The sequence below is a fragment of the Rhodococcus sp. MSC1_016 genome, assembly GCF_023667485.2.
GTDB classification, from domain to species: Bacteria; Actinomycetota; Actinomycetes; order Mycobacteriales; family Mycobacteriaceae; genus Rhodococcus_F; species Rhodococcus_F oxybenzonivorans.
This window is the reverse complement of sequence record NZ_JAMOZI020000001.1, coordinates 971,155-1,027,938: the sequence shown is the minus strand read 5'-3', so window position 1 is coordinate 1,027,938 and position 56,784 is coordinate 971,155. Positions and strand designations below refer to the sequence as shown.

The 56,784-nt window shown below is 66.4% G+C and carries 57 protein-coding genes and 1 pseudogene (2 of these 58 cut by a window edge); 29 read left to right on the top strand and 29 right to left on the bottom strand.

All coding sequences use genetic code 11. The features are described 5' to 3' along the window. Nucleotides 1-3,417, top strand: the 3' portion of a protein-coding gene (locus tag L1080_RS04805; RefSeq protein WP_374433234.1) for an ABC transporter ATP-binding protein. 564 nt of this gene lie to the left of the window's left edge; the window shows 3,417 of its 3,981 coding nt (coding positions 565-3,981); its start codon lies beyond the left edge, outside the window; the stop codon is at nucleotides 3,415-3,417. Between the two features lie 111 nt (nucleotides 3,418-3,528). Then, nucleotides 3,529-7,308 carry a multifunctional oxoglutarate decarboxylase/oxoglutarate dehydrogenase thiamine pyrophosphate-binding subunit/dihydrolipoyllysine-residue succinyltransferase subunit gene (locus L1080_RS04800; RefSeq protein ID WP_250768700.1) on the top strand — a complete coding sequence of 1,260 codons (3,780 nt, stop codon included), beginning with the start codon at nucleotides 3,529-3,531 and terminating at the stop codon, nucleotides 7,306-7,308. A gap of 85 nt (nucleotides 7,309-7,393) precedes the next feature. Here L1080_RS04800 and L1080_RS04795 read toward each other — a convergent pair whose 3' ends face one another. Further along, nucleotides 7,394-8,038 (bottom strand): TetR/AcrR family transcriptional regulator, encoded by a 645-nt coding sequence (locus L1080_RS04795; protein ID WP_250768697.1) that lies wholly within the window; start codon nucleotides 8,036-8,038, stop codon nucleotides 7,394-7,396. 69 nt (nucleotides 8,039-8,107) lie between these two features. On the opposite strand from L1080_RS04795, the gene L1080_RS04790 reads away from it, so the two are divergent. Genes L1080_RS04790 through L1080_RS04780 form a run of 3 tightly spaced genes read left to right on the top strand, consistent with a single transcriptional unit; the run spans nucleotide 8,108 to nucleotide 11,464 of the window. Then, entirely contained in the window at nucleotides 8,108-9,709 is a 1,602-nt protein-coding gene (locus L1080_RS04790; protein ID WP_250768696.1) for a flavin-containing monooxygenase, read from the top strand. After that, complete coding sequence (locus L1080_RS04785; RefSeq protein ID WP_250768694.1) at nucleotides 9,706-10,536, top strand: SDR family NAD(P)-dependent oxidoreductase; 831 nt, start codon at nucleotides 9,706-9,708, stop codon at nucleotides 10,534-10,536. The genes L1080_RS04790 and L1080_RS04785 overlap by 4 nt, the downstream gene beginning before the upstream one ends. 7 nt (nucleotides 10,537-10,543) lie before the next feature. Continuing rightward, on the top strand, nucleotides 10,544-11,464 hold the full coding sequence (locus L1080_RS04780) for an alpha/beta hydrolase (protein WP_250768692.1): 921 nt from the start codon (nucleotides 10,544-10,546) through the stop codon (nucleotides 11,462-11,464). Here the strand turns inward: L1080_RS04780 and L1080_RS04775 are convergent. Continuing rightward, complete coding sequence (locus L1080_RS04775; RefSeq protein ID WP_250768690.1) at nucleotides 11,423-12,370, bottom strand: ABC transporter substrate-binding protein; 948 nt, start codon at nucleotides 12,368-12,370, stop codon at nucleotides 11,423-11,425. The two genes, L1080_RS04780 and L1080_RS04775, sit on opposite strands and share 42 nt — an antisense overlap. A gap of 177 nt (nucleotides 12,371-12,547) precedes the next feature. Here L1080_RS04775 and L1080_RS04770 point away from each other — a divergent pair, with 177 nt between their 5' ends. From L1080_RS04770 to L1080_RS04755, 4 genes are read left to right on the top strand one after another with little or no spacing between them, the layout of a single operon-like run. Continuing rightward, a complete protein-coding gene (locus L1080_RS04770; RefSeq protein ID WP_159925455.1) occupies nucleotides 12,548-13,525 on the top strand; it encodes an ABC transporter substrate-binding protein in 978 nt (325 codons plus the stop codon). 10 nt (nucleotides 13,526-13,535) lie between these two features. Beyond that, nucleotides 13,536-14,693 (top strand): ABC transporter ATP-binding protein, encoded by a 1,158-nt coding sequence (locus L1080_RS04765; RefSeq protein ID WP_250768688.1) that lies wholly within the window; start codon nucleotides 13,536-13,538, stop codon nucleotides 14,691-14,693. A 4-nt stretch (nucleotides 14,694-14,697) separates the two neighbouring features. After that, nucleotides 14,698-15,348, top strand: a complete 651-nt coding sequence (locus L1080_RS04760; RefSeq protein ID WP_250768686.1) for an ABC transporter permease — start codon at nucleotides 14,698-14,700, stop codon at nucleotides 15,346-15,348. Next, the gene (locus L1080_RS04755; protein ID WP_250768684.1) at nucleotides 15,345-16,064 is read left to right on the top strand and encodes an ABC transporter permease; all 720 of its coding nucleotides are present in this window, start codon (nucleotides 15,345-15,347) and stop codon (nucleotides 16,062-16,064) included. Before L1080_RS04760 ends, L1080_RS04755 begins: the two co-directional genes overlap by 4 nt. A gap of 66 nt (nucleotides 16,065-16,130) precedes the next feature. Here L1080_RS04755 and L1080_RS04750 read toward each other — a convergent pair whose 3' ends face one another. The 3 genes from L1080_RS04750 to L1080_RS04740 form a co-directional block, all read right to left on the bottom strand. After that, nucleotides 16,131-17,324, bottom strand: a complete 1,194-nt coding sequence (locus L1080_RS04750) for an NAD(P)-dependent malic enzyme (protein WP_250768683.1) — start codon at nucleotides 17,322-17,324, stop codon at nucleotides 16,131-16,133. 376 nt (nucleotides 17,325-17,700) lie between these two features. After that, on the bottom strand, nucleotides 17,701-18,108 hold the full coding sequence (locus L1080_RS04745) for a hypothetical protein (RefSeq protein ID WP_250768680.1): 408 nt from the start codon (nucleotides 18,106-18,108) through the stop codon (nucleotides 17,701-17,703). Further along, on the bottom strand, nucleotides 18,105-18,959 hold the full coding sequence (locus tag L1080_RS04740; protein WP_159925443.1) for a PHP domain-containing protein: 855 nt from the start codon (nucleotides 18,957-18,959) through the stop codon (nucleotides 18,105-18,107). Before L1080_RS04740 ends, L1080_RS04745 begins: the two co-directional genes overlap by 4 nt. A gap of 158 nt (nucleotides 18,960-19,117) precedes the next feature. Here L1080_RS04740 and corA point away from each other — a divergent pair, with 158 nt between their 5' ends. After that, nucleotides 19,118-20,179, top strand: a complete 1,062-nt coding sequence (gene corA, locus L1080_RS04735) for a magnesium/cobalt transporter CorA (protein WP_109335247.1) — start codon at nucleotides 19,118-19,120, stop codon at nucleotides 20,177-20,179. Here corA and L1080_RS04730 read toward each other — a convergent pair. After that, nucleotides 20,176-20,763 (bottom strand): suppressor of fused domain protein, encoded by a 588-nt coding sequence (locus L1080_RS04730; protein ID WP_201453445.1) that lies wholly within the window; start codon nucleotides 20,761-20,763, stop codon nucleotides 20,176-20,178. The two genes, corA and L1080_RS04730, sit on opposite strands and share 4 nt — an antisense overlap. A gap of 65 nt (nucleotides 20,764-20,828) precedes the next feature. On the opposite strand from L1080_RS04730, the gene L1080_RS04725 reads away from it, so the two are divergent. Both L1080_RS04725 and L1080_RS04720 read left to right on the top strand, forming a co-directional pair. Beyond that, nucleotides 20,829-21,524 (top strand): metallophosphoesterase family protein, encoded by a 696-nt coding sequence (locus L1080_RS04725; protein WP_109331819.1) that lies wholly within the window; start codon nucleotides 20,829-20,831, stop codon nucleotides 21,522-21,524. Further along, nucleotides 21,514-22,380: a chromosome partitioning protein ParB gene (locus L1080_RS04720; RefSeq protein ID WP_159925441.1), complete on the top strand. Its 867-nt coding sequence runs from the start codon at nucleotides 21,514-21,516 to the stop codon at nucleotides 22,378-22,380. Before L1080_RS04725 ends, L1080_RS04720 begins: the two co-directional genes overlap by 11 nt. Here L1080_RS04720 and L1080_RS04715 read toward each other — a convergent pair. Then, complete coding sequence (locus L1080_RS04715; protein WP_374433221.1) at nucleotides 22,367-23,476, bottom strand: winged helix DNA-binding domain-containing protein; 1,110 nt, start codon at nucleotides 23,474-23,476, stop codon at nucleotides 22,367-22,369. The genes L1080_RS04720 and L1080_RS04715 overlap by 14 nt on opposite strands. 79 nt (nucleotides 23,477-23,555) lie before the next feature. On the opposite strand from L1080_RS04715, the gene L1080_RS04710 reads away from it, so the two are divergent. After that, nucleotides 23,556-25,067, top strand: coding sequence for an MFS transporter (locus tag L1080_RS04710; RefSeq protein ID WP_250768677.1), 1,512 nt, complete (start codon nucleotides 23,556-23,558; stop codon nucleotides 25,065-25,067). 19 nt (nucleotides 25,068-25,086) lie between these two features. Here L1080_RS04710 and L1080_RS04705 read toward each other — a convergent pair whose 3' ends face one another. The 6 genes from L1080_RS04705 to L1080_RS04680 all read right to left on the bottom strand — a co-directional run bounded on the left by L1080_RS04705 (nucleotide 25,087) and on the right by L1080_RS04680 (nucleotide 31,177). Further along, nucleotides 25,087-26,256 carry an ABC transporter ATP-binding protein gene (locus L1080_RS04705; RefSeq protein ID WP_159925435.1) on the bottom strand — a complete coding sequence of 390 codons (1,170 nt, stop codon included), beginning with the start codon at nucleotides 26,254-26,256 and terminating at the stop codon, nucleotides 25,087-25,089. 4 nt (nucleotides 26,257-26,260) lie between these two features. Continuing rightward, a complete protein-coding gene (locus L1080_RS04700; RefSeq protein WP_159925433.1) occupies nucleotides 26,261-27,091 on the bottom strand; it encodes a carbohydrate ABC transporter permease in 831 nt (276 codons plus the stop codon). Between the two features lie 2 nt (nucleotides 27,092-27,093). Then, nucleotides 27,094-28,041, bottom strand: a complete 948-nt coding sequence (locus L1080_RS04695) for a carbohydrate ABC transporter permease (RefSeq protein WP_308202117.1) — start codon at nucleotides 28,039-28,041, stop codon at nucleotides 27,094-27,096. Next, on the bottom strand, nucleotides 28,038-29,357 hold the full coding sequence (locus tag L1080_RS04690) for an ABC transporter substrate-binding protein (RefSeq protein WP_374433379.1): 1,320 nt from the start codon (nucleotides 29,355-29,357) through the stop codon (nucleotides 28,038-28,040). The genes L1080_RS04695 and L1080_RS04690 overlap by 4 nt, the downstream gene beginning before the upstream one ends. A gap of 298 nt (nucleotides 29,358-29,655) precedes the next feature. Then, entirely contained in the window at nucleotides 29,656-30,147 is a 492-nt protein-coding gene (locus L1080_RS04685; protein ID WP_109331840.1) for a general stress protein, read from the bottom strand. A gap of 67 nt (nucleotides 30,148-30,214) precedes the next feature. Beyond that, nucleotides 30,215-31,177 (bottom strand): HpcH/HpaI aldolase/citrate lyase family protein, encoded by a 963-nt coding sequence (locus L1080_RS04680; RefSeq protein WP_159925427.1) that lies wholly within the window; start codon nucleotides 31,175-31,177, stop codon nucleotides 30,215-30,217. Between the two features lie 72 nt (nucleotides 31,178-31,249). On the opposite strand from L1080_RS04680, the gene L1080_RS04675 reads away from it, so the two are divergent. From L1080_RS04675 to L1080_RS04655, 5 genes are all read left to right on the top strand, one after another. Continuing rightward, a complete protein-coding gene (locus L1080_RS04675) occupies nucleotides 31,250-32,521 on the top strand; it encodes a magnesium transporter MgtE N-terminal domain-containing protein (protein ID WP_159925425.1) in 1,272 nt (423 codons plus the stop codon). After that, nucleotides 32,518-33,039: a DUF1003 domain-containing protein gene (locus L1080_RS04670; RefSeq protein WP_109331843.1), complete on the top strand. Its 522-nt coding sequence runs from the start codon at nucleotides 32,518-32,520 to the stop codon at nucleotides 33,037-33,039. Before L1080_RS04675 ends, L1080_RS04670 begins: the two co-directional genes overlap by 4 nt. 133 nt (nucleotides 33,040-33,172) lie before the next feature. Further along, nucleotides 33,173-34,312 carry a lytic transglycosylase domain-containing protein gene (locus tag L1080_RS04665; protein ID WP_459030371.1) on the top strand — a complete coding sequence of 380 codons (1,140 nt, stop codon included), beginning with the start codon at nucleotides 33,173-33,175 and terminating at the stop codon, nucleotides 34,310-34,312. Nucleotides 34,313-34,597: 285 nt separating this feature from the next. Continuing rightward, a complete protein-coding gene (locus tag L1080_RS04660; RefSeq protein ID WP_159925422.1) occupies nucleotides 34,598-35,470 on the top strand; it encodes a lytic murein transglycosylase in 873 nt (290 codons plus the stop codon). 23 nt (nucleotides 35,471-35,493) lie between these two features. Further along, entirely contained in the window at nucleotides 35,494-36,630 is a 1,137-nt protein-coding gene (locus tag L1080_RS04655) for an Mrp/NBP35 family ATP-binding protein (RefSeq protein WP_208961115.1), read from the top strand. Nucleotides 36,631-36,697: 67 nt separating this feature from the next. Here L1080_RS04655 and tatB read toward each other — a convergent pair whose 3' ends face one another. The 4 genes from tatB to sigE form a co-directional block, all read right to left on the bottom strand. Beyond that, complete coding sequence (tatB, locus tag L1080_RS04650; protein WP_159925420.1) at nucleotides 36,698-37,123, bottom strand: Sec-independent protein translocase protein TatB; 426 nt, start codon at nucleotides 37,121-37,123, stop codon at nucleotides 36,698-36,700. Between the two features lie 67 nt (nucleotides 37,124-37,190). Beyond that, a complete protein-coding gene (locus L1080_RS04645) occupies nucleotides 37,191-38,732 on the bottom strand; it encodes a S1C family serine protease (RefSeq protein ID WP_374433210.1) in 1,542 nt (513 codons plus the stop codon). A 112-nt stretch (nucleotides 38,733-38,844) separates the two neighbouring features. Next, nucleotides 38,845-39,189: an RNA polymerase subunit sigma-70 gene (locus L1080_RS04640; protein WP_109331858.1), complete on the bottom strand. Its 345-nt coding sequence runs from the start codon at nucleotides 39,187-39,189 to the stop codon at nucleotides 38,845-38,847. A gap of 16 nt (nucleotides 39,190-39,205) precedes the next feature. Then, nucleotides 39,206-39,871 (bottom strand): RNA polymerase sigma factor SigE, encoded by a 666-nt coding sequence (sigE, locus tag L1080_RS04635; protein ID WP_374433207.1) that lies wholly within the window; start codon nucleotides 39,869-39,871, stop codon nucleotides 39,206-39,208. A gap of 300 nt (nucleotides 39,872-40,171) precedes the next feature. Here sigE and L1080_RS04630 point away from each other — a divergent pair, with 300 nt between their 5' ends. Beyond that, complete coding sequence (locus L1080_RS04630) at nucleotides 40,172-40,810, top strand: O-methyltransferase (RefSeq protein WP_159925418.1); 639 nt, start codon at nucleotides 40,172-40,174, stop codon at nucleotides 40,808-40,810. Between the two features lies 1 nt (nucleotide 40,811). On the opposite strand, the gene glgC is transcribed toward L1080_RS04630, so the two are convergent. Then, nucleotides 40,812-42,026: a glucose-1-phosphate adenylyltransferase gene (gene glgC / locus L1080_RS04625; protein ID WP_109331864.1), complete on the bottom strand. Its 1,215-nt coding sequence runs from the start codon at nucleotides 42,024-42,026 to the stop codon at nucleotides 40,812-40,814. Between the two features lie 122 nt (nucleotides 42,027-42,148). Between glgC and glgA the strand changes: the two genes are divergently transcribed. Then, nucleotides 42,149-43,318 carry a glycogen synthase gene (gene glgA / locus L1080_RS04620; protein ID WP_250768668.1) on the top strand — a complete coding sequence of 390 codons (1,170 nt, stop codon included), beginning with the start codon at nucleotides 42,149-42,151 and terminating at the stop codon, nucleotides 43,316-43,318. A 23-nt stretch (nucleotides 43,319-43,341) separates the two neighbouring features. Here the strand turns inward: glgA and L1080_RS04615 are convergent, their stop codons facing one another. The 10 genes from L1080_RS04615 to dapE form a co-directional block, all read right to left on the bottom strand. Next, the gene (locus tag L1080_RS04615; RefSeq protein ID WP_250769173.1) at nucleotides 43,342-44,220 is read right to left on the bottom strand and encodes a putative RNA methyltransferase; all 879 of its coding nucleotides are present in this window, start codon (nucleotides 44,218-44,220) and stop codon (nucleotides 43,342-43,344) included. A 92-nt stretch (nucleotides 44,221-44,312) separates the two neighbouring features. Then, entirely contained in the window at nucleotides 44,313-44,480 is a 168-nt protein-coding gene (locus L1080_RS04610) for a DUF3117 domain-containing protein (protein ID WP_003936084.1), read from the bottom strand. 152 nt (nucleotides 44,481-44,632) lie between these two features. Next, entirely contained in the window at nucleotides 44,633-45,208 is a 576-nt protein-coding gene (locus L1080_RS04605) for a DNA-3-methyladenine glycosylase I (protein ID WP_250768665.1), read from the bottom strand. After that, nucleotides 45,205-45,516: a DivIVA domain-containing protein gene (locus tag L1080_RS04600; RefSeq protein WP_109331868.1), complete on the bottom strand. Its 312-nt coding sequence runs from the start codon at nucleotides 45,514-45,516 to the stop codon at nucleotides 45,205-45,207. Before L1080_RS04600 ends, L1080_RS04605 begins: the two co-directional genes overlap by 4 nt. A gap of 50 nt (nucleotides 45,517-45,566) precedes the next feature. Further along, entirely contained in the window at nucleotides 45,567-46,523 is a 957-nt protein-coding gene (locus L1080_RS04595; RefSeq protein ID WP_250768660.1) for a glucosyl-3-phosphoglycerate synthase, read from the bottom strand. Then, nucleotides 46,520-47,419 carry a dihydropteroate synthase gene (gene folP, locus L1080_RS04590; protein WP_109335250.1) on the bottom strand — a complete coding sequence of 300 codons (900 nt, stop codon included), beginning with the start codon at nucleotides 47,417-47,419 and terminating at the stop codon, nucleotides 46,520-46,522. Before folP ends, L1080_RS04595 begins: the two co-directional genes overlap by 4 nt. Nucleotides 47,420-47,515: 96 nt before the next feature. Further along, on the bottom strand, nucleotides 47,516-49,291 hold the full coding sequence (locus L1080_RS04585) for a long-chain-acyl-CoA synthetase (RefSeq protein ID WP_250768657.1): 1,776 nt from the start codon (nucleotides 49,289-49,291) through the stop codon (nucleotides 47,516-47,518). An 85-nt stretch (nucleotides 49,292-49,376) separates the two neighbouring features. Further along, nucleotides 49,377-49,934 carry an LOG family protein gene (locus L1080_RS04580; protein ID WP_250768654.1) on the bottom strand — a complete coding sequence of 186 codons (558 nt, stop codon included), beginning with the start codon at nucleotides 49,932-49,934 and terminating at the stop codon, nucleotides 49,377-49,379. Further along, nucleotides 49,934-50,734 carry an LOG family protein gene (locus L1080_RS04575; protein ID WP_159925414.1) on the bottom strand — a complete coding sequence of 267 codons (801 nt, stop codon included), beginning with the start codon at nucleotides 50,732-50,734 and terminating at the stop codon, nucleotides 49,934-49,936. The genes L1080_RS04580 and L1080_RS04575 overlap by 1 nt, the downstream gene beginning before the upstream one ends. Before the next feature lie 42 nt (nucleotides 50,735-50,776). Next, nucleotides 50,777-51,850, bottom strand: a complete 1,074-nt coding sequence (dapE, locus tag L1080_RS04570; RefSeq protein ID WP_250768651.1) for a succinyl-diaminopimelate desuccinylase — start codon at nucleotides 51,848-51,850, stop codon at nucleotides 50,777-50,779. A 167-nt stretch (nucleotides 51,851-52,017) separates the two neighbouring features. Between dapE and dapD the strand changes: the two are divergent. From dapD to L1080_RS04555, 3 genes and pseudogenes are all read left to right on the top strand, one after another. Then, nucleotides 52,018-52,842, top strand: a pseudogene (gene dapD / locus L1080_RS04565) (2,3,4,5-tetrahydropyridine-2,6-dicarboxylate N-succinyltransferase); the annotation flags it as partial. A 42-nt stretch (nucleotides 52,843-52,884) separates the two neighbouring features. Further along, nucleotides 52,885-54,243: a recombinase family protein gene (locus L1080_RS04560; RefSeq protein ID WP_250777328.1), complete on the top strand. Its 1,359-nt coding sequence runs from the start codon at nucleotides 52,885-52,887 to the stop codon at nucleotides 54,241-54,243. Between the two features lie 153 nt (nucleotides 54,244-54,396). After that, nucleotides 54,397-54,669, top strand: a complete 273-nt coding sequence (locus tag L1080_RS04555; RefSeq protein ID WP_250777331.1) for a helix-turn-helix domain-containing protein — start codon at nucleotides 54,397-54,399, stop codon at nucleotides 54,667-54,669. On the opposite strand, the gene L1080_RS04550 is transcribed toward L1080_RS04555, so the two are convergent. Continuing rightward, entirely contained in the window at nucleotides 54,666-54,920 is a 255-nt protein-coding gene (locus L1080_RS04550; RefSeq protein ID WP_250777336.1) for a helix-turn-helix domain-containing protein, read from the bottom strand. The two genes, L1080_RS04555 and L1080_RS04550, sit on opposite strands and share 4 nt — an antisense overlap. A gap of 154 nt (nucleotides 54,921-55,074) precedes the next feature. Between L1080_RS04550 and L1080_RS04545 the strand changes: the two genes are divergently transcribed. The 6 genes from L1080_RS04545 to L1080_RS04520 form a co-directional block, all read left to right on the top strand. Next, nucleotides 55,075-55,278, top strand: coding sequence for a helix-turn-helix domain-containing protein (locus tag L1080_RS04545; protein ID WP_250777339.1), 204 nt, complete (start codon nucleotides 55,075-55,077; stop codon nucleotides 55,276-55,278). Continuing rightward, nucleotides 55,275-55,448: a hypothetical protein gene (locus tag L1080_RS04540; RefSeq protein ID WP_250777342.1), complete on the top strand. Its 174-nt coding sequence runs from the start codon at nucleotides 55,275-55,277 to the stop codon at nucleotides 55,446-55,448. The genes L1080_RS04545 and L1080_RS04540 overlap by 4 nt, the downstream gene beginning before the upstream one ends. A 40-nt stretch (nucleotides 55,449-55,488) precedes the next feature. Beyond that, a complete protein-coding gene (locus tag L1080_RS04535; protein WP_250777346.1) occupies nucleotides 55,489-55,710 on the top strand; it encodes a hypothetical protein in 222 nt (73 codons plus the stop codon). A gap of 125 nt (nucleotides 55,711-55,835) precedes the next feature. Next, nucleotides 55,836-56,198, top strand: coding sequence for a hypothetical protein (locus L1080_RS04530; RefSeq protein WP_250777349.1), 363 nt, complete (start codon nucleotides 55,836-55,838; stop codon nucleotides 56,196-56,198). Continuing rightward, nucleotides 56,198-56,431 carry a hypothetical protein gene (locus L1080_RS04525; RefSeq protein ID WP_250777351.1) on the top strand — a complete coding sequence of 78 codons (234 nt, stop codon included), beginning with the start codon at nucleotides 56,198-56,200 and terminating at the stop codon, nucleotides 56,429-56,431. The genes L1080_RS04530 and L1080_RS04525 overlap by 1 nt, the downstream gene beginning before the upstream one ends. 193 nt (nucleotides 56,432-56,624) lie before the next feature. After that, nucleotides 56,625-56,784 carry the 5' portion of a hypothetical protein gene (locus tag L1080_RS04520; RefSeq protein ID WP_250777353.1) on the top strand. Its footprint extends 98 nt past the window's final position, so only the first 160 of its 258 coding nucleotides appear in the window; it begins with the start codon at nucleotides 56,625-56,627; its stop codon lies off the right edge, out of view.

Genomic DNA, 56,784 nt, shown 5'->3' with positions numbered 1-56,784 from the left:
GTCCCGTTGTCGGCGGGCGCGTTGCTGCAATTCGTCCTCGCCCTCGGCATCATGGTGTGGCTTTCCCCGCTGCTGACAGTGGTCGCGCTGGTGATCGTCCCGCTCGTCTGTCTCGTCGTCTACGCGATGCGCCCGACGCTCTTCGCCGCCACGTGGTCCGCCCAGCAGCGGGCGGCCGACCTCGCGCAACACGTCGAGGAGACGGTCACCGGGGTGCGCGTCGTGAAGGGCTTCGGGCAGGAACGGCGGGCCGTCGATCAGCTCGAACACCACAGTCGGGCGCTGTATGCGGAACGCCTGCGGGCCGCCCGCATCAACTCCCGCTTCACGCCCACCATGGCCGCACTCCCCCAGCTGGGGCTCGTCGGTGTGATCGCGGTCGGCGGCTACCTGGCCCTGCACGGGTCCATCACGATCGGCACCTTCCTCGCCTTCGCCACCTACGTCACGACGATGACGGCGGTGACCCGCACCCTGTCGTCCGTGGTGATCATGGCGCAACTGTCCCGGGCGGCCGTGGAACGGGTGTACGAGGTGATCGACACCGAACCGGAGGTCGCGGATCCACCACACCCCACCCCGCTGCCGGGCGGACCGCTCGGCGTCGATCTGCGGTCGGTCACCTTCGGGTTCGAGCCGGGCCGCGACACCCTGCGTGGGCTCGACCTACAGATCGCCCCCGGTGAGACGGTCGCGGTGGTGGGAATGGCGGGTTCCGGGAAGACGGCGCTGTCGCTGCTGCTTCCCCGGTTCTACGCGCCCTCCTCGGGCACCGTTGCGCTGACATCCGGCGAGGACGTGTTCGACGTCGCCCAGCTCAGCGCCGAGCACCTTCGTGAAGCCGTCAGCCTCGTCTTCGACGAACCGTTCCTCTTCTCCGACACCATCGCCGCCAACATCGCACTCGGCAGGCCCGATGCCAGCGCCGAGGAAATCCGGGAAGCGGCGACGATGGCGGCGGCCGACGAATTCGTCTCCGCCCTCCCCGACGGCTATGACACCGTGGTCGGGGAACGCGGTCTCACACTGTCGGGGGGACAGCGCCAGCGGATCGCCCTGGCCCGCGCGCTGCTCACCGATCCGCGGGTCCTGATTCTCGACGATGCGACGTCCGCCGTGGATGCGACCACCGAGGCGTCCATCTTCGAGTCGCTCCGGGCAGGCCGCGGCCGCACCGCGCTCGTCCTCGCGCACCGACGTTCCACCCTGTCCCTCGCCGATCGGGTGGCCGTGCTCGACGGCGGAACGATCATCGACAGCGGCACGGTGGCCGAACTCGACGAACGGTGCGCCCTGTTCCGGGCACTGTTCGCGTCCCCGGAGGAGGAAAACGGTTCGGAAGCAGGCCCGCGCGCGGCCGATCCGATGTCGACCCAGCGCATCCCCTCCGCAGCGGAACTGTGGCCCGAGAGCCCCCGAGAGGTGCCGGACGCCACTCTCGCCGCCACCACGGCCGGGCGGACCCCGGCGCCCGCCACCGGACCCGGCGGCGGAGGTCGCGGCGGCGGTGGACCGATGGCCGGCGCCCTCGGAAACATCGCTGCCACCCCCGAATTGCAAGCCGCAGTCGACGCTCTGCCTCCCGCGCTCGAGAGTCCGGGCCTCGACACCCGCACCTTGCGGCTACCCGAGCCGAACTTCCACCTGTCGCGCATCCTGCGACCGGTCCGCGGCCTACTGTTCGCCGTGGTCGCCTGCCTCGCGCTCGATTCCCTCGCCGGGATCGCCTTCCCCTCCATCGTGCGATTCGCCATCGACAACGGGGTGCTCCCGCAGGACTCGGCGACGCTGTGGACCGCCACCGCGGTCGGAATCGCCCTGGTCGCCGCCGACTGGCTGGTGGTCGCGGCCATGACGGTGCTCACCGCCCGCGCAGGTGAACGCGTGCTCTTCGGACTCCGGGTGCGGAGCTACGCGCACCTGCAGCGGCTCGGCCTCGACTACTACGAGCGGGAGCTTTCGGGCCGGATCATGACCCGCATGACCACCGACGTCGACGCGTTGTCGTCGTTCATCCAGACCGGGATGTCCACCGCGGTGGTCAGTGTGCTCACCGTCGTGGGGATCTCGGTCGCACTCGTCGTCACCGACCTCACTCTCGCCGTCGTCGCCCTCGCCGTCATCCCGCCCCTCGTGCTCGCGACGCTGATCTTTCGCCGGATCTCTTCGGTGGCCTACACGGTGTCCCGGGAACGGATTTCCCTCGTCAACGCCGAGTTCCAGGAAAACATCGCGGGCTTGCGCGCCGCGCAGGCCTACCGCCGCGAAGAGTTCGCCGCCCGCAGGTTCGCCGAACGCGCCGACAGTTACCGCCGCAGCCGCATGCGGTCCCAGCGCGCGATCTCGCTGTACTTCCCGTTCATCGCGTTCCTCTCGGATCTGGCGCTTGCCGCTGTCGTGTTCGTCGGTGCCCGGCAGGTCGCGGGCGGCGAGACGTCGTCGGGAACGCTCGTCGCCTTCGTGCTGTACCTCGGCCTGCTGTTCGGGCCCATCCAGCAGCTGTCGCAGGTGTTCGACGGTTACCAGCAGGCCAGTGTCGGCCTGCTCCGGATCGGCGATCTGCTCCGCACTCCGAGCTCCATCGAGCGCGCCGCCGGCGACCATCGGACTCGGATCGACGGGCACCTGAGAGGCGAGGTGCGTCTGCGTGACGTCGGCTTCCGTTATTCCGGCGCGGAGAGTGACGCGCTGACCGACATCGACCTCCACATTCCGGCGGGCGCCACGGTGGCGCTGGTCGGCAAGACCGGCGCGGGCAAATCCACCATCGTGAAACTGCTCGCCCGCTTCTACGACCCGACGTCCGGCTCCGTACTCGTCGACGACGTCGACCTGCGTCACTATTCGCTCGGTGAGTACCGCGGGCGACTGGGCGTGGTCCCGCAGGAGGCGCATCTGTTCACCGGCACGGTCGCGACCAACATTGCGTACGGCAGGCCCGACGCGAGCCGCGAGGAGATCGAGAATGCCGCCCGCGCGGTCGGAGCGCTCGGCACGATCGGCCGGCTGCGGGGTGGGATGCGTCACCCCATCGGCGAGCGGGGGCAGGGGTTGTCGGCGGGTCAGCGCCAGTTGATCGCGCTTGCTCGCGCCGAACTGGTCGACCCCGACCTCCTGCTCCTGGACGAGGCCACCGCCACCCTCGATCCGGCCACAGAGCAGCTGGTTCTCGAGGCCGGCAGCCGCGTGACCCGGCGCCGGACGTCGGTCGTGGTAGCCCACCGACTGGCCACCGCAGCGCGCGCCGACGTGATCCTCGTCATCGACGGAGGCCGGATCGTGGAGACCGGATCGCACGCCACCCTGCGCTCGGCAGGTGGCCACTATGCGGGACTGTGGGATGCGGCGGAGAGCGGTGCAGGGAATAATCGCGGGGCGAGAACCGTCATCGATGGTGACCCCATCCGATGGCCGTGAGACAGCTCACACGTGCAGGCCTGGCGATTCGCACGTCACACGCGAGGGCTACTCTCATGTATATAGGCGCTCTGATCGGGTACCGAAATAGAAACGAGGCGAACACCTGCCGTGAGCAGCAGCTCTACATCCCAGTTCGGACAGAACCAGTGGTTGGTCGACGAAATGTACCAGCGTTTCCAGGACGATCCGTCGTCCGTGGACGCGAGTTGGCATGAATTTCTGACGGATTACTCCCCCGATGCCGCCGCCAAGGCCGGCGTAGCCAACGGACGCGGCACGAACGGCACCACCACCGCCGCATCTGCTGCCGCTCCCCCCGGCAAGACGTCGCCGCCGCCGGCCGCCAAGGCCGAGACCGCGCCCACGTCGGCGACCAAGACGGGCGACGGCGCCCCGGCGAAGTCCGCCGCCAACGGTGCAGCTCCCAAGGTAGCGGCGCCCAAGACGGCCGCACCGAAGGCCGCGCCGGCCAAGACCGCACCGGCCAAGGAGTCGCCCGCGAAGGCGTCCGCTCCCGAGACCGCTGCCGAAGAAACGAAGGTTCTGCGCGGCGCCGCTGCTGCCGTCGCGAAGAACATGTCGGCCTCGCTGGCCATTCCGACCGCCACCAGTGTTCGCGCCATCCCTGCGAAGCTGATGTTCGACAACCGGATCGTCATCAACAACCACCTCGCCCGTACCCGCGGCGGCAAGATTTCCTTCACCCACCTGCTGGGTTACGCGATCGTGCAGGCGGTCAAGGCGTTCCCCAACATGAACCGGCACTTCGCGGAGATCGACGGCAAGCCGCACTCCGTCACGCCCGCGCACACCAACCTCGGCCTGGCAATCGATCTGCCGGGCAAGGACGGCAGCCGGTCCCTCGTCGTCGCCGCCATCAAGAACACCGAAACGCACAACTTCACGCAGTTCTACAGCGCCTACGAGGACATCGTCCGGCGCGCGCGTGACGGCAAGCTCACCGGTGAGGACTTCTCGGGCGTCACCATCTCCCTCACCAATCCCGGTGGCATCGGCACCGTGCACTCCGTGCCGCGTCTGATGCAGGGACAGGGCGCCATCATCGGTGCCGGTGCCATGGAGTACCCCGCCGAATTCCAGGGCGCGAGCGACGAGCGCATTGCCGACATGGGCGTCGGCAAGCTGATGACGCTCACCTCGACGTACGACCACCGCATCATCCAGGGTGCCGAGTCCGGCGACTTCCTCCGGACCATTCACAACCTGCTGATCAGCGACGAGTTCTACGACGAGATCTTCCACGCGCTGCACATCCCGTACGAGCCGGTCCGCTGGCGTCAGGATGTGCCCGAAGGCGCCGTCGACAAGAACACGCGTGTCCTCGAGTTGATCGCCGCGTACCGCAACCGCGGTCACCTGATGGCCGACACCGATCCGCTGCAGTTCGTCAAGGACAAGTTCCGCAGCCACCCGGACCTCGACGTCATCACGCACGGCCTGACCCTGTGGGATCTCGACCGTGAGTTCAAGGTCGGCGGCTTCCACGGCCAGGAGAAGATGAAGCTCCGCGACGTGCTCAGCGTGCTGCGGGACGCGTACTGCCGCCACGTCGGCGTCGAATACACGCACATCCTCGAGCCGGAACAGCAGCAGTGGCTGCAGGACCGCGTCGAGGCGCATCACGTCAAGCCGACGGTCGCTCAGCAGAAGTACATCCTGAGCAAGCTGAATGCCGCCGAGGCGTTCGAGACGTTCCTGCAGACCAAGTACGTCGGCCAGAAGCGCTTCTCCCTCGAGGGCGCCGAGTCCGTCATCCCGATGATGGACGCCGTCATCGACCAGGCCGCCGAGCACCAGCTCGACGAGGTCGTCATCGGCATGCCTCACCGTGGTCGTCTGAATGTGCTGGCGAACATCGTGGGTAAGCCGTACTCCAAGATCTTCACGGAGTTCGAGGGCAACATGAACCCGGCTGCCGCGCACGGCTCCGGTGACGTGAAGTACCACCTCGGCGCCGAGGGCACGTACATCCAGATGTTCGGCGACAACGACATCACGGTGTCGCTCACCGCCAACCCGTCCCACCTCGAGGCCGTCGACCCGGTCCTGGAGGGACTGGTCCGCGCCAAGCAGGACATCCTCGACAAGGGCGAGGACGGCTTCACCGTCCTGCCGTTGATGCTGCACGGCGACGCCGCATTCGCGGGACAGGGCGTGGTGGCGGAGACGCTCAACCTCGCGCTGCTGCGCGGATACCGCACCGGCGGCACCGTCCACATCGTGGTCAACAACCAGGTCGGCTTCACCACCGCCCCGGAGCACTCGCGTTCCTCCGAGTACTGCACCGATGTCGCGAAGATGATCGGCGCGCCGATCTTCCACGTCAACGGTGACGACCCCGAGGCCTGCGTGTGGGTTGCCCAGCTCGCTGTCGACTTCCGGGAGAAGTTCCAGAAGGACGTCGTCATCGACATGATCTGCTACCGCCGTCGCGGTCACAACGAGGGCGACGACCCGTCGATGACCCAGCCGGCGATGTACGACGTGATCGACACCAAGCGCAGCGTTCGTAAGAGTTACACCGAATCGCTGATCGGCCGTGGCGACATCTCGCTCAAGGAAGCCGAAGACGCTCTCCGCGACTACCAGGGACAGCTCGAGCGGGTGTTCAACGAGGTCCGCGAGCTGGAGAAGTACAAGCCCGAGCCGAGTGAGTCGGTCGAGCTCGACCAGCCGCTGCCCACCAAGTTGACCACCGCGGTCGACCGTTCGGTCCTCGAGCGGATCGGTGACGCGTTCGTCAACGTGCCCGAGGGTTTCTCGGTGCACCCGCGCGTCAAGCCGGTCATCGAAAAGCGCCGCGAAATGTCTCGCGAAGGCAAGATCGACTGGGCGTTCGCGGAACTGCTCGCCTTCGGTTCGCTGGTCGACCAGGGCAAGATGGTTCGCCTCTCGGGTCAGGACTCCCGCCGCGGTACGTTCACGCAGCGTCACTCGGTGCTCATCGACCGCAAGACGGGCGACGAGTACACGCCGCTGCAGAACCTCGGCAGCCAGAACCCGGGTAAGTTCCTGGTCTACGACTCCGCACTCAGCGAGTTCGCCGCCGTCGGTTTCGAGTATGGCTACTCCGTGGGCAACCCGGACGCCCTCGTGCTCTGGGAAGCCCAGTTCGGTGACTTCGTCAACGGTGCGCAGTCCATCATCGACGAGTTCATCTCCTCCGGTGAGGCCAAGTGGGGTCAACTGTCCGACGTCGTGCTGCTCCTTCCGCACGGTCACGAGGGTCAGGGTCCGGACCACACGTCCGGCCGTATCGAGCGCTTCCTCCAGCTGTGCGCCGAGGGATCGATGACGGTGGCCGTGCCGTCCACGCCGGCCAGCTACTTCCACCTGCTGCGTCGCCACTCGCTCGACGGAATCCGCCGCCCGCTGGTGGTGTTCACGCCGAAGTCGATGCTGCGCAACAAGGCCGCCGTGTCCGATATCGAGGACTTCACCACCGGCAAGTTCCGGTCCGTCTTCGAAGAGCCGGTTTACGAGACCGGTGACGGCGACCGCAGCAAGGTCACCCGGGTGCTCCTCGTCAGCGGCAAGCTGTACTGGGAACTGCTCGCGAAGAAGCACAAGGACAACCGCGACGACATCGCGATCGTCCGTATCGAGCAGCTGTACCCGGTGCCGAGCCGTCGCCTGCGTGAGACGCTCGATCGCTACCCGAACGCCGCCGAATTCCGGTGGGTTCAGGAGGAGCCGGCCAACCAGGGTGCATGGCCGTTCTTCGGTCTCGCGCTGCCCGAGTTGCTCCCGGAGAAACTCGCCGGGATCAAGCGGATTTCGCGCCGTTCGATGTCGGCACCGTCCTCGGGTTCGAGCAAGGTCCACGCCGTCGAACAGCAGGAGATTATCGACGAAGCCTTCGGCTGACGTCGACTGAACTACCACTGAGCCGGGCCGAGTTCGCTGTACGAAGCGAACTCGGCCCGGCTTTGTGGTGTCCGGATCCGCTCGGTTAGGGGCTTGCGCTGGTGGCCGCGACCAGTGCTGCGGCGATCTCGGGCGCCGCCGCGACCGCGAGGGCGGGCAGCGCTTGGACGTTGAGTTCGATCAATTGCTCGCGGGTGAGCTGCGGATCGCGCAACCAGCTGATCGTGACCTCCTCGACGTATGCGATCCAGCCACGGACGGCCAGTTCCACCGCGGGTGTCCGCTCGACGCCGAGGATCGGGAGCTGCTCGAGGGTGCGCTCGGACATCATTGCCCGGGTCTCCTCGAAGACAGCCCGCATGTCGGGGTCGCCACTGGCTGTGCCTCGAAGCAGCGAGACGTAGGTGCCACGGTTCTCCGACACGTAGTCGACGTATGCGGCCAATACGGACCGCAGAATCTGTAACGGATCCCGGGCGTCGTCCACGTAGGGGTCGGGCGCGGTCCGGGCCAGCATCTCGCTGCTGGAGTGGCGCACGATGGCGAGATGGAAGTCGTGCTTCGAGGCGAAGTAATGGAAGAGCAGTCCCCGCGAGACTCCGGCCTGGTCGGCGATCTCCTCGACCGAGATCTGCTCGAGCGGCCGTTGCGCCAGCATCTTCACACCGAGGTCGATCAATTGTGCCCGTCGTTGCTCCGGGCTGAGACGGGTCCGCTTCACGACGTCCATGACAGCATCTTACTGAACGGAGGTCAATAGCTATTGACTACCCCTCAATAGCGCCCTATTGTCTCTTACATGAGTCTTCCCGTCACAGACACTTACGACACGACCGCGGGTGCCCGATACGTCGATACCTTGATCATCGGCAGCGGGTTCGCCGGACTGGGCGCGGCTATCAAGCTCACCCAGGCAGGCAAGACCGACTTCCTCGTGCTCGAGCGCGGCACGGAGGTCGGCGGCACCTGGCGCGACAACACGTACCCGGGCGCAGCATGCGACGTGCCCTCGCACCTGTACTCCTACTCCTTCGCGCTGAACCCGGAGTGGACACGTTCGTTCTCGACCCAGCCCGAGATCCAGAAGTACATCCAGTCGGTGGCGGACAAGTACAAGGTGCGCGATCGCCACGTTTTCAGTTGTGACGTGAAATCCGCGCATTGGAACGAGCAGACCACCCGGTGGGAAGTCACCACCACCAAGGGGAACTTCGTCGCGAAGATCGTCGTCTCGGCGGTCGGTGCACTGTGCGAGCCGGCGCTTCCCGACATCAAGGGCATCGAAGAGTTCGAGGGCGAGATCTTCCACTCCGCCCGCTGGAACCACGACGCCGACCTGACGGGAAAGCGGGTTGCCGTCATCGGCACCGGCGCCTCGGCCATCCAGATCGTCCCGGCGATCGGCAAGAAGGTGTCGCACCTCGACGTCTACCAGCGCACGGCCCCGTGGATCCTGCCTCGCGCCGACCGCGAGTACACGAAGGCCGAGCACGCCGCGTTCAAGTACCTGCCCGGTTTCCAGAAGCTGTGCCGTAGCGGGATCTACTGGATGCGCGAGAGCCAGGTCGTCGGGCTCGCGAAGGCACCGGTGTTCATGAAGCCGCTGCAGTTCGCGGCCGAGCGCCACCTGCGCCGCCAGATCAAGGACAAGGACCTGCGCAAGAAGGTCACCCCGAATTTCCAGATCGGGTGCAAGCGCATGCTGATCTCGAACAACTACTACCCGACGCTCGCGCAGGACAACGTCGACCTGGTGACCGAGGGCATCGCCGAAGTCAAGGGCAACGCAGTCGTCTCGAAGACCGGCACGGTCCGCGAGGTCGACGCCATCGTGGTCGCCACCGGTTTCCACGTCACCGACTCCCCCACCTTCCAGGGAATTTTCGGCAAGGACGGCCGCTCGCTCGCCGAGGTTTTCGACGAAGGCGGGCAGCAGGGTTACAAGGGCGCGGCGATCGCGAACTTCCCCAACATGTTCTTCCTCGTCGGTCCCAACACAGGACTGGGCCACACCTCGATGGTCTTCATGATCGAGTCGCAGCTCAATTACCTGGTCGACGCACTCGACACCCTCGACAAGTACGGCATCGGCAAGATCGAGGTCCGGCAGGACGCGCAGGACCGCTACAACGCCGACCTCCAGGAGAAGCTGTCGCACAGCGTGTGGAACAACGGCGGGTGCGCCAGCTGGTACCTCGACAAGCACGGCAACAACACGACACTGTGGCCGGGGTTCACCTTCCAGTTCCGCAATCAGACACGGCGTTTCGACCTCGCGGCGTACGACAGTGTGGCTGCCGCCGACCTCCCCGCACCGGTGCAGGTGAACGGTCAGGCCTCGAACTCGTTCGCCATCTCGGCACAGATCGACCTCGACGACGACAAGGTGGCAGCACAGTGAGCACATTCGCAGGCAAGGTGGTCGTGATCACCGGCGCCGGTTCGGGCATCGGCAGGGCTCTCGCCGTCAACCTGGCAGGGCAGGGCGCCAAGCTGGCGATCTCCGACATGGACACCGTCGGTCTCGCCGAGACGGCGCGACAGGTTGCCGCCCTCGGCGCCGAGGTAAGGTCGGACCATCTGGATGTCACCGAGCGCGAAGCGGTACTCGCGTACGCCGACGCCGTGCTTGCCCACTTCGGAACGATCAACCAGGTCTACAACAACGCCGGTATCGCGTACCACGGCGAGTTCGAGAAGTCCGAGTTCAAGGACATCGAGCGGATCATGGATGTGGACTTCTGGGGAGTCGTCAACGGCACCAAGGCATTCCTGCCGCACCTCATTGCCTCGGGCGACGGCCACCTGGTGAACATCTCGAGCCTCTTCGGTCTGTTGTCCATGCCGGGACAGACCGCCTACAACTCCGCGAAGTTCGCGGTCCGCGGCTTCACCGAGTCGCTGCGACAGGAAATGCTGATTGCGAAGCATCCCGTCAAGGTGACCTGTGTGCATCCGGGAGGCATCAAGACAGCCATTGCCCGAAATGCCACCGCAGGCCCCGGCGAAGACTTGGACACGTTCGCCCAGTTCTTCGACAAGAAGCTCGCCCGGACCTCACCGGAAGATGCTGCTGCCACCATCGTCAAGGGTGTGAGCAAGGGTAAGGCGCGGGTACTGATCGGCGCCGACGCGAAGTTCCTGGACGCCTGGGTGCGCGTGGTCGGCCCGAGCTACCAGCGAGTGGTCGCCGCCGTCGCCGGGCGTGTCCTTCCCAAGCCGAACTGAGGTCGCCGTGAGCTTCTCCTTGCCGCTCCCGGTAGTCGCCGCCGCGCTGCGGCCGTTCTACCGGCTGAGCCTCAACTCGCGGCTGCCGTATCCGGCGCAGAGGGCGCTGCTCGAAATGGCCGCACCGCTGCAGCAGATGCCGGAGGGGGCGGCCTGCCGGCCGGCCACCTTGGCCGGCCGGCCCGCCGAGCGGATCACGGTGGGCGCCACCGAGCGCCGGACCGCCGTGCTCTATCTCCACGGTGGCGCGTACACCATCGGCTCGCCCGCGACCCACCGGTCGCTGGCCGCGCATCTGGCACGTGAATCCGGAAGTGTGGTTTACACACTCGACTACCGCCTCGCCCCCGAACATCCGTTTCCTGCCGGGCTGGAGGACGCCGTGGCGGCGTTCCTCGAGCTGACCACGGAACACGGGTACGAGACAGGACGACTGGCCATCGCCGGCGATTCCGCGGGCGGTGGTCTGGCGGCGGCCACGGCGCGGCGCCTGATCGACCGGCACGGGGTCACCCCGGCCGCGTTGGGACTCATCTCACCGTGGGTCGATCCGTGCAGGCGCGACACTATCCGGGACCGTGACCTCGTGGTGAATACCGCGTGGTCGTTCCACGCCGCCGAGAAGTACCTGGGGAGCGGAAACAAGTTCGATCCCGGTTATGCCCCGCTGCACGGAGATTTGAAGGGGTTTCCGCCCACTGTCGTTCACGTCGGACTCGACGAGGTTCTGTATCCACAGATCTTGGAGTTCGTCGACAAGCTCGAGAAGTCGGGCGTCGACGTGACGCTCACCGAATACGCCCGACTCTGGCACGTTGCGCACCTCCAGGCCTCGTTGGTACGCGAGGCTGCGGAGGCCGTCGCCGAACTCGGGGCTTACCTGAAATCACACATGTGCGTCCAGCCAGACACGAGCGACGTCGGCTGAATCGGCACCACCGCGGACCTGTCCGATCATGTCGGCCAGGTCCGCTGTCGTCAGCTCCCCCGCCACCACGTTCAGCGCCTTGATCTGGGGCTCACCGAGCGCCCCGACCCGGTAGAGCGGCACCACGTTCTGGGCTGTGAAGATCGCCTCGTCGTCGTCCAGCAGAACGAGGTCCGAGCTCGCGACTTCCGGGGTCGCGGTGGTCACTCCTGCCACCACGGCGCCATCCGCCTGTGCGGGGACGGAGAGTTCCGCGACCGCCGCGGCTCCGTCCGGAACCGCGCGCGTCTGCGCGAACGTGCAACCGGTCAGATCGGCGAGTGAGCCGGCCTCGAAATCGGGGGTGAGCACCGCGACGCTACGACGGCACGCGGGAATGAGCTCGTCGAGCGTCGTCACCGCCATCCGGGTAGACGTGTCCGCAGACACCGCCAGCGCGGACCGATCCTCCGCCGCCGCGTAATCGGAGATCGAAAGACCTTGCGGCAGCGCCTGACTCAACGCCTCGAACACCTCGTCCTGTTCCTTTTCGGTCGACTCCGGATCGTAGTAGCGCAGCAGCCGGCCGGTGAACTCGGGCACCAACGTCACTTCGCCCGCATCGAGCCGCCGAAGATAGGCGGTGCGGTCGCCCAGTCCGGTCTCGGTGGATGCCGGCGCACCCGTCGATCGGAGAGCGCCCGCGTAGATTTCGGCCAGGACCCGGCTTTCCGCCGTGTCGCCCGACCCCACCACCACCTCACCCGCGGTCTGTCCCGCGGAACCGTCGAGAGCAGTGTTGCCGACATCGCAGGCCGACAGCGCGCCGGGAATCAGAATTAGCACCGACGCTGCCGCCCACGCCCCGAGACGAGCGGACTTCCGGGAACTCCCGCTCCCCGATCCGCCCTTACCTGTCTGTGCCACCTCGCACGCCTTCCCTCGCATCACGCTGAGCCGAAACCAGTGTTGCCCACCTGCCTATCGTTACACTGACGCCACATCGGCCCGGCGGTGTGCCCACCGGATCTCCCGATCATGCGGCAGTAGTGAACAACGGCAGTAGTGAACAAACGGCAGTGGCGAACAAACGGAAGGACGCGCATGCGCACCTCGAACACATCCTCGGGTCGCGGGTTCGCCCGCCGCACTCTGGGCGGCCTCGCGGTCGCCACGGTTGCCGTGGTCTCCCTCGCCGCGTGCGGGGGCGGTTCCGATCCGTTGTCGGCCGAGGGTGAAGGGTCCGGTGACGACGCGAACGCCGTCATCGTGGGTTCGGCGAACTTCCCGGAGTCCGAGACGGTGGCCAATATCTACACCGAGGTTCTCCGCGCCAACGGTTTCGACGTAACCACGAAGTTCGACATCGGAAGCCGCGAGGCCTACATTCCAGCGCTGAAGGACGCGTCGATCGACGTCATTCCGGACTACACGGGCAACCTGCTGCAGTACCTCGACCCGCAGTCGACCGCCACCAGCGCTGCCGACGTCGACGCGGCACTCCCGGGCGCACTCGGATCGGAGTTGACGATCACCACCCCAGCTCCAGCCGAGGACAAGGACGCCGTCGTCGTCACCGCGGAGACCGCGCAGAAGTGGAATCTGACCTCGATCGCGGACTTGGCAGCGCATTCGGCGGAGGTCAAGTTCGGTGCCCCCGCCGAGTTCCAAGAGCGCCGCGCCGGACTGCCCGGACTGAAGGAGAACTACGGACTCGACATCGCACCGGCCAACTTCGTCCCCATCGCGGACGGCGGCGGACCCGCCACGGTCGAGGCTCTGGCATCGGGGCAGATCACCGCGGCGAACATCTTCACCACCTCGCCGGCAATCGAGAAGAACAACTTTGTGGTGCTCACGGACCCGAAGAACAACTTTCCGGCTCAAAACGTTGTTCCGGTGGTGCGCGCAGCCAAGTCGACGGCCGAGCTGACTCGAGCGCTCGACGCACTGTCCGCGAAGCTGACGACGGAGGAGCTGGTGAAGTTGAACGATGCCGTGTCCGGTGACGCCAAGACGGAGCCGGCGGCAGCCGCGAAGCAGTGGGTCGTAGACCAGGGGCTCGACAAGCCGGTCTCCTGAGGAGTCGACGGTGATCACATTTTCGGGCGTCACCAAGCGGTACCCGGACGGCACCACGGCGGTCGACAACCTCGATCTGCATATCGACGCGGAGTCGTTCACGGTCTTCGTCGGGCCTTCCGGCTGCGGCAAGACCACATCGATGCGCATGATCAACCGGATGATCGCCCCGACGGCCGGAACCATCTCGGTCGACGGCCGGGACATCGCCTCGACCGATGCAGTGAAGCTTCGCCTCGGGATCGGTTACGTGATTCAAAGCGCCGGACTGCTACCGCATCGCACCGTGATCGACAACGTCGCGACCGTACCGGTCCTTCGCGGTGACTCCCGCCGTGCGGCCCGTATGGCTGCGCTGTCGGTGCTCGAGCGGGTGGGTCTCGACCCCGCGCTGGCGGGCCGTTATCCCGGCCAGCTGTCGGGTGGGCAGCAGCAGCGTGTGGGGGTGGCCAGGGCGCTAGCTGCCGACCCGCCCATTCTGCTGATGGACGAACCGTTCAGCGCGGTGGACCCCGTGGTCCGCGGGGATTTGCAGGCGGAGATGCAACGACTGCAGGCCGACCTGCGCAAGACCATTGTGTTCGTGACGCACGATATCGACGAGGCGGTCAAGCTCGGTGACCGGCTGGCAGTCTTCGGACCGGGCGGCCGACTGCAGCAATACGATGCGCCCGACACGGTGCTGTCCGCGCCGGCCACCGATTTCGTCGCCGGATTCGTCGGCCGCGACCGCGGCTATCGTGGCCTGTCGTTCCGCGCGGCAGACGAGGTTTCCCTTCATCCCCTCCGGACGGCCACCGAACGGGAGCTGAGCACACTGCGGCTCGACCGCGGCGATTGGGCACTCGTGGTGACCGATTCCGGTGTTCCGCGGGGCTGGATCGACGTCACGGGCGTCGAAGGCGTGCGCTCGGGCCGCCCACTGTCGGAATGTACCGCCGCAGGCGGCTCACTGTTCCCGCCGGGCGGAGACCTGCGGCAAGCGTTGGATGCGGCCATCTCGTCGCCGTCGGGAATAGGCGTGGCCGTCGACAAGGACGGTGCCGCCCGCGGCGGCATCCTCGGGTCCGAGGTCATCGAGAAGCTGACGCAACAGCGGGCCGCCGAGGATCGCGCGCGGAACGCGCAGTTCTTCGCGCCCGCGTCCACTTCTCCCGACAGGCCGTGATCCTGTGCGGTGGCTCATCGACAATTTTTCCGTAGTCGTCGACCTGACGAAGACCCACCTGTACCTGGCGCTGATGCCACTCCTACTCGGCCTGGTCATCGCCGTCCCGGTGGGCACCGCGATCCGGGGTGCATCGGTGCTACGCAAGGTCACCACGACCGTCGCCGGCGTCGCGTTCACGATTCCCTCGCTGGCTCTCTTCGTCACCATCCCGTCCGTCGTCGGACTGCAGATCCTCGATCCGCTCAATGTGGTGATCGCCCTGACCATCTATTCCACCGCCCTGCTCGTCCGCGCCGTCCCGGAGGCCCTCGACTCGGTTCCCGCCGACGTCGTCGACTCCGCGAATGCGATGGGTTTCCCACCCTTGCGCCGGGCACTGACAGTCGAGTTACCTTTGGCCCTACCGGTTCTCGCGGCAAGTGTGCGCGTGGTGGCAGTCACCAACATTTCGCTGGTCTCGGTCGGTTCGCTGATCGGGATCGGCGGTCTCGGGACCCTCTTCACCCGCGGCTACCAGCGTGACTATCCGGATCAGATTCTCGCGGGGATCATCGCCATCGTCGTCCTCGCACTGGTCTTCGACCTGGCGCTGTTCCTCCTCGCCCGTGCGCTCACACCATGGACGCGGCAGAAGAAGGAGGCGGCGGCATGAGCATCTTCGGCGGGGCGTGGGACTACATTGTGGATCCGGCCAACTGGGAGGGCAGGGCCGGAATCGGGGCCCGCATCCTCGAGCACCTCTGGTACAGCCTTCTCGCCGTCGCCCTCTCGGCCGCCGTCGCGGTTCCGCTCGGTGCGGTCATCGGCCATCTGCGTCGAGGCGAGGTGCTGGTGGTGGGCTTGGTCAACGCGCTGCGTTCACTGCCCACGTTGGGCATGCTGACCTTCCTCGTGCTGCTCCTCGGGCTCGGTCTCATCCCGCCGATCCTCGCCCTGGTGGTGCTCGGCATTCCGCCGCTACTGGCCGGCACCTACTCCGGTGTCGCGAACGTCGACCGGACGGTAGTAGACGCCGCCCGCGCGATGGGCATGACCGAGTGGCAGGTCCTCAGTCGCGTGGAGGCACCGAATGCGCTGCCGCTCATGCTCGGCGGACTGCGCAACGCCACACTGCAGATCATTGCAACCGCAGCGGTGGCCGCGTACGTCAACCTCGGCGGGCTCGGACGGTACATCTTCGACGGACTCGCCTTGCGTCAGTACGACCGGGTACTGGTCGGTGCGCTCCTCGTGACGATCCTGGCCCTCGTCGTCGACGGGCTTCTCGCGCTCGCGGTGTGGGCATCCGTCCCGGGCACTGGCCGGCTACGTCGTGGAATCAGCGCCCAGGAGTGGGCCGACCTGGCCGCCGCCGCGAAGTCCCGCTAGAACGGCAAACACCCCGGGCGGGAACCTTGGTGCGGGCTCCGGTCCGGGGTGTTCAACGGATTCTCGCTAGTCGGTGACGCCTTCTGCGCGAGCAGCGGCGGCGACTGCCTCCGCAACAGCGGGGGCGACGCGAGGATCGAGCGGGCTGGGAACGATCTTGTCTACAGCCAACTCGTCACCGACGACCGAGAGGATTGCCTCGGCGGCGGCAAGCTTCATGCCTTCGGTGATACGGCGGGCGCCGGCGTCGAGCGCACCGCGGAACACACCGGGGAAGGCGAGCACATTGTTGATCTGGTTCGGGAAGTCGCTACGCCCGGTGGCCACGATCGCCGCGTGCTTCTTCGCGACCTCGGGGTGGATCTCCGGGTCCGGGTTCGACAGCGCGAAGACGATGGCGTCGTCCGCCATGGTCGCGATGAGTTCTTCGGGAACCGTGCCCGCGGACACACCGAGGAACACGTCCGCACCGTCGAGGGCTTCGACGATCCCGCCGTGCCGGCCGGTGGGGTTGGTGCGGGCCGCGAGGTCGACCTTGACCTCGTTCAGGTCCTTGCGGTCGGCCGAGACGATGCCCTTGGAATCGAGCACGGTCACGTCGGCGATGCCGGCGGCGAGCAGGATGTTCGCGCAGGCGACACCGGCGGCGCCGGCGCCGGAGATGACGACGCGCAGCGCGGAGATGTCCCGCTTCTGCACCTTCACCGCACCCTTGAGGGCGGCGAGGACCACGATCGCGGTGCCGTGCTGATCGTCGTGCATGACCGGGCAGTCCAGGGCCTCGATCACGCGCTTCTCGATCTCGAAGCAGCGCGGTGCGGAGATGTCCTCGAGGTTGACCGCGCCGAAGCTCGGGCGCAACCGGATGAGGGTTTCGACGATTTCGTCGGGGTCCTTGGTGTCGAGCACCAGCGGAATGGAATTGAGGCCCGCGAAGTTCTTGAACAGTGCGGATTTGCCTTCCATCACCGGAAGGGAGGCGCGGGGGCCGATGTCGCCGAGGCCGAGTACCGCGGAGCCGTCGCTGACGACGACCACGAGGCGGCTGGTCCAGGTGTAGCGGTCGGCGAGGGTCTCGTCGGCGTGGATCGCGCGGGAAACCTGCGCGACGCCGGGCGTGTAGGCAATGGACAGGGCGCGCTGGGTATCGAGGGCGGTCGTGGTCTCTACCGAGAGCTTCCCCCCGATGTGGCCGGCGAAGATCTCCTCGTCGGTCAGCTCGACCTTCTGCGGTGTGGTGGGTTCGGACACGATGGACACGATGACACTCCTGCTAAGTCCAGGCTCACTCGGGGCCGGGTTACTGTGAAGTAACCATGCGGATCGGCGCTGATCTACGTAGTTACTCCGCGAACGACAACTGGTGAAGCTTCCGGTGCGCGCGATCACTTTGGCCGCAGAACTTCCGAAGCGTGGATGGCGCTGGGCGGGTGAGCCCTTGGCAACGCTGCCATAAATCCCCGCCGAAGGGCGGTGGCGCCGACGTCGGAGTGATGCTAAGTCAAGCACGAAGATCGCTGCACAATCAAATCGCCACGGGAGTCAGACGTCTCACGTTTTCCGGCTTCTACCTGTGAGAACAAGTTACCGACGGGTCACCGTGAGAGCCGGTTTCACATAACTCTCCGAGCGTCGGTCAACCCCACCATTGGGTGGCCAGCAGAAGCGCTGCCGCAGCGAGGACGGCGACAGATGCGAGCACCGCGGCGAGACCGTCACGGCGATCGGCGATCCGCTGGGCCACGACCACGACCACGGACGCGACGATGTGCGCGGTGATCGAGACTGCTCCCGGCCCCGGGAATCCCCTGCCGCCGCCCACATAGGCGGACCCGATCACGACGAGACACAAGATCACCACACCGGCCGCGACGGCGCCACTGAACGCGCGCGACGCCCTGACGACAAATGAGCTGCGACGTGGCTCGCGCGGGGGCACGGACCTCGGCGTCGTCGGGCCGTAGGGGTCGTCACGGTCAGCGTCGTAGCCGTGAGGGTCGTAGTGGTCGCGGTTGCCGTAGCGGTCCGAATCGCGTGCAGTCATGCCGAAATCACCTGTGTACCGGAGGCTTTCGAGGCGAGCTTGTCGAACTCGTCGGGGTCCGTGCCGAACTCGCCCAGCCGGATCGTCTTGTTCGTCCCGTGGTAATCGGAAGATCCGGTGACGACGAGCCCCAATTCGTCGGCCAGTCCCTGAAGAACCGCGACATCGGCCGACGAGTGGTCGGGATGATGCACCTCGAGCCCGTGTAGACCCTCACCGGCCAGCTCCCGGACGTGATCGAGCGACAGCAGCCGTCCCCGCGCCCGCGCCCGCCCGTGGGCGAGAACGCTCACCCCTCCGGCCTCGGCCACCAGTTGCACCGCCTCGTCCAAGGGGGTGTCGGATTTGTCGACGAAGTACCGGCCCCGCGGCGCCAGCAGGTCGACGAACGCCTCATTGACACTGCTCACCACTCCGGCCCGCATCAGCGCCCTCGCCAGATGTGGGCGACCCGCGGCGGGACCGGCTGCCGCCAGGACCTCGTCGGCGTCGATGGGCAGGCCGTCCTCCATCATCAGCTCGGCCATGGCCCGGATCCTGACGACCCGTTCGGTTCGCAACCGCTCACGTTCCCGCGCGAACGCGGCGTGCGCGGGATCGAAGAGGTAGGCCAGCAGGTGGACCGCGACGGGACGACCGTCCTCACCCCGGCCCGCGCAGGACATCTCCATGCCCCGGACCAGGGTCAACCCGGCAGGCATCGCCGCAACCGCCTCTGCCCACCCCGCCGTGGTGTCGTGATCGGTGATGGCCACGACGTCCAGACCCGCGGCACCGGCCGCGCGCACGAGGTCTGCCGGACTGTCGGTACCGTCCGAGGCCGTCGAGTGAGTGTGGAGATCGATGCGCACCTGCCCAGTGTGTCAGGTGCGCTCGGGAAGGGTCCGGGCGTGCGTGCGTCGAGCGGTGTCGTGTCGTCCGGTCGTCGGGGATTCAGGACTCCGGTGCTCACGTAGGATTGCGCGACACCAAGTCCTCGGTCTCGACGCTGAAGGGAGTGCTCGCGCCCATGCCCTCACTTCCGGCACAAGGCCGCGACAAGTCCGCGGGTCCCCGGATCCGCATCCCCACCGCCCGCGCCGTGGTGGATTGCGGCGTGTATGTGGACGGCATCCGTCTGCCCGGTAAGTACACCCATCAGGCTGCCCTCGCCGAGGTCCGGCGGCGTGGCCGGGGATTCGTGTGGGTCGGACTCCTCGCACCCGACGAGGGTCAGATGGAGAGCGTGGCCGAGACGTTCGGCCTGCACGAACTGATGGTCGAGGACGCTGTCCACGCGCACCAGCGGCCCAAACTCGAACGCTACGACGACATCCTGTTCCTGGTGCTGCGGACCGTCAACTATGTGCCACACGATTCGGTGGCGACCGCCAGTGAGATCGTGGAGACCGGCGAGATCATGGCCTTCGTGGGCGCCGACTACGTCGTGACCGTGCGGCACGGCGATCATTCCGGGCTCGCGAACGTCCGGCGCTCGCTCGAGGAGAATCAGGAGCGGCTCGCGCTCGGTCCCTATGCAGTCCTCCACGCGGTGGCCGACCACGTCGTCGATACGTACCTCGAGGTCACCCAGGCCATCGAACACGACGTCGACGGCATGGAGGAGGCGGTGTTCAGCCCGCGGAACACCGTCGCGGTCGAGCACATCTACCTGCTCAAGAGGGAGATCGTCGAACTCCGCAAGTCGGTGAACCCGCTGTCGAACCCACTGCTGCGGTTGACGCAGTCGCCCGGCAATCCGGTGCCGAAGGAAGTGCGGCGGTACTTTCGCGACGTGCTCGACCACCACACCACCGTCGCGGAGCGGATCGCCGAGTACGACGAGGTGCTCAGCTCACTCGTCGACGCGGCTCTCGCCAAGATCGCCGTCCAGCAGAACACCGACATGCGCAAGATTTCGGCATGGGTGGCCATCGCCGCCGTGCCCACGATGATCGCAGGAATCTATGGCATGAATTTCGACAACATGCCCGAATTACATTGGCAATACGGGTATCACCTCGTGGTGGCCTTCATTGTGTCGGTCACGGTGGGGCTGTTCGTCACTTTCCGCCGAAACAACTGGCTCTAGAGGGACGCCGCGCCGCGGTTCGGGTCGCGCACGTCGATGCCCGCCTCGGTCCACGCTTCCCGTAATGCCTCGGCGCCGCGCAGTCGCACCCACGCTGCCTCGGTTCCGGTGAGGGGCACGGCGGCGAGGAACTGCACCGCGTCGGCGGGTTCGGGAAGGGCGAGGTCCGGAATCGAGGACTTGCCCAGGAGCACCGCCGTGAACGGCGTGTCCTTCCACAACGGCTCGCCGAGGTCGAGGAGCGCGTCCTCGACGAGGACCACCCCCTCCACCGACGGCGCGGCCGCCAGCACCGCGAGGGTGCGCGCGACACCCGAGCTCACCCCGGCTCCCCCGCGCAGCGTCAGCACGAGTTCCGCGCGCGGACCCCGCATCGGGTCGGCCACCAATTCCCCGGGATCACCCATCGGGTGCCGGGAGCAACCCAGAGTCACGTACCGGACGAGGTCGTCTTCGGCGGGCGGGAACCGCAGCACGTCGAGAGGCTCGACCCCCAGAAACGTCACCGAGGCGGCGGTCGGCTCGGGCCCCCCGATCTGTTCGAGCAGGTGCGCACGAACGGCTGCCACAACGCTGTCAGTCACCCCGCCATCAAACCACCGCCCGCGCTCACTCGTCCCCCGGCCTCTCGAGCCGGTAGCGTCGGGCCATGGTCTCGGTACTCGCGGTCTCCGACGAGACGATCGAGTCGTTGTGGACCCCGCAGGGGCGCACCATGAAGGTCGACCTCGTCCTCGGTGCCGGTGATCTGCCCTTCGACTATCTCGAGTATCTGATGGACGCACTCGATGCACCGTGCGTGTTCGTGCCCGGCAACCACGACCCCGACCTTTCCGGCTATTCCGCGGGCCGTGTCGGATGGATGCGTTCCGGTATGCCGTCGACGTGGCCCGGCCCGTGCGGCGCCGTCAACGCCGACGGACGGATCGTCCGCATCGCCGGACTGCGGATCGCCGGCCTGGGCGGATCGATCCGGTACAACGACGGCCCCAATCAGTGGACCGAACGGCAGCAGCGCCGGCGTGCCCGCAACTTGGCCATGACGAGTGCGTGGCATGCGCGCCGATCCGGAGTAGCCGGTGTCGACGTGCTCCTCACGCACAGCCCGCCGCGCGGAGTCGGTGATCTCGAGGACCCGCCGCACCGCGGTTTCGAGTGTTTCGAGCAGCTGGCCGCACGGTTGCAGGCTCGGACACTCGTTCACGGCCACGTGCACCCGTACGGGACGACGCCCGTGGACAGAGTGCTCGGCTCCACGACGGTGATCAACACGGTCGGGTTCACTCTCATGGAGATGTCTTCGGGTACCGAACCGACGATCGTGAGGCGACGGCATGGCACGTGACACCGGTTTCCCCTCCGCCGACGCGGAGAACGACTTCACCCGTCAGCGCCGCCGCGCCGAGCTCTCCCGGCTGGTCAACTGGTTACGCAGGGAACCGGACGACGTCAACGAGATCCTGCCGTTCGACGAAGTGGTGGCCGCGCTCGGGAGGATCGGCGAACGGTCACTGGGGTTGCAGGTGATCCCCGTCAACTCGATCGTCGGGAGCGTCGACCGCACCAGTGATTTCGACCGGTACTTCCGTCCTACGTCCGCCCGGATACGCGAACGCTGGCAGCGGCTCGCCGCAGCGCAGCGCCGCGGCGAGTCGGTTCCGCCGATCCAGGTGTACAGAATCGGGTCGATGCACTTCGTCAGCGACGGCCACCACCGCGTGTCCATCGCCTACGCGATGCACTGGAGCACCATCGACGCGTACGTGACGGAGATCCTGACCCGGATCTCGCCGGACGGCATCACGCAGCGTGGCGATCTGCTGATCAAGGACCATCGGCGGCTGTTCCTGAGCCGGGTGCCCCTCACGGGCGCCCAGCGCAAGGCGGTGACGGTCACCGATCCGTGGGAGTACGCGGAGATCAGCGAGTGCGTCGAAGCTTGGGGGTTCCGTCTCATGCAGGAGATGGGCGAGTTCGTGGGTCGCGACACCGTGGCGCGTCGGTGGTTCGGCGAGGAATTCCTCCCGGTCGTGCGCATGGTCCGGGCCGCCGACATGCTGCCCGATCACACCGATGCCGAAGCCTACCTGTGGGTGGCTCGCGAACGATATCGCCTGGTGCGCCAACATGTCTGGAACGACGAGATCATCGCCGAACTGAGCCAGCGGGCGCCCCGCAAGCACCGGTCTACGAGTCCGTGAACCGCACCTCCCGAGTGACGGCCTCCGGGTGTGCGAACTTCAGCAATCGGCGACCCTCCGCTTCGATGGCCGGCCGATGAGACTTGGCGATCGTGGTCAACGGCTCCACCTCGAGGATCACCGCGTCCTTCCCCACGGTGGTGGTCGTGAAGCCCGCGACCCTGCCGCCCACCAGCACAGCAGGTTTGATGATCCCGTTCTGAGTGAAGACCCGCTTCCGCACCTCGTCGTCGAGAATCCGTCTGCGATCCGCATGGGAAAGAAGCACATTGTCGAAGGGCGCGAGGATGCGCACCGGCGCAGGCACCCCAGCCTCCGGCCGCGGCGCGTCCGGAAGGTCGAAAAGTTCCGTTCCCGATTCCGCGGTGAACACCCGCAACTGCGGGCGCAGCTCGTCCAGTATCTCGCCGAGCCGGGTCAAGCCTGACCACGCCTGTGCATCCAGGGCACTCGCCGGGCCGAACGCGGCGAGGTATCGCAGGACCATCGTCCGTAGTGACGGCGCCGGGTCGAGTGGTTGCCCCACCCACGACTCGAGTGTCGCCAGCGCAGGCTGTCCCGACCTGCCCCACAACCCCCGCGGTGGCACCTGGACCATCGGCACGAGCCCGCGCACCCCGTGCGCGAGGGCCGCGCCGTCGCGTCCGGGAAATCGCTCCTCGAGCAACGGCCGCATCTGCAGTTGCGTGCGCGGCCGATCCCGGACGAGGTCGCGGCCCGCAGCAGCGAGAGCGGCGACATCGATCCCGTCGAGGTGTGCGCGGTACTGCGTGTTGGTGCGCAGATCCCGATCGAGGAGCGGCTGGACCAGCGGGCGGAATGTCAGGGCGTCGGCCGCCGACAACGCGAACACGGTTCCACGCATGGCGACGATGCGCACCACTTCGCGTCGCTCGATGAGCTCGGAGAGGGCATCGGGCCGGAATTTCTCGATGCGTGCCCAGAGGGCGAAATACGGCGGCATCGGGGCCTGGGCCTGCAGCCCGCACAAGTGCTCGATCATCTCGAGAGCCGGCGTTCCTGTTCGGCGTAGCAGTCCCTGGCGGGCCAGCGTGGCCCGTCCCAGCGCCCGATCCGACATGCGTTCGGAACCCACCGCGTCGACCCCCTTTGTTAGTTAGCCCCAGCACCGTGTTTATCTGTCAGTGTCGACAGGACGACGCACGGAGGACCACATGAGCGCAGAACCCGGACCCACGCCGAGGATGCTGCTGCCGGTCATGTGCTTCATCGTCATGATTCTGGCGGTTCTCCAGACCCTGGTGGTACCGATCGTCGGCACGATCGGCGCCCAACTCGAGGTCGGGCCCACCGCCGTCGGGTGGCTCCTCACCGCCAACCTGCTCGCAGCGGCCACCGCGACGCCCCTACTCGGCCGGCTCGCCGATCTTCGCGGCACACGTCCGGTGCTGCTCGGTGTGCTCGTGATCGTGCTGCTGGGCTCGTTGCTCGGTGCGGTCGCCACGTCGATCGGTGTGCTCATCGTTGCCCGAGTGCTGCAAGGCGTCTCGTTCGCACTGTTCCCCATCGGAATTGCAGTCCTGCGCGACGAGCTGCCCCCCGAGAAGCTGACCGGGGCGATGGGCATTCTCTCGGGAACTCTGGGTTTCGGCGGATGTTTCGGGATCGTCCTCACCGGGGTGCTCGTCGCCGACGGCGCCGACTTCCACCGGATCTTCTGGCTCTCCTCTGCGATCACGCTTGCGGGTCTCGTCCTGGCGTGGTTCGCGATTCCCCGGCGCGCGCGGACGGGATCGGGATCCATGGACTGGATCGGTGCGGTGGGTCTCGCCGCCGGGCTCGTCCTCGTCCTTCTCCCGTTGTCCGAGGGAAGCACCTGGGGATGGGGTTCGCCCGCCACCATCATCAGCGGTGCTGCCGGACTGCTCGTCCTGACCGGGTGGTTCCTGTACGAGCGCAGAATCGCCCATCCACTGGTGGCACCCCGGTTGCTCACCGATCCGCCGGTCCTCGTCACACACCTGTCCGCCCTCGTGGTGGGAATGTCGATGTTCGTGATGTTCCTGGGCAGTTCGTACTTCGTGCAGACTTCTCGTTCGGTCGCCGGGTACGGCTTCGGCGCCACCGTGCTCGAGGCCAGCACCGTGTACCTGTTACCCGGCGCGGTCAGCGGAGTCCTCGCCTCGATCCTCAGTGGCACGATGATCCGCCACGTCGGCGCGCGTGTCGTGCTCATCGGCGCCAGCGTGGTCGGCGTCGCAGGCTTCATCCTTTTCATCGTCGCCCACGACCACACCTGGCAGGTGATCACCGCCATCCTGCTGATCAACACCTACATCAGCCTTGCCTACGCCGCACTGCCCTCGCTGTTGGTCGCCGAGGTCCCGCAGGACGAGACCGGCGTGGCCAACAGCATCAACTCGATCGCGCGGTCCGTGGGCAGCTCGTTCGCCAGCGCCCTCATCGCGACCCTGCTGGCCGAAATCACTCTCTCCGGCACCGACCTCGCGGCCGAATCCGCCTACCTCATCGCGTTCGCCACCGGCGCCGTTGCCGCCGCTCTCGCCGGGCTGCTGCCCTTCTTCGGTATCACCCGCGTGATCCGCACACCCTCCGACGCGGAAGAGGACGAGATCCATGCCACCGCGCTCGCCGCCGAATGGGGCACCGTGGGCGGCCTCGGTGGCGCGAACACGAGCTCCGGCGAACGGCAGATGACATCGTGAGTTCGCCTTGTCCCCTCGGTCAGCGAGTGATATTGGCCCCGGAGTCCTGATCGAACACCGCGACTTTCGCGGGGTCGAACCACAACTCCACCGGGCTGCCCTGCGCCGCAGACGACTCGGTCGACAACCGGGCCACCAGATGTCCCCCACCCGCGACCTCGGTGCCCGAATCGGCAGCGAGCTCCTCGAGTTCCCGCGAACTCACCTGTGGTCCTTCGGCGGAGAAGTAGACATACTTGTCCGAGCCCATCGACTCGAGCACCTCGACCTGAGCGGTGAACGTGGCACCAGCGGCTTTTTGATCCGCGTCGATCAACCCGGCGTCCTCGAAGTGCTCCGGGCGGATACCGACCACGACGTCCTTCGACGCCCCGGAGGAGGTGACCTTCTCACGCGAGCGCGGAGGCAGCGCGAAGTTCCCGAGGGGAGTCGAAATACCTTCCGCTGTCAGCTGTCCGGGGAAGAAGTTCATCGACGGCGATCCGATGAACCCGGCAACGAACAGATTGTTGGGATGGTCGTACAACTCCTGCGGTGCCCCGATCTGCTGGACGAGTCCCCCGCGCAGCACCACCACGCGGTCGCCGAGAGTCATCGCCTCGGTCTGATCGTGGGTCACATACACCGTGGTCGTTCCCAGACGTTGCTGGAGACGGGAAATCTCGGTGCGCATCTGCACGCGGAGCTTGGCGTCGAGGTTGGACAGCGGCTCATCCATCAAGAACGCTTTGGGACTGCGGACGATTGCCCGCCCCATCGCGACCCGCTGTCGCTGTCCGCCCGACAGATTGGACGGCTTGCGGTCGAGGTGCTGGGTGAGATCGAGGATCTTCGCGGCATCGTCCACCTTGGCCGCGATCTCCGACTTCGACATCTTCGCCAGCGTCAACGGGAACGCAATGTTCTGGCGCACCGTCATGTGCGGATACAACGCATACGACTGGAACACCATGGCGATGTCCCGGTCCTTCGGCGCCTTCTCGTTCACCCTCTCGCCGGCAATGCGCAGCTCACCGGACGAAATGTCCTCGAGGCCCGCGATCATGTTGAGAGTCGTCGATTTACCGCAACCCGACGGACCGACCAGAATGATGAATTCGCCGTCGGCGATCGTAATGTCGACGTCGCTCACCGCCCGCGCACCGTCCGGGTAGAGCTTGGTTACCTTGTCCAGCACAATCTCGGCCACAGGTTTATCCCTTCACTGCGCCGGACGTCAGACCGGCCACGATGCGTCGTTGGAAGAAGAGCACGAAGACGATGATCGGAATGGTGATCACCATCGCGGCGGCGGCGATCGACCCCGTCGGCTCTTCGAACTGCGAAGCGCCGGTGAAGTTGGCAATCGCCGCCGGTGCGGTGATCGAGCGCTCCGTGGAGGTCAGCGAAATCGCGAACAACAGGTCGTTCCAACAGAAGATGAACACGAGGATGGCCGCGGTGACGATACCGGGCGCCGCAAGCGGTGCGACCACTTTCCGGAACGCCTGCGCCGGTGTGGCGCCGTCCATCTTGGCCGCCTTCTCCAGCTCCCAGGGGATCTCCTTGAAGAAGGCCGACAACGTGTAGATCGCCAAGGGAAGCGCGAACGTGATGTACGGCAGGATCAAACCGGCCCAGGTGTCGAACAATCCGAGTCGGCGCTCGATGTCGAACAGCGGGCTCACGAGGGAGATCTGCGGGAACATCGCGATCAACAGCGCCACACCCACCAGGAGCTTCTTGCCCGGAAAGTCGAGCCGGGCAATCGCGTAGGCAGCCATCGTCCCGATTACCACCGCGATCACCGTGGCGATCAGCCCGATGCCGATGGAGTTGATCAGCGCGCTGGTGAACGCGTCGGTCGAGAAGATTCCGCGGTAGTTGTCGAGCGTCCACTTCTCCGGAATGAGCTTCCCGTCCTTGATGGTGCCCGCGGGCTTGAACGACAAGCTGGCTATCCAGAGCACAGGAACGAGCGCATACAGCAGGACCAGCAAGTTGACCGCCGACCAGCTCAGCCTGCGTTGCCTTGTTTCGACCATGGTTATCGCTTTCCTTCCGTGTCGGACCCGGGAGCCGAGGCACCGAAGAGCTTGATGAAGACGAATGCGAGGAGGGCCACGCAGAGAAAGATGAGAACGCTGATGGCCGAACCGATTCCGAGATTGAAGGCCTTGAACAGGTTGTCGTAGCCGAGGATCGACAGAGAGCCGGTGTCGTTGGCGCCCTTGGTGAGCACATAGATATTGTCGAAGATCCGGAACGCGTCGAGGGTGCGGAACAACAACGCCACCAGGATGGCCGGTTTCATGAGCGGGAGAATGATGCGCACCAGCCGGGTCCAGGCCCCGGCGCCGTCGACCTGTGCCGCCTTGAGCAGATCGTCGGGTACCAGAGCGAGACCGGCCAGCAGCAGCAGGGCCATGAACGGCGTGGTCTTCCAGACCTCGGCGAGGACGATGATCGCGAGCGACGGAATCTGCTGCGTGAGGGGGGCACTGCCGTCGGGTAACAGATTCGCGAGGTACCCGGTTCCCGGCGTCCACGCGTAGTACCAGCTGTAGGCAGCGGCCACGGTGACGATGCCGTAGGGAATGAGCACCACTGTCCGCACGAGCCCCTTGCCCACGATCGTGCGGTGCATGACCAGGGCGAGGATCAGACCCAGCACGAATTCGATCACCACCGACACGGCAGTGATGCCCACCGTGACCACGAACGCCTGCCACCAGTACGCGTCCGACAACACCGACACGTAATTCGCGAGGCCGACGAACTTACGCTCGTCGGGGAATCGGAGGTCGTAGCGCTGCAGGCTCAACCACACCGCGTAGACCACCGGATAGGCCGTCACGGCGATCATGAGAATCGCCGCCGGTGCCACCAGCCACAGTCCCAGCCGGCGCTCGGCCTTCTTCCCCTCGGACACCTGTCTCTTCGTCGGCGCTGCCGGCTTGTCGGTCCGGTCCACCGGCACGGCTTCGGTCGTCACGGAATCAGTCCTTCCGAGTTGACCGCCTTACGCACCTGCTCGGCGAGTTCGTCGACGGTACGCGGCGGATCGATGTCACCGACCGGGTTCAACGTGTCGGTGATCAGGGTCGAGATGCTCTGGTAGGCGGGTGAAACCGGACGCACTGCCGCCGTGTTCAGGCCGTCGCGCACCTGCTGCCAGGCGGGATACGCCTCCTGGAATGCCGGATCGTCGTACAGCCTCGCCAACGTGGGCGGGACACCACCGTTGACGGCGTTGTTGCGCTGGTTCTCCTCGTTACGCAGGCAGGACACCGCTTCGAACGCGAGGTCGGGGTGCCGGCTGGTCTTCGCGACCGCGATGTTGAATCCACCGATCGTGACCTCGGCCGGCCGGCCGGGAATCACCGCGGGGTACGGCGCGGCGAGGAAGTTCTGCTGCCCGTCGACCGTGAGCACCGTGTTGCCGGTATCGACGGAGGTGGTGTTGCCCTTGTCGTCGATGAACGGCAGGTCACCCTTCTCCGCGTTCTCGATCATGCCGGGAAGCACGAACGGCCAATTGACCTCGAAGGCCGCGCGTCCGCTTTCCATGCCGAGACGGGACGACGCCTCGTCGCCCTGCGAGATCGACGGGTCGGCGCCCTGTGCGGTGGCTACTCGCTTCATCACCTCGAGGGCTTTCAGCGCACCGTCACCGTCCGCGACGGTCACGGTGGTTCCGTCCTCGCCGACGACGGAACCGCCCGCGCTGGCCAGCAGGGTGTTGAACCACACCATCAAACCCTCGTACTGCTTGCCCTGCACCCCGATCCAGCTGGGCCGGCCCTCGCTCGCCAGCCTCTCGGAAATGTCGATCATCTGATCCCACGTCTGCGGCGGTTGCCCACCAGGCATGAGGTCCTTGCGGTACCAGAGCAACTGCGTGTTGGTGTTCAGCGGTGCGGCGTACAGCTGATCCTGCCACCGGGCCGACTCGAGGGGGCCTTCGAGCGTGCCCTCGGTGACCTCGGCCGCCACATCGTCGGGCAACGGCAATGCCCACCCCGCCTCGGCGAACTCGGCCGTCCACACGACGTCGAGCGTCATGATGTCGAGCGAGGTGTCGTTTCCGGTGAGGCGCCGGGCCAACTGCAGTCGCTGATCGTCTGCCCCCTTCGGAAGGGTGCGTTGCTCGATCGTGTATCGGCCACCGGCCGCGGCCGTGCAATTGGCTGCGGCCTCGGCATACTGTTCCGCACCGTCGGCCGCCGTGTAGAAGCTGAGCACGGTGCCGCTGTCCGGTGAAGCGCACGCCGCCAGCAGCGGAACCGTCAGGACGATGGCCGCGCCGATGAGACCCCATCTGACTGCGAGTCCGGGCCTGCCCGGACGACCGGATTCTGTCGATGTACGCCGCACAGCCGCCTCCTCGAGCGGTCCTCACGAACCCAGTCGCGGTACGGCTGGCACGCAGGCCCGCACAGTGGTTCCTGCCGGATCGTGCAGTCCCGCCAGGTCACGGTTTCACCGAGGGGAAGACCCCTCGCATTGCGCCGTAAACCTATCCGAGATCGACCTGAAACTGGCGGAAATCACCGCGAACGAGACGAAAAGCGCGCAATCCGTAATACGAGCCCGCCCACGTCTCGGTTCAGAGCGCCAGCTTGGCCAGCATGTCGCGCGCCGCCTCCGCGGTCTTCGGCTCACACAGCACGTCGTATCGCCCGGCGACCAATTGCATGGTGGACGCGAAGTCACGGGTACCGCGAGTGGCCGCATACGGGATGGTGGTGGAGATCAGCCCGAAGATGATGCCGCCGACGATGCCCACCACGAGCGGTGCGAGGAATCCGCCCGTGACGATACCCAGCAGAAGGCCGAAGAAGACACCGAGCCAGGCACCTGAAACGATGCCGCCGCCAATGACTTTGGCCCACGTCAACCGGCCGAGTACTCGCTCGACCTGCATGAGGTTCACTCCGACGATGGTGACGTCCTCGACCGAGAACTCCTGATCCGACAGGTAGTCGACGGCACGCTGCGCCTCCGCGTACGTCGGGTACGAACCGATGGGCCAGCCCGTGGGAGGTTCCGGCAGAGCCCCTCGCCGCGCCCCGTTGGACTGTCCGAGTGGATTCGTCATCGTCAGCTGGTCTCCTCGTGTAATTCTCTCAGGATCGATCCTGTGAGAACCATTCTGCCTGTTTCGGCTAACCCTCGTCGGGCGGCGTGAACTCGGAGGTCCGCGTCATTCCCGCGGCCCGGCCCTTGGCCGAGATCACGAGGGCCATCTTCCGACTGGCCTCGTCGATCATCTCGTCACCGAGCATCACTGCGCCACGTCCTCCACCGGCCGCCGACGTGTGGAACTCGTAGGCGTCGAGGATCAGTTCGGCGCGGTCGAAATCGCTCTGTCGGGGGCTGAACACTTCGTTGGCCGCATCGATCTGCGTGGGATGCAGCACCCATTTCCCGTCGAAACCCAGAGCGGCGGTGCGCTGCGCAGAACGCCGGAACGCCTCCACGTCGCGGATCTGAAGATACGGCCCGTCGATGGCCTGGATGCCGTGTGCCCGTGCGGCCATCAGGATCGTCATCAGTATGTGATGGTAGGCGTCACCGCGGTCGTAGCCGTCCGGCTGTTCCCCGACCACCAGCGTGCGCATGTTGATACTCGCCATGAAATCCGCCGGCCCGAACACCAGCGTCTGCACCCGGGGACTGGCCGTTGCGATGGCGTTGATGTTGGTGAGTCCGATGGCGTTCTCGATCTGCGGTTCGATCCCGATCCGCCCGACCTCCAACCCGTTGGCCTTCTCGATCTGGGTCAGCAGTAGGTCGAGGGCCTGAACGTGGCTGGCGTCCGGCACTTTCGGCAGCAAGATGGCATCGAGGTGCGCGCCCGCACGCCCGACGACCTCGGCGACGTCGGCATGGGTCCACTCGGTGGTCCAGTCGTTGACCCGCACGACCTTGATCTGATCGCCCCACCCGTCCTCGGCAAGGGCGGCCGCGACGGTGACGCGGGCTTCCTGCTTCGCCAACGACGCCACGGCGTCCTCGAGGTCGAGGAACACCTCGTCCGCGGGAAGCCCCTTGGCCTTGTCGATCATCTTGCGACTGCTGCCCGGAACAGCCAGAACCGATCGGCGTGGCCTGAAGACGGAACTCATGACGGACGATCCTCCACTTTCCGCAGGTGTTCGATTCCCTGGATCCCCGTACGAGGATCTAGCCTGGCAATCATGGCAGCTGCGAACAAGGTTTTTGCAGCCAGGCTGGCCGGCCTGGTGGTACTCGGGCCCGACGGTGAGTCGATCGGCCGGGTGCGGGACGTGGTCATCACCGTTCGCATCGGGCGCCAGCAACCCCGGGTGCTGGGGCTGGTCATCGAATTGTTCACGCGCAAGCGCATCTTCGTGCCCATGCTGCGGGTCACGGCGATCGAGCCGAGTTCGGTGACACTGACCACGGGGAACGTCAGTCTGCGCCGGTTCACGCAGCGTCCGGGCGAGGTTCTCGCGCTCGCGCAGGTCCTCGATTCTCGCGTGCGGGTGGACGACCCGGAACTCGAGGAACTCCACGGGGTCGACACGGTGGTGGTCGATCTCGGCATCGAACTGACCCGTAGCCGTGACTGGGTGGTGTCGAAGGTCGCGGTGCGCGGCCATCGGGGCCGCCTCGGCCGGCGTACCGCCATTCACATCGTCGAGTGGCAGCACGTGCAAGGGCTGACGCATTCCGATCTGTCGATGCCGGGCCAGGGGGTGTCCGCACTCCTGATGCAATACGAGGGCATGCGTCCCGCCGACGTGGCCAACGCCATGCGTGAGCTCCCGGACAAACGGCGGCACGAGCTCGCACTCGCTCTCGACGACGAGCGCCTGGCCGACGTCGTGCAGGAGTTGCCGTCCGATGATCAGACCGACCTTCTGATGCACCTCGAGGTCGAGCGGGCCGCCGACATCCTCGAGGCCATGGATCCCGACGACGCCGCCGACCTTCTCGGCGAGCTGCCCGAGACGGAGGCAGAATCACTGCTCCAACTGATGGACCCGCAGGACTCGGAACCAGTCCGCAGGCTGCTCGAGCACTCGCCGGACACGGCCGGTGGCCTGATGACTCCCGAACCGGTGGTGCTCACGGCGTCCACAACGGTGGCGGAAGCATTGGCCCGCGCGCGCAACGAGGATGTGACGCCCGCGCTCGCGAGCATGATCTTCGTCGTCAGGCCTCCGACGGCCACGCCGACCGGCCGCTATCTGGGATGCGTGCACCTGCAGAAGTTGCTGCGGGAACCACCCGCAAGCCTCGTGGGCGGTCTGCTCGACACCGGTCTCCCACGTCTCGCGGCCGACGACTCCCTGGCGGCCGTCACGCGGTACTTCGCCAGCTACAACCTCGTGTGCGGCCCCGTGGTGGACGACGAGAATCACCTGATCGGCGCGGTCACCGTCGACGACGTCCTGGACCATCTCCTTCCGGAGGACTGGCGTGAAGAGGAGATCGACGGATGAGCGAGAAGGTTCCCAGCGTGTCGGCCCGTGGACTGTCGGATCGGCAAAGGCTCGACACCCCTCGCGGCGCCCGGCGCTTCCGCTTCACCTACGACGTGGAAGCGGTCGGCCGTGCAAGTGAGAACTTCGCTCGTTTCCTAGGGACCGGCCGGTACCTGGTGATCCAGACCGTGGTCGTGATCATCTGGATCGTCCTCAACATCTTCGCCGTCGAGCTGAAGTGGGATCCGTACCCCTTCATCCTCCTCAACCTCGCGTTCTCCACCCAGGCCGCCTATGCGGCCCCGCTGATCCTGCTGGCCCAGAACCGACAGGAGAATCGGGACCGCGTCTCGCTCGAGGAGGACCGGTCGCGCGCGGAACAGACCAAGGCGGATACCGAGTTCCTGGCGCGCGAACTCGCCGCCCTGCGCATCGCGATCGGCGAGGTGGCCACCCGTGACTACCTCCGCCGTGAACTCGAGGAGATCAAGACCCTGCTCGGCGACGAGGAAGAGGCCCGGCCCCGGCGCAAATGATCGCCGGTCATTCGCCCATTCCTCGGCACACGCAGTCACGAATATGTAACGTCGATCACAACTTCTCGGATGTACGCGGTGTGCGACAAGCAAGAGCACCGCAGGGGGTGGTGGAGTGCGGATACGTGGACTGGTGACGGTTGCTGCCCTGACGGTGGGCGCCGCCGCAACGCTCGGATCCTCGACGGGTAGTTCAGGCCCTGTCTCGGCCGTCGACACCCGTCAGAACGCGGCGGTCGAGACGGCCGCGCTGGCGTCCGCCACGCGTCTGTCTCCGGTGAGTGAACCGCAGGACGCCTACCTACCGCCCGCAGGCTTCGTGGCGCCTGCGCCGCGGGTCGCGAGATCGCAGCGCGCGGCGCCTCCGCCTCCCCCGCCCGTGGTGATAAATCCCACATCGCCCGCGTCTCCCACCGGAACAGGGTTGATCGCCGCACCGGTGATCCTAAGTTCGCTCGGCATCCCGGAGATCGTGCTCAACGCCTACCGCTCGGCGGAACTCACGTTGATGGTGGAGGCACCCAAGTGCGGTGTGCCCTGGCATTTGCTGGCGGGTATCGGGCGCATCGAATCGGGGCATGCCGGTGGAGGGCGGACAGACTCGTCCGGCACCACCGTCACCCCGATTCTGGGACCGGTGCTGGACGGCCGGCTGGCCGGCAACGAGGTGATCCGCGATACCGACCGTGGCGCCACCGACGGCGACGCCGGACACGATCGGGCGGTGGGGCCGATGCAGTTCATTCCGTCCACATGGGCGAAATATGCGTCGGACGGCAACGCGGACGGCGCCGCAGATCCCAACAACGTATTCGACGCAACCCTGGCCGCCGCCCGGTACCTCTGCTCGGGCGGACTCGACCTCCGTGATCCCCTCCAGGAGACCCGCGCGGTTCTCCGCTACAACAATTCGGGGACCTACGCCGCCAACGTCATTACGTGGTCGAACGCCTACCGGAATGGCGGTACACCCACCCCGAGTCAGCTGTCCGACTCGAGCACTCCGCCGCCCGGTGGCCTCACCGACGCTGCGGCGAACGGATCCGACCTCGCCCGTGAGCTCGCGGCTCCACCGGAGCTCCCGCCCGACGCGACACCGACTCCGACCACTCCGGCGCCTGCACCGCTGATCCCCGGCTTGCCTGCGCTACCCGCACTCCCGTGTGTGTTCTTCTGCCCACCTGCCGACCCGGCCGCTCCCGCACCCGCGCCGGCGCCTGCGGAACCGGCCGCTCCCCCGCCGGCAATCGCCCCGGCCGTGGGAGTTCGCTAGAAGTTTCCTCGATCGCCGCCGCCGCCCGGCCGAAGCCGGGCGGCGGCGGCGTTTTCGTATGCCTTCCGGGTTCTGGCGCCGCGTCGCGCTGCCTTCCGCGCTGAGCCGCATGCGGGCGTGACCTTTCCGTGTTCGTTACCCTTACTAGAGGGGTCCCTCAGGTAACAGACCCGCGCGCCTCACCCGTATTGATCACGGTTGCGTAACGGAAATGTCTCGAATCGGGTAGCCTCGTGCCGTCCAGTTCACAGGCACATCCCGAACGGGGTCGCAGGAGGCAATCGAGTGGGTCGGCACAACAAGAAGACGGATTCCCATATCCGCCGCAATTCGGTCATCGCGCTCACCGGACTGATTCCCATCGGTCTGGTCACCGCAGCCAACACGGCCGGCGCCACCCCCAAGGTCCCGTTCTTCAGCTCCGAAGCCGCCGCGGACGTCGCGGACGTTGCCCAGGAAGCGACCGCCGCACCGAACGCCGAGGCCGTCACCCCTGTCGCCGACACCGCCGCCGTGGAGGCCGCGCCCGCAGTCGAGCAGGCCCCCGCACCTGCCCTGGCCCCGGTTCAGGCCACGCCGCCGCTTCCGGCCAGCATCGCCCAGGGCGCCCTCGGCATACCTGCCATCAACGTGTCGGCCTACCAGAACGCCGAGCGCATCCTTGCTGTCGAGCAGCCCGGGTGCGGTATGTACTGGACGCTCATCGCCGGCATCGGCCGCGTGGAGTCGACTCACGCCTATGACGGCAAGGCCGACGACAAGGGCAACATGCTCGACGCCGTTCTCGGTCCGGTCCTCGACGGTCACCTCGCCGGCAATGCCGTGATTCGCGACACCGACGGTGGACGGCTGGACGGCGACAGCAACTACGACCGCGCGGTCGGGCCCACACAGTTCCTTCCGGAGACGTGGAATCGCTACGCAGGCGACGGCAACGGAGACGGCGCCGCCGATCCGCAGAACCTCTTCGACTCCGCGCTCACCACCGGAAAGTATCTGTGTGACGGCAATTTGGATGTCCGCGACCCGATCCAGGCGGCCAAGGCGGTCCACCGTTACAACAACTCGGCTGCCTACGTCGCCAATGTCTTGGCCTGGTCCGCGGGCTACGCCAGCGGTATCGTCCCGGCTGCGTCAGACCTGCCGCGCATCCACTGAGGACACATCCCTACCATTGAGTTATGTCAGTCCTGAGCGAGTCCGCTGTTCGTAGCGCCTTGGCGCGCGTCCAAGATCCCGAGATCCGGAAACCGATCACCGAACTCGGGATGGTCAAGAGCGTCGACATCGCCGACGACGACAGCGTCGATATCGCCATCTACCTCACCACTGCCGGCTGCCCGATGCGGACCGAGATCAGCGATCGCGTCACCAAAGCCGTGGCCGATGTGCCGGGTGTGGGCGCGATCCGCGTCGAACTCGACGTGATGAGCGACGAGCAGCGCACCGAACTACGTAAGTCGTTGCGCGGCGACTCCGCCGAGCCGGTCATTCCCTTCGCACAGCCGGGTTCACTCACCCGCGTGTATGCGGTCGCCTCCGGTAAGGGTGGCGTCGGCAAATCGAGTGTGACCGTCAACCTGGCCGCATCGCTGGCCGCGCGAGGTCTGTCCGTCGGTGTCCTCGACGCCGATATCTACGGTCACTCCGTTCCCCGCATGCTCGGCACCGACGCCAAGCCCACGCAGGTGGAGCGGATGATCATGCCGCCCGTCGCGCACGACGTGAAGATGATCTCGATCGCCCAGTTCACTCAGGGCAACACTCCGGTGGTGTGGCGTGGCCCGATGCTGCACCGCGCGCTGCAGCAGTTCCTGGCCGACGTCTTCTGGGGTGACCTCGATGTCCTGCTCCTCGACCTTCCGCCCGGAACCGGTGACGTCGCCATTTCCGTGGCCCAGCTCATTCCGGGGGCAGAGATCCTCGTGGTCACGACACCGCAACAGGCGGCGGCCGAGGTGGCGGAGCGGGCGGGGGCCATCGCCTTGCAGACCCGTCAGCGCATCGTCGGTGTGGTGGAGAACATGTCGTGGATGGACCTGCCCGACGGCACCCGGATGGACGTGTTCGGTTCGGGTGGCGGTCAGGCCGTTGCAGACCGGCTGACGAGGGCCGTGGGCGCCTCGGTGCCGTTGCTGGGGCAGATCCCCCTCGAGCAGGCGGTGCGTGAGGGCGGCGACGGCGGCGTGCCCATCGTGCTCGGTCATCCCGATTCGCCGGCGGCAATCGCACTCCGCGAGGTTGCCGACAAGCTGGCGGTGCGCAAGCGTGGGCTCGCGGGAATGTCGCTGGGGATCGACACCACCCGCCATCTCTGAGGCGCTTCGCGCCTGTGCGCCTTTCTGGTAGCAGGTACAACCAGAAAGGCGCACGAGCCCGGAGGGCCTAGGTTGCGTCGGTGTCGATGGGGGGACGCTCGCCTGCAGCGAGCGGCGTGTTCTGCGGCGGGGCGGGCGTCGACGGATCGGCGCTGACCGCCTTCGTTCCCGGCTTGTCGAACGACACCGTATTCGGCTTGTCGAAGTTGCCGGTGAGAATCGAATCGTCGCCGTCGAGCAGATGTTTGGTGATCACGGCGCGGGGGGTCATACCGCGAAGTTGATTGAGGTCGGCCAGCGGCTTGCGGAGATCATCGAACTCCGGTCCGAGTTCATCCTTCAGTTGCTGGCTCGCGCCGCTCGCGTACTCGCGGACCTGCCGCAAGGATCGCGTGACCCAACTGACCGCTCCCGGAAGCCGCTCGGGTCCCAGAATGACCAGAGCTGCGACGAGGAGGACCATGAACTCGCCCCAACCAATGTTGCCGAACACGTGGTCAGCCTACTGTGCGGTACGGGCCGACGCCCAGGCGGAAGGGGAACTCACAACGAATCGGGAGTCAATCCGAGGCCGGGGTCACGTCGACGTCGACGAGCCGCCCCTCACGGATCAGCTGAACCCTCACCGGCTGGCCGATCTTCTGGAGATTGACCGCGACCACGAGTTCGTCTGCGCTGGTCACCGTCCGATCCCCCACCTTCACGATCACGTCCCTCTCCACGATGCCGGCCTGCGCCGCAGGACTGTCCGACTGGACGTTGGCCACCTCTGCGCCGCTGGTGTTGTCGTTGACCACGGTGCGCGCATTGACCCCGATTTCGGGGTGGTGCATCTCCCCGTCGCGAATGAGGGTTTGCGCCACCGTCGTGACGTCGTCGATCGGAATTGCGAAGCCGAGGCCCACCGATCCGCCGGACTCACTGAGCATGGCGGTGTTGATGCCGATGACGCGTCCGGTGTCGTCGACGAGCGCGCCGCCCGAGTTGCCGTGGTTGATCGCGGCGTCCGTTTGAACCGCGTCGATGACGGCGTTGGTGTCGGAGCCCTCGCCCGACAGCCGCATCGGCCTGTGCAGGGCGCTGACGATTCCGCGTGTGACGGTCTTGCTGAGGCCGAGCGGCGAACCGACGGCCACGACGTCCTCACCTACCTGCACGTCCTCGGACCGGCCCAGCTCCGCAACGGTGAGGTTGTCGGCCGCCACCTTGAGCACGGCGAGGTCCATCTTGATGTCGCGCCCGACGATCTGTGCCTCGGTTTTGGTGCCGTCCGCGAAGATCACCTGGATCTTGCCGCCGTCCGGCGCGGTGGCCGCGGCGGAGATGACGTGGTTGTTGGTGACGATGTAGCCGGCACCGTCGATGACGACTCCCGAACCGGTGCTTCCCTGATCACCGACCGCCACCTGGATCGACACGACGGCGGGGAGCACGGCGTCGGCGACCTGAGCCACCTGCGACTGTCCGAGGTCTTCGTCTCCGCCGTTCTGCGCGAGCGTGACCCGCTGGCTGGTGAGGGAGCTGCGGTCAGCGGTGATGACCGCGGCGAGGAGCCCGCCGATCAGGCCGATCGCCAGTGCGAGTGCGCCCAGTGCCGCGAGTGCGCGGGGTGCGACCTTGCCACCGAAGAGAACTTCGCGGGCCGTGAGGGCCGGGGCAGGGGGCTCCGTACGTTCCCGGGCGTGCAGGGCGGGCGATCCCAGTTCGACTCCCGCTTCGGGGTTCCGCCAGGGGTCGGCAGGGGGTGCCTCGTCGGGCGCTGCTTCCGGTGTGGTGTGGGGATCGCGCTGGATGGTCTCCGTCTCACCGGGCGGTCGGCCGAAAGCTTCCGCGAGGACGGGGTCGGGGGTGCGTACCTTGACGGCCGGTTCGCTCTCACGCTCAGCGCCGGACGGAGCGAAGGAGCCGGTGACCCCACCGGGGCGGCCGAATGCACGACTGGACGCTGCGTCGATCTGCGGCCGGTAGACCGGTCGGGGGTCGAGTCTCGGAGCGTCGGCGGGCCGCAGGGCCCCGTCCCCCGACGCGCGAGCGCCGTCCCCCGACGCCCGAGCATCGGATTCCGCAGCGTCGGTAGCCGGGGTCTTGTAATCCGCCGTCACGCTGTCGTGTCCCCCTCGTAAGAGTCAGTTCCGGGCCCCAGTATCACCGATGACTCCAGTATCACCGATGACTGCGGGCGCACGGACACCGCCGTCCCCGGTACCGAGAGGGTCAACGGCGCCAGCGCCGCGACCACAGCCGACTACTCACCGTCGAGTCCGCAGTGGGTCCGGCAAACGGGGCCTTGTCGGCGGGTTCGCCCGAATTGCAGCTGGGGATCTGGCTCAGCAGACCGAGAAGGCCCGACGGCATCGCCACGTCGGCACTGCGACGGAGAGCCCGCCGCGCCTGCTGCTGTGCGTCCACCTCGAACGCGCACTCGGCGCAGATCGACAGGTGGTGGGCCGCCCGCAGGTAGGCGGACATACGGAGTTCACCGTCGACGAAGGCGGCGATCGCCTCACTCGCCAAATGCTCCGTCGAGCCAAATTGGCGAGGTACACGCCCCTGCGTCATTCGTCCCTCCTGATAACTACCCGACACCGATCTGATCGGAGTCAACCTTTCCGTTCACAGCCAGATGCTCACGCAGAGCCTGACGGCCGCGGTGGATGCGACTGCGCACGGTTCCGAGTTTCACACCCAGTGTGGCACCGATCTCCTCGTATGACAGACCTTCGATGTCACAGAGCACGACGGCGGCGCGAAACTCCGGTGCCAGCGAGTCCAGCGCTGCCTGCAGATCGGCGTCGAGCCGGGCGTCGTGGTAGATCTCCTCGGGGTTTGGCCCGTCGGCCGGGACCCGGTCGTAGTCCTCGGGCAACGCTTCCATGCGGATGCGATTGCGGCGGCGGACCATGTCGAGGAAGAGATTGGTGGTGATGCGGTGCAACCAGCCTTCGAAGGTGCCGGGCTGATAGTCGGACAAGGAGCGGAACACGCGAATGAACGTGTCCTGGGTGAGGTCTTCGGCGTCTTGCGCGTCGCCCGACAACCGGTAGGCCAGACGGTAGACACGGTCGCCGTGTTCCCGGACGAGTTCGTCCCAGGACGGCATGGCCGACTTCTCGCCGGTGGCGTCGAACACAGCGGTGCCCGTCAGCTCGGGTTCAGAGACGGCGTCACCACCGACCAGCACGGGCTCGACACCCGGCTGCTCGGTTCTGTCACCGTCTCGCGCCATTGTGTGGTTACTCATCGAGTTAAGTGGATCCTCCTGGTCAGGACCGCGGATCACGTCACGTGGTATTAGGGGACAACTCCCGACGGTCCGGAATTGTTCCCGGGCCCCCGCCTGTACTTCACCTCGTTGCAATCTGCCCGCCGTGCGGTCTTCGGATCTGGCGATGGTCATACTCTCTCCCACCGCGATATGTGTGTGGTGTGAGCAAGCTGAGGTATTCCTGAGAATTTCGCTGTTGACCGGGGATCGCGCACACGCCGATCGGGTGGCATCGAGCGCGCCTCGCAGCGGCGATGACGAGACCCCGATAGCCTCATGTGCGTGCAGACTAACGCCGAACGGATACTCACCCACGCGGAAGGGGCCGTCCGTGAGGACGAGGCCCTCGGTGCGGCCAGGGAGCGGGCGGACGACCTCGGTGCCGCACCGGTACCGCCCGCGGTCGGTGCTGCTCTCGCTCTGTTCGCCCGCATGCTCGACGCCAAGACAGTAGTCGAGGTCGGCACGGGCGCAGGTGTGAGCAGCCTGTGGCTGCTCCGCGGCATGCGCGAAGACGGCGTTCTCACCACCATCGACAGTGAACCGGAGCACCAGCGCGCCGCCAAGTTGTCCTTCCGGAGCAACGACATCGCGCCCGCACGCACGCGACTCATCAACGGACGCGCCCTCGATGTGCTCCCCCGCCTCGCCGACGGCGCGTACGACCTCGTCTTCGTCGACAGTGCACCCGTCGACCACCCGCATTACGTGCGTGAGGGCGTCCGGCTCCTGCGTCCCGGCGGCGCCATCGTCCTGCACAACGCGCTCCACGGGGGACGTGTGGTCGATCCGAGCCAGCGTGATGCCGCCACCGTCGCTGTGCGTGAGGCAGCCAAGGCTCTGGCCGAGGACGATCAGCTGATCCGGGTGTTCCTGCCGATCGGCGACGGCCTGCTGTGCGCGTCCAAGCTGTGAGCTAGATCCACACGCCCTTGCCGATGGCGACGACCCCGCCGTTGCTCACCGCGAAGCGCTGCTTGTCCCGTTCGAGGTCGACGCCGATGATCTCGCCGTCTCCGACCACCACGTTCTTGTCGAGGATGGCGCGGCGCACCACAGCGCCCTTGCCGATGCGCACGCCGGGCATGAGCACACTGCCCTCGACGGTGGCGCCGTCGTCGATCATCACGTTCGAACTGAGAACGGAGTTGCGGACCGTCGCTGCGGAGAGGATGCACCCGGCGCCCACCACCGACTCCTGAGCCAGCCCACCCTTCACGAATTTTGCGGGCGCCAGGTTCTCCGTCGCACCGCGAATCGGCCATCGACGGTTGTAGAGGTTGAAGATGGGGTGGACCGACACCAGGTCCATGTGTGCGTCGTAGAAGGCGTCGAGTGTTCCGACGTCCCGCCAGTAACCACGGTCGCGGTCGGTGGCGCCGGGAACGACGTTGTCCTTGAAGTCGTAGACCGACGCCTCACCGGCCTCCACGAGCGCGGGGATGATGTCGCCGCCCATGTCGTGGTCGGAGTCGGAGTTCTCGGAGTCGGCGCGGATGGCGTCGACGAGCACCTTGGTGGTGAAGACGTAGTTTCCCATCGAGGCGAACGTCATGTTGGGGTCGTCCGGTGTGCCGGGCGGATGCGCGGGCTTTTCGAGGAACTGCACGATGCGGCCGGATTCGTCGCTGTCGATGCACCCGAACGCGAAGGCCTCGCTGCGCGGCACACGAATTCCGGCGACCGTCACGCCGGCACCGGAATCGATGTGGTGCTGCACCATCTGTTCGGGGTCCATGCGGTACACGTGGTCGGCGCCGAACACGACGATGTACTCGGGGTCCTCGTCGTAGACGAGGTTCAGTGACTGCAGAATCGCATCCGCGCTGCCCGTGTACCAGCGTGGGCCGAGACGTTGCTGCGCGGGCACCGGAGTGATGTACTCCCCGGCAAATCCCGACAACCGCCACGTCTGAGAGATGTGGCGGTCCAACGAGTGCGACTTGTACTGCGTCAGTACACACAGGCGGAGATATCCCGCATTGACCAAATTGCTGAGCACGAAATCGATCAGCCGGTAGGCACCGCCGAACGGTACGGCCGGCTTCGCCCTGTCCGCTGTGAGCGGATAGAGACGTTTGCCCTCGCCGCCGGCGAGCACGATTCCAAGCACATGTGGCTGGCTCCTCACCCTGTCAACCTATCGGGCGGCCCCTCCCCCCGCCAGCGAAGCGCCGAGTCACCATTCGTCCGATATCCGAATGTGTCCGACATCGGTTGGCCCGAACAGGCCCGGACGGTTACGTTAGGCGCGTGCGGGTGGCGATGATGACCAAGGAGTATCCACCGGAGATCTATGGCGGTGCCGGTGTACACGTCACCGAGCTGGTTGCTCAGTTGAAGCAGCTGTGCGAGGTGGACGTGCATTGTATGGGTGCTCCGCGCGTCGGCGCCTTCGTGCACAATCCCGACCCGGCACTGACGGGAGCCAACGCCGCACTGGCGACATTGTCTGCCGAATTGCGCATGGCGGACGCCGCAACCGGCGCCGACGTCGTGCACTCGCACACTTGGTACACCGGGCTGGCAGGACATCTGGCGGCCGCACTGTACGACGTCCCGCACATCCTCACCGCTCACTCACTCGAACCCCGCAGGCCGTGGAAGGCGGAGCAACTCGGTGGTGGCTACCGGGTCTCCTCCTGGTCCGAGCGCAACGCCGTCGAGCACGCAGACGCCGTGATCGCCGTCAGCGCCGGGATGCGACTCGACGTGCTCGACGCGTATGCGTCGGTCGATCCTGCCCGGGTCCACGTGGTACGCAACGGGATCGACACTTCGGTGTGGCATGCCGGGCCTTCCGGTCCGGGACGGTCCGCGCTCACCACGATCGGCGTCGACCCCGACAAGCCGATGGTCGCCTTCGTCGGTCGCATCACGAGGCAGAAAGGTGTCGGGCACCTCATCGCGGCCGCACACCATTTCGCGCCGGACATCCAGTTGGTGCTCTGCGCGGGCGCTCCGGACACACCGGAGATCGCCGCGGAAACCGAGCAGGCCGTTGCCGCCCTCGCCGCTCACCGGGGCAATGTGTTCTGGGTACGCGAAATGCTACCGACCGAGAAGGTGCGAGAAATCCTCGCAGCGGCAACAGTATTCGTATGCCCGTCCGTGTACGAGCCGCTCGGCATCGTCAATCTCGAGGCGATGGCCTGCGAGACGGCGGTAGTGGCATCCGACGTCGGTGGCATCCCCGAGGTTGTGGAAGACGGCGTCACCGGTCGTCTCGTGCACTACAACTCGTACGAGCCGGACAGTTTCGAACATGCTCTGGCAGAGACGGTCAACGAGGTCGCTTCCGATACCGCCGCGGCCGCCGCGATGGGTAAGGCGGGGCGCGCCCGTGCCATCGCCGAATTCTCCTGGGCCGCCATCGCACAGCAGACCCTCGACGTGTACCAGGACGCCCTCTCCCGGCGTTGAACCGACTGCCGGGGACGGCCTTCTCAGCGGCGCCGGTATGTGGAGACCGTCACGGACGCCGTCACCGGATACGCGCGGGGCAGGTCGGCGATCGAGGTCGCGAGCCGCTCGGGTGTGAGGTGGCGAGCCGAGGGTCCCATGCCGACCAGGCGCGTGAGGTCGTCGTGCGTCAGCGACATCGGGTACTCGACGTCCCTGACGTCGGTGCGGTCGAAGCGCCCGGACATGGCCGCACCGAGCCGCTCGACCTTACGGTCGTCGACACGCACCATGCCGAGGAGGTCGACGAGTTCGGCCAGGTGTCGCTCGGTCGGGGTGAGGACCACCAGTGCGCCGCCGTCGCCGAGCACTCGATGCGCCTCCTCTGCATTTCGCGGCGCGAACACGCACAACACGTGGCTCAGGACTCCGTCGCGCACCGGCAGGTGGTGCCAGACGTCGGCGACGACCGCCCCCGCACGCGGATGCGCCTTGGCGATGCGGCGGGCCGCGTATTTGGAGACGTCGAGCCCGATGCCTCGGGCCGTCGGAACCGCGTCGAGGACACGGGCAAGGTAGTGACCTGTGCCTGCGCCGATCTCGAGAATCGCCGGCTCGGGATCGTCAGTAACTCTGACGGCGTCCGCAGTAACTCTGACCGCGTCCGCAGTAACTCTGACCGCGTCCGCGACGGCGTCCATCAACGGGTCGAAGCTCCCACCCGCCAGAAAATCGGCCCGTGCGGCAATCATGTCGGGACTGTCACCCTCGAACTTGCCGCCGGCGCCGGTCATCAGGCTGACGTAACCCTGGCGGGCCACGTCGAAGCTGTGGCCCGCGTCGCACAGGAGCGTATTTTCGTCGAGTTCGAGGCCGGCCCCGCATTGCGGACAGGCAAGCAGGTCCACCACATCAGACAACACGAGCGCGCGCCTCGTTTCCTTCCGGACAGGGAACAGGCCCCGCACCGACAACGGCGACGGGGCCTGACCCATGAGGTTCTCTCTGCACCCGACTAACTGGTGACGCCCTTGAGCTCTTCACCGAGTGCAGCAGCTTCCTCCGGGGTGAGCTCGACGACCAGACGTCCACCACCCTCGAGCGGAACCCGCATGACGATTCCTCGTCCCTCTTTGGTTGCTTCGAGGGGACCGTCCCCGGTCCGGGGCTTCATGGCCGCCATCCTCTGCTCCCTCCAGATCTGCGCTGCCTGCGTGCGCCTCGACAACTTGTGGTGCCTCGCCGAATCACTCGGCGAGGCTCGTGACAACCATTCTTCCCTATGGACACGAGTACCGGGAACCTGAGTTCCAAATAGGCGCGTTCACCGGCGGCTCAGGCGGCCGGTGGAACCCAGCACCCGGCGACATGGTCGTCGACCATCCCGGTAGCCTGCATCAGCGCATACGCCGTGGTAGGGCCCACAAACTTGAATCCGCGGCGCTTGAGTTCCTTGGCCATTGCGGTGGACTCGGCGGTGACGGCCGGAACGTCGTTCACGGTGGCCGGCCGGCTCGGGCGCGGCGGCGGGGCGAACGACCAGAGCAGGGTGTCGAGGTCGGTGTCCTGCAGCTCCAGAATCGCCCGCGCATTGCTCACCGAGGCCTCGATCTTGGCACGGTTGCGCACGATCGACGCGTCCGCCAGAAGGCGTTCGACATCCCGTTCCGTGAACGTCGCGACCACCTCCGGGTCGAACCCGGAGAACGCAGCACGGAATGCATCACGTTTACGCAGGATCGTGATCCATGACAGTCCCGACTGGAACGCTTCGAGGCACAGCCGCTCGTACAACTCGTTTCGCCCGTGCAGCGGCCGGCCCCATTCCTCGTCGTGGTAATCCCGGTACAGCCGGGAGCCATTCGTGTCGACCGCCCACGTACACCGCACTCGATCGTCGGGCTCGGTCACGACGACTCCGCCGGACGGTCGCGCGCCGACTCAGCCTCCGCCAATTGTTCACGCAGCGAATCGATTTCGCGAGCCAGCCGCGCCAGAGCCCAGTCCACCTCGCTCGCTTTGTATCCCCGCAACGTCTGCTGAAAACGCAAGGCCTCCACGTCCGCCCCGGTTACCCCCCGGGCCGGCAAGACGGTCAGGGTGGTGCCCGGAGGCAGCGGCTCCAGTTCCTCGGAACGGCCGAACACCGCACTGGCGGCGAGGAACAACATCGCACCGACGAAGGCCATGACGAGCAGATAGAGCAGGGCTGTCACCATGCTTCGATCCTGTCACGGACCTCCGACAGCAGCCACAGGCCGGGCTTCCGTCAGGGGCACACGGTGTTCATCGGAGGACGATCCGTCAGAGCCACTTCCGTCGTCGTCGGGACGAACGAATCGCCGTCGACGAGGAACTGGGTGAGACCGGCCCCCGAATCCTCCACTCCACACCTTCGCATCATCGTGCCGATGATCTGCCTGCTCATCACACCGAGTTCGGACAGCGGGCGGTTGCGGTGCTTACGCACCCCCAGATTGACCTGGCCGATGGCGCCGAGGCCGAGGCGGTCGTAGGTGTCGAGCAGCAGCCCGATCTCGACGCCGTACCCCGGCGCGAAAGGCACCGCCGACAGCAGTTCGCGGGTGCCCGCGTATTCACCACCGAGCGGTTGCAGCACACTCGTCAATTCCGGCCGCAGAGCCGCCAGCAACGGACGCGCCACCAGTTCGGTGACACGACCCCCTCCGTTGGCATCCTCCGTCCCGCTGAGCCGCAACGGACGACGGTAGTAGCCCTTCACGAGATGGATGCCGTCGACGGTCAGCAGTGGTCCCAGCAATTTCGGCACGAAGGCGGGGTCCGGGTTGATCAGATCGGAATCGACGAAGGCGATGAGGTCGCCGGTGCTGGCGGCGACGGACCGCCACAACACCTCACCCTTGCCCGCCACCGGCGGGTACGCGGGCACAGCATCTTCGCGGCTGATCACGGTGGCGCCGGCCGACCGGGCGCGTTCGACCGTCAGATCCGTCGACCCGGAGTCGAGCACGATCAGCTCGTCGACCAGCCCGCCCAGCAAGGGGTGGATCGTGTCGACCACGGCCGCGACGGTCTCTTCCTCGTTGAGCGCAGGCAGGACCACCGACACAGTCCTGCCCGCCTTGGCTCGTTCGAGTTCGGCGATACTCCACGACGGCTGATCCCAGCTGTTCGCCTCCGCCCAGGTGCGAGGGGAGTCGACCGCCAGCATCGAGCGGGGCACGCCCGCCCCGACCGCGCTCATGCCAGCCCCCGCACCGTGCGGGCGGGTGCGCGTCTGCCCTGAATCGCGGCCACCATGTCCACCACTCGTCGAGTGGGGGCAACTTCGTGAACGCGGAAGACGCGTGCGCCTCCCGCTGCGGCCATCGCTGTCGCTGCCAATGTTCCCTCCAACCGCTCGGCGAGATCTACCCCTAGAGTCTCCCCGACGAAGTCCTTGTTACTGAGCGCCATGAGCACTGGCCACCCCGTATTTACAAGATCTTCCACTCGCCGCAACAACTCGAGCCCGTGATAAGTGTTCTTCCCGAAATCGTGGGTCGGATCGATGAGGATGGAGTCGGTGGGCACGCCCAGTCGAGCGGCTCTCTCGGCGGCAGTGACCACCTCCCGCAGGACGTCGGCCACGATGTCCGCATAGCGAACCCGGAACGGCCGGGTCCTCGGTACCGCTCCTCCCGTGTGCGAGCAGACGATGCCGGCTCCGGTCTCCGCGGCCACCTCCACGAGCGCCGGATCCGCGCCCGCCCAGGTGTCGTTGATGAGGTCGGCCCCCTCGGCGCGGGCCAGTCGCGCCACCTCGCTGCGCCAGGTGTCGACGCTGACGAGCAGCTCCGGGAAGCGTTCGCGGATGGCGGCGACGAACGGCACCACCCGCCGCGTCTCCTCGGCGGCATCGACGACGTCACCCGGCCCTGCCTTCACACCCCCGATGTCGACGAGGTCCGCGCCCTCGTCCACGGCGCGCTCGACCGCCGCCATCGCCGCCGAGTCGGTGAAGGTGGACCCGCGGTCGTAGAACGAATCGGGGGTCCGGTTGACGATGGCCATCACCAGCGCGCGGTCGGTGGCGACCGGTCGCCCGCAGAGCGTGGACGACGGGCAGTCCGGGGCGGGTGGTGTGTCTTCGTCGGCCATGTCACCCATATTGGCACGCAGCGGAATCGAACCACCCGTGAGCACTTCTCAACAGTGGGCTGTTAACAAGTACTCACGGGCGGCGGCGGCGCATCGTCACCCCCTGGGGAGCGCGCCCTTCGCGACTTCGTCGACATAACCCTCGTAGGACGGGCAGTATCCCTTGCTGCGTCCGGCGAGAACGAAGAGCCGGGCCGTGTCCTCCACGTCGTACCCTTCCTTGCGCAGTTCCACCTTGCGGCTCTTGAACGTCGACGTCTGTTCGAGGGAGTCGACGACGCGGACGAACAGTGGCACGGCGTACGACGGCAGCCGCTCGAAGAGGAGGGACGCCACCTCCCGGCCGTCGAACTTCTCGCCGTCACACAACGTCACGGCCGCCATACCCGCGCGCCCGTCCGTTCCCGGGATCTCGACCCCGTAGACGACGGCATGCTCGACCGCGGGGTGCGCGAGGATCGCCCCCTCGACCTCGGTGGTCGCCACGTTCTCGCCCTTCCAGCGGAAGGTGTCGCCGAGCCGGTCGACGAATGCGACGTGCGACCACCCCTGGCGGCGCACCAGGTCGCCGGTGTCGAACCAGCAGTCGCCGTCGTCGAAGCCGTCGCGAATCAATTTCTTGTCGGTCGCCTTTTCGTCGGTGTACCCGTCGAACGGCGCCCTGTCGGTGACCTTCGACAGCAGCAGCCCGACCTCACCGGTGCGCACTTTCCGCAGCCGGCCGTCGGAGTGGCGTTTCGGCGATCCGCTGTCCTCGTCGTACTCGACCACCGCGTGGGGAAGGGGACAGATTCCCGCGGTCTTGTCGAGGTTGAGGGCGTTGACGAAAGCGATGTTGCATTCGCTGGCCCCGTAGAACTCGGCCACCCGCGTGATGCCGAACCTCTTGGTGAACTCCGACCAGATTTCGGGGCGAAGGCCGTTGCCCACCATCAGCCGGATGGAGTTGTGCCGATCCTGCGAATCGGCCGGCTGGTTGAGCAGATACCGGCACAGTTCACCGATGTAGGTGAACGCCGTGGCACCGTTCAGTTCGACGTCTGCCCAGAAGTTCGACACGGAGAACTGTTTGCCCAGGGCAAGGGTGGCGCCCGACCCCAGCACCGAGGAGAGGGAGACCGTGAGCGCATTGTTGTGATAGAGCGGCAGGCAGCAGTAGAGCGTGTCGCTGCTACGCAGACGCACACCCATGTTGCCGAGGCCGGACATGCTCTTGAGCCAGCGGAAGTGGCTCATCAAGCTGGCCTTGGGGAGGCCCGTCGTGCCCGAGGTGAAAATATAAAAGGCCTTTTCCTTCGCCTGGATCTCCTCGCACACATCCGGGTCGTCCTGTTCGGCCGATTCCGCGAGCTGATCGAGGTCGTCGTAATACAGGACCGAGGACACCGCGGGTGGCTCGTCGAGGGAGTCCATGGCCTCACCGCAGGCCTCGGACACCACCAGCAACCGGCTGTTCAACAGCGCGATGCTGTGGGCGAGCACCTCACCGCGCTGGTTGTGGTTGAGCATGCCGGCGGTGGCACCGAGTTTCACCACCGCCAGTGCGATCAGCAGCGTCTCGGGCAGGTTCTTTCCGAGGATCCCGACGACGTCTCCGCGCGCGACGCCGAGGTCCGCGAGGGCGTGTGCGTAACGGTTGACGCGCGCATTGGCGGACGCGTAGCTGATCGATTCACCCTCGAATTTCAGGAAGGTGCGATCCGGGTGTGCCGCTGCCACCCGTTGGAAGACGAGACCGATCGATTCCTTCGCGTCCGGGGTGCGCATCAGGCCCCGGACACCCTTGGCCATGATCGGCAGTTCCGGGATCATCGCCGGCAGCCGCCAGGCAAGGTCGACCACACTGATCGTCGAACGTGCTTCAGAACGCATGACATCCCCTCAGGCCTGCAATATGAATCAGGTCACCTTACTGCACGGTAACAACCAGCGCCACGACGCCGGGGGGATGCGGATCTCAGACCACGCAGGCGTCGAGCGCAGCCTCGACGTCGGTCCGGACGAGCAGTCGGTCGAGGGCACGTTGGGCCACGAATCCGCCGCCGCGCAGGCTGTCCAGCCATTCCAGCAGCCCGGTGTAGTGCCCGACCGGGTCGAGCAGGACCACGGGTTTGTCGTGCATTCCGAGGTAGCCCGCTGTCCACGTTTCGAAGAGTTCCTCGAGCGTGCCGATTCCGCCCGGCAGCGTGATGAAGGCGTCCGCTCTGTCTTCCATCACCTGTTTGCGCTGCCGCATGGTGTCGGTCACGACGAGTTCGTCGGCGTCGACATCGGCGACCTCCCGGTGCACCAACGCTTTGGGGATGACACCCACCGTGTTGGCGCCCGCAGCCCTCGCCGCTTCGGCCACCGCGCCCATCATCGACACATTTCCGCCACCCGAGACGAGTTGCCAGCCCCGGGCGCCGATGTGGGTTCCGATCTGGCGGGCGAGTTCGAGGAAATGCTCACCGACCGGCCCGGAGGCACAGTAGACGCACACCGACAACGGCTCGGCTACAACACCTTTCGACATCACCACTGGTCCTCCGTGCCGGCCAGTGCGCCGTCGTCGACGCCCTGTTGCGCCTTGACGACGATCTGCACGGCCTCCTCGACACTGTCGGTCACGTGCAGCAGGTTCACATCCCCTTCGGAGATTTTGCCGGTCCGCTCGAGCGTGTTCCGAAGCCAGTCGACGAGCCCTGACCAGTACTCGGTGCCGAACAACACGATCGGGAAGCGGGTGACCTTCCGCGTCTGTACCAACGTCAGCGCCTCGAAGAGTTCGTCGAGAGTCCCGAACCCTCCGGGCAGGCAGATGAAAGCCTGCGAGTACTTCACGAACATCGTCTTACGCGCGAAGAAGTACCGAAAATTGATCCCCAGGTCGACCCACTCGTTGAGTCCCTGCTCGAAGGGCAGTTCGATGCCCAGGCCGATGGAGTAACCCCCGGATTCGCTGGCACCCCGATTGGCCGCTTCCATCACACCCGGGCCCCCGCCGGTGATGACGGCGAACCCTGCCTCCGCCAAGCCCGCACCCAGCGCCCGGCCCGCCTCGTACTCCGCATGGTCGACCGACGTCCGGGCGGAGCCGAACACCGTGACCGCCCGGGGCACCTCGGCAAGGGCACCGAAACCTTCGACGAATTCACTCTGGATCCGCAGCACCCGCCACGGGTCGGTGTGCACCCAGTCGGTCGATCCCCGCTCGTCCAGCAACCGCTCGTCGGTGGTCGTGGCCTCGTCCTTGCGGGCGCGCCTCAACTGGATCGGGCCGCGGTGCTTCACGGACGACGACTTGCGACCGTGATTGTTCTTCTCGGGTGCCATGCGCCCCAGGCTAACGGGTGGCCCGAGCCTCCGATCGAGCAGTCAGGACGCCGTCAAGTACGCCCGCAGGACGGTCGTGACGTCGGTAATCTGCTGCACGGGCACGTGCTCGTCCCGCTTGTGCGCAAGATTCGGGTCGCCCGGACCGTAATTGACGGCCGGGATACCGAGGGCCGAGAACCGGGATACGTCCGTCCACCCGTACTTCGCCCGGAACCGGCCGCCCGCGGCCTCGATGAGGGCGGCCGCCGCAGGATCGCTCAGCCCGGGTAGGGCGCCCGGCGAGAGGTCGGTGACCTCGAAACCGAGTTCGAGCCCGTCGAAAACCTCCCGGACGTGCTCGACGGCCTGCTCGGCACTGCGGTCGGGCGCGAAGCGGAAGTTCACATCCACCTCTGCGGCATCGGGGACCACGTTCCCGGCTACTCCGCCCGCGACCCGTACCGCGGACAGGCCTTCGCGGTACACACAGCCGTCGATGTCGACCGATCGCGCGGTGTAGTCGGCGAGGCGCTGCAGGACGGGTGCGAATCGGTGGATGGCATTGTCACCGAGCCATGACCGCGCCGAGTGTGCCCTCGTCCCGCGGGTCGTGAGGGTGACACGCAACGTTCCCTGGCACCCGGCCTCGATCTGTCCGGCCGTCGGCTCTCCCAGGATCGCCACGTCCGCCTGCAGCCATTCGGGCATCTCACGTTCGATCCGTCCGAGCCCGTTGTGGACGGCGGCAATCTCCTCGCAGTCGTAGAACACCAGTGTGAGGTCGTGCACCGGGTTCTCGATGGTGGCCGCCAAATGCAGGAACACCGCGTCACCCGACTTCATGTCGACGGTGCCGCACCCGTGCAGCAGGTCACCCTCCCGCCGCGACGGCACGTTGTCCGCGATCGGCACCGTGTCCAGGTGTCCGGCGAGCATCACCCGACTCGGAAGCCCCCGGTCGGTCCGGGCCAGCACGGCGTTTCCGTTGCGGACGATCTCGAATCCGTTCGTCTGGGTGCGCAGCGCGGACTCGACGACCTCGGCGATCACCGACTCGTCGTGCGAGACACTCGGGATATCCACCAGCGCGGCGGTGAGGTCGATGGGATCGGCATGCAGGTCCAGTGTGCTCACCCGTCCACCCTAAGCCGCGGCCACACACGGCGTGCCTTGCCGCTAGCCGGGACGCGTTGTCGTGCACGCTGCCGTAGCCGGCGCAGACCTGCAGGGTTTCCCGGGGACGACCCGTTGCCACGACCGCGGAGGGGCACCCCCCTGACCACCCAGTAACCTCTAGTGCCGTGAGCACACAGGGAGCATCAGCAGTAGGCATCGCCAACGTGACGGTCGGCGGCACGGTTCTCGACACCTGGTTCCCGGCGCCCGAGCTGGGCACCTTCGAGGAAGCGGGCACCGTCCGGGTCGAGGGTGGCGACATCCCGTCCGATCTGGCACTCCTCGCCGGACCCGACGAGGCGCGTGAGGTGGACCAGATCGTGGTCCGCACCACGATCACCGACCTCTCGGCGCCGCCCGCGGACGCCCACGACGCCTACCTCCGCCTCCATCTTCTCTCGCATCGCCTGGTCGCACCCCACGGTGTGAACCTCGACGGCCTGTTCGGGTTGCTGTCCAACGTGGTGTGGACCAACTTCGGTCCGTGTGCCGTCGAAGGATTCGAGAAGGTGCGTTCCCGTCTGCGGATCCGCGGCGTCGTCACTGTCTTCGGTGTCGACAAGTTCCCGCGCATGGTCGACTACGTGGTGCCCTCCGGTGTCCGCATCGCCGACGCCGATCGGGTACGCCTCGGCGCACACCTCGCCAGCGGCACCACCGTCATGCACGAGGGATTCGTCAACTTCAACGCGGGCACACTCGGTAACTCGATGGTCGAAGGCCGCATCTCCGCCGGTGTCGTCGTGGACGACGGATCCGATGTGGGCGGCGGCGCTTCCATCATGGGCACCCTGTCCGGTGGCGGCAAGGAAACCATCTCGGTCGGCAAGCGGTGTCTGCTCGGTGCCAACGCCGGTCTCGGTATCTCGCTGGGCGACGACTGCGTGCTCGAAGCCGGTCTCTACGTCACCGCAGGCACCAAGGTCACCGGCCCCGACGGCACCGTTGTTTTAGATACCGTAACCCTTGGTATTGCCATTAGACTGTAAGTCATGACCCGAGCTGTTGTCTACACACGCATATCCGCAGACCGCGAAGGTGCCGGCCTCGGCATCGAGCGGCAGCGTCAGGACTGCGAGGCGCTTGCCACTGCGCTCGGGTGGTCGATCGTCGAGACTTTCGCCGACAACGACATCTCGGCCTACTCGGGTAAGCCCCGGCCCGGATACCTCGCGATGCTCGATGCACTCGAGGCCGGCCGCGCCGACGCCGTGCTGGCCTGGCACGCAGACCGGTTGCATCGCTCGCCGGCCGAACTCGAGGGCTTCATCGACCTGTGCGACCGGCGGGGCGTTGTCGTCCGGACGGTGCAGGCCGGAGAAATCGACCTGTCGACGCCGTCTGGAAAGATGACCGCGCGCATCGTCGGTGCCGTCGCTCGGCACGAGATCGACCACGCAAGGCAGAGGATGGTCGCCGCGCACGCCCAGTCCGCGAAGAACGGCAGCGCCCACGGGCGCGTCCCCTTCGGCTACAAAGCGGTGCGCGTGGGGTCGAAGGTTGTCGACCGGGTCCCCGATGAGAAGCAGGCGCCTGTCGTCCGGGAGATCGCCCGACGCGTAATGGCCGGCGAATCGCTGTACTCGATCGCAGCCGACCTGACTGAACGCGGTATCCCGACCCCGGGGACCTCGCCCGCCTGGCGTGCGTCGATCATGAAGCAGATGATGGTTCGCCCGACCTATGCGGGCATGCGTTCGCATCACGGCACCGTGACGCCCGGCAGCTGGGAACCGCTGATCAGTCCCGAGGACCATGCCGTGATCGTGTCACTGCTCAACGACCCGAAGCGAAAGACACACCGTGGTGTCGCGCCGAAATACCTGTTGAGCGGGATCGCGAAGTGCGGTGTCTGCGGTGATCCGCTGTGGCGCCTGAAGTCCAATGGTCACAGCGCCTATGCCTGCGCGAAGAACCGTTGTGTCTCTCGTCGCGTGGAGCCTGTCGACACACTGATCGAGGCCGCGGTCATAAGTAAGTGTGAATCTATGTCTGGGATAGAAGATCTCGCTGACGACGGTGTGTTAGATGCAACACAGGAAGCGCGCAGACTGCGTACCCAGCTCGATTCCTTCGTCGACCGGGCCGCCGAGGGTGAACTGACCGCGTCGTCCCTCGCGCGTATCGAGGCGAAGCTGCTTCCCCAGATTCTGGCTGCTGAGCAGCGTGCGCAATCGGTTGTAAATCCGCTGGTGGCCGACCTCTTGGGCGCAAACGCGCAAGCACGCTGGAGCAAGATGCCCGTGGCGTCGAAACGGAGCGTAGTTCGCTCGTTGATGAACGTGACCATCAAGCCCGGCGGCCGCGGTAGAGTCTTTCGTCCCGAGTTTGTGCAGGTCGAGTGGCTGTAACTTACCTACCAGTAAGAGGTAACGGTGGGTCGGCGTAGCCGATACTCGCAATTGAACCGTAAACAAACGGTCAACAACCAGGCGTCAACGCGAACTTCCCCGGGGGGCGCCTCTGCTGCAAAGGGTAGAACGCCTCCTATGCCAAACTCCGTGATGACTGAATCAGCCCTGTCCACCCCGCCACGCGTCCGTCTCTCGCGGAACTCCGACCGCCGTGCTCTGGTGTTGGCGAGTTCCCTCGAGCCCGTGCCCGCCATTCTCAACGCAATGCGGAGTGTCGGCGTCGGGATCCACGAGTTGGCGGACGCCGTGGGCGAGACCGTTGCAGCCCTTCTGCGCTGGTTCGAGCGGCCGGGTTCAATGCCGCTCGAGGCCGTCGTCGCGATCGCCGAGTTCCTGGGCATCAGGCCGTCGGCACTGTTCTAGCCGCGGCCCTGCCGCTCCTCCGCCGCGGTCATCAGGCTGGTCACGCTCATGCCAACGGCCGCGGCGAGGAGGGCAATCTCCTCGACATCCATCGCCCGCTTCCCTTGCAGGATCTTCCCGACCGTCGATCGTGGGATGCCGGTCCGCTCGCTGACGTCTTCCTGGGTCAGCTCGAGCTGCTCGACCGCCTCGCGGAGCTCTTCTGCAACCGCGACGGTATAGCTACCTATTCGCCTAGGACTCTGTGCCATATGGAGCACACTACTCGCTCATAACCCTTGGTGCTCTATTTGGCGCACTGAGCCGCCTCCGCAAAACGTGACTTGCACCACTGTAATTCTGCTGTTGTCATTCTCCATATAGAGCAGTACTGTGCTCTATATGGAACAGCCGCAACCTCGGGCAGTGGCCGAAGTCGTCAAGGGCGCCCTTGACGAAGCTGGCCTCTCGTGCCGAGAAGTATCCCGCCGCACAGGAATTCCGCTCTCAACACTCGCCCAGCGAGTGAGCGGAAAACGACCTTTCAATCTCGACCAGTTCGCGCAGGTCGCGGAAGTGCTGGAGATGCGCCCCTCTGCTCTCTACAGCAAAGCGGAAGACGCACCGTGACCGTCAAATGGACCCCGGCGATGCAAGCCTGGCTCGACGAAACCATGAGCCGCGCAACCCCTCTCACCATCCTGCAAGAGGATTCAATCAAATCCGAATTCCGCAAGGTCAAGCTCGACCCCGAATCCCCCACCACACATAAGACAACCCCCAGCTGCGCGAACAACTGAGGGCCATCCCGATCCACTCCAACCACCCAGAAGGACGATCGTGATCAACCTTAAAGCACAACCGCGACTGACCGAGCACGACGTGCGGCAGATCGCACGCCAGGAAATCAAGCGCCACGCGTCAATGCAGGAAGTGGCCGTTTCGGAACCGACCACCGGAGGCCTTCGGGCCATGGTGGTCGACGGTTTCGAAGCCGCCTCGTTCGCAGTGAACATGGTCGCCGCTCTCGGCATCACCCTCGCGAAGTCGGTAGTCCGCTAGTCCCCCGGTGGCGGCAGGCAACAACGCGAATGTGGAGTTCCGTTGACCCGCACCAGATGTGCGATCCCGCCGCCACCGGCTTCCAACTCCCCCGCCGCGTGTTCCCTCAAGAAACGAGATTTGATATGCGTGAAACCGACCGTGAGTTCACCGAAGCCTCACGCGATGCGCTCCTCCTCGCCGTCCGGGAGCCGTCGACGATCCACTACATCCGAGACGACGAACTCCTCTCCGTCGCGCTCGAAGGCGAGCCCACCCCGATCTACGCCCTCACCCTCGCGGGCTTCGAGCGCGCATGCGATGACGCACTGGCGCTGTTCGACGCCCCCGCCGCAGCCGACGACGGGTATGCGCAGTTCGGTGGCGGCAATGATCCTGTTCGCGTGCCGTGGTGGAAGGCCATGGGATTCGTGTGCTGGTTCTGGTCCGGTACAGCGGCGCTCATCCTGACCGGCACCGGGTGGGCGTACGTGGCGGGCGCCGCCTGATGTCCTGGGATCTCGAAGGTAACCCGGTCGCTGACGGCTTCTGCCCCACGCACGCGTGGGCGCAGCTGCCGTGCGCCGAGTGCCCGACACCGCCCGCGCAGGACGTCGACGGCATGTACGCCACCTGCTCGGTGTGCACCGGCGAGTACATCGCCCTCGGCCAGACCGCGGCCGGACCCGGCACCTGCCCCAACTGCACCACCAGCTACGGCTTCGTTGGGGGTCTGCTGTGAGCACCAAACGCCATCGTTGTCCCGGGCACTGCGGCCGCGTTGTCCGGCACGGCCGGTTCGCCTGCGTCGAGTGCTGGGCCACCCTCCCGAAACACCTTCGCCTCCCGATCCTCTCGACCATGGGCAAACCCCCGTCGAAGTCGAGAACCGAAGCATGGGCGTCCGCAGCCGAATACCTGGGAAGTAGGAACCGATGACCGCTCCACTCGACGACGACGACCTCCGCGCACTGTCCACCATGCTCGGATCGCAGTACGCGATCCTCCGCATGCCCGGCGCCGGCGACTTCCCGTGGCACTCCGATGATGAGCTGGCAGCGGTTTGGCACACCGGATTCGGCATGGTCCGCGTTG

Excerpts from the sequence above, each read along its gene's own strand:
- L1080_RS04795 (WP_250768697.1), bottom strand. The coding sequence starts at position 8,038 with ATGGACGTCGTGAAGCGGACCCGTCTCAGCCCGGAGCAACGACGGGCA.
- L1080_RS04790 (WP_250768696.1), top strand. The coding sequence starts at position 8,108 with ATGAGTCTTCCCGTCACAGACACTTACGACACGACCGCGGGTGCCCGA.
- L1080_RS04770 (WP_159925455.1), top strand. The coding sequence starts at position 12,548 with ATGCGCACCTCGAACACATCCTCGGGTCGCGGGTTCGCCCGCCGCACT.
- L1080_RS04755 (WP_250768684.1), top strand. The coding sequence starts at position 15,345 with ATGAGCATCTTCGGCGGGGCGTGGGACTACATTGTGGATCCGGCCAAC.
- L1080_RS04745 (WP_250768680.1), bottom strand. The coding sequence starts at position 18,108 with ATGACTGCACGCGATTCGGACCGCTACGGCAACCGCGACCACTACGAC.
- corA (WP_109335247.1), top strand. The coding sequence starts at position 19,118 with ATGCCCTCACTTCCGGCACAAGGCCGCGACAAGTCCGCGGGTCCCCGG.
- L1080_RS04725 (WP_109331819.1), top strand. The coding sequence starts at position 20,829 with ATGGTCTCGGTACTCGCGGTCTCCGACGAGACGATCGAGTCGTTGTGG.
- L1080_RS04720 (WP_159925441.1), top strand. The coding sequence starts at position 21,514 with ATGGCACGTGACACCGGTTTCCCCTCCGCCGACGCGGAGAACGACTTC.
- L1080_RS04710 (WP_250768677.1), top strand. The coding sequence starts at position 23,556 with ATGAGCGCAGAACCCGGACCCACGCCGAGGATGCTGCTGCCGGTCATG.
- L1080_RS04700 (WP_159925433.1), bottom strand. The coding sequence starts at position 27,091 with ATGGTCGAAACAAGGCAACGCAGGCTGAGCTGGTCGGCGGTCAACTTG.
- L1080_RS04685 (WP_109331840.1), bottom strand. The coding sequence starts at position 30,147 with ATGACGAATCCACTCGGACAGTCCAACGGGGCGCGGCGAGGGGCTCTG.
- L1080_RS04680 (WP_159925427.1), bottom strand. The coding sequence starts at position 31,177 with ATGAGTTCCGTCTTCAGGCCACGCCGATCGGTTCTGGCTGTTCCGGGC.
- L1080_RS04675 (WP_159925425.1), top strand. The coding sequence starts at position 31,250 with ATGGCAGCTGCGAACAAGGTTTTTGCAGCCAGGCTGGCCGGCCTGGTG.
- L1080_RS04670 (WP_109331843.1), top strand. The coding sequence starts at position 32,518 with ATGAGCGAGAAGGTTCCCAGCGTGTCGGCCCGTGGACTGTCGGATCGG.
- L1080_RS04655 (WP_208961115.1), top strand. The coding sequence starts at position 35,494 with ATGTCAGTCCTGAGCGAGTCCGCTGTTCGTAGCGCCTTGGCGCGCGTC.
- L1080_RS04640 (WP_109331858.1), bottom strand. The coding sequence starts at position 39,189 with ATGACGCAGGGGCGTGTACCTCGCCAATTTGGCTCGACGGAGCATTTG.
- sigE (WP_374433207.1), bottom strand. The coding sequence starts at position 39,871 with ATGAGTAACCACACAATGGCGCGAGACGGTGACAGAACCGAGCAGCCG.
- L1080_RS04630 (WP_159925418.1), top strand. The coding sequence starts at position 40,172 with ATGTGCGTGCAGACTAACGCCGAACGGATACTCACCCACGCGGAAGGG.
- L1080_RS04610 (WP_003936084.1), bottom strand. The coding sequence starts at position 44,480 with ATGGCGGCCATGAAGCCCCGGACCGGGGACGGTCCCCTCGAAGCAACC.
- L1080_RS04600 (WP_109331868.1), bottom strand. The coding sequence starts at position 45,516 with ATGGTGACAGCCCTGCTCTATCTGCTCGTCATGGCCTTCGTCGGTGCG.
- L1080_RS04595 (WP_250768660.1), bottom strand. The coding sequence starts at position 46,523 with ATGAGCGCGGTCGGGGCGGGCGTGCCCCGCTCGATGCTGGCGGTCGAC.
- folP (WP_109335250.1), bottom strand. The coding sequence starts at position 47,419 with ATGGCCGACGAAGACACACCACCCGCCCCGGACTGCCCGTCGTCCACG.
- L1080_RS04585 (WP_250768657.1), bottom strand. The coding sequence starts at position 49,291 with ATGCGTTCTGAAGCACGTTCGACGATCAGTGTGGTCGACCTTGCCTGG.
- L1080_RS04580 (WP_250768654.1), bottom strand. The coding sequence starts at position 49,934 with ATGTCGAAAGGTGTTGTAGCCGAGCCGTTGTCGGTGTGCGTCTACTGT.
- L1080_RS04575 (WP_159925414.1), bottom strand. The coding sequence starts at position 50,734 with ATGGCACCCGAGAAGAACAATCACGGTCGCAAGTCGTCGTCCGTGAAG.
- L1080_RS04560 (WP_250777328.1), top strand. The coding sequence starts at position 52,885 with ATGACCCGAGCTGTTGTCTACACACGCATATCCGCAGACCGCGAAGGT.
- L1080_RS04555 (WP_250777331.1), top strand. The coding sequence starts at position 54,397 with ATGACTGAATCAGCCCTGTCCACCCCGCCACGCGTCCGTCTCTCGCGG.
- L1080_RS04550 (WP_250777336.1), bottom strand. The coding sequence starts at position 54,920 with ATGGCACAGAGTCCTAGGCGAATAGGTAGCTATACCGTCGCGGTTGCA.
- L1080_RS04530 (WP_250777349.1), top strand. The coding sequence starts at position 55,836 with ATGCGTGAAACCGACCGTGAGTTCACCGAAGCCTCACGCGATGCGCTC.
- L1080_RS04525 (WP_250777351.1), top strand. The coding sequence starts at position 56,198 with ATGTCCTGGGATCTCGAAGGTAACCCGGTCGCTGACGGCTTCTGCCCC.